The organism is Sphingobacterium puteale (genome assembly GCF_003627955.1).
Classification (GTDB): domain Bacteria; phylum Bacteroidota; class Bacteroidia; order Sphingobacteriales; family Sphingobacteriaceae; genus Sphingobacterium; species Sphingobacterium puteale.
The window spans coordinates 1-57,671 of record NZ_RBWS01000008.1 but is presented as its reverse complement, the minus strand read 5'-3'; the positions used below and the strand labels follow the sequence as shown (position 1 = coordinate 57,671).

33 protein-coding genes (1 of these 33 running past the window's edge) are annotated in these 57,671 nt (G+C 40.2%); 6 read left to right on the top strand and 27 right to left on the bottom strand.

What is annotated here, in order from left to right; all coding sequences use genetic code 11:
* The 8 genes from D7322_RS11065 to D7322_RS11030 form a co-directional block, all read right to left on the bottom strand.
* Positions 1-93, bottom strand: the 5' portion of a protein-coding gene (locus D7322_RS11065; RefSeq protein WP_121124193.1) for a SusD/RagB family nutrient-binding outer membrane lipoprotein. The gene continues 1,431 nt to the left of window position 1, outside the view; only the first 93 of its 1,524 coding nucleotides appear in the window; the start codon lies at positions 91-93; its stop codon lies off the left edge, out of view.
* A gap of 20 nt (positions 94-113) precedes the next feature.
* On the bottom strand, positions 114-3,479 hold the full coding sequence (locus D7322_RS11060) for a SusC/RagA family TonB-linked outer membrane protein (protein ID WP_121124191.1): 3,366 nt from the start codon (positions 3,477-3,479) through the stop codon (positions 114-116).
* 3 nt (positions 3,480-3,482) lie between these two features.
* Positions 3,483-4,439, bottom strand: a complete 957-nt coding sequence (locus D7322_RS11055; protein WP_121124189.1) for a FecR family protein — start codon at positions 4,437-4,439, stop codon at positions 3,483-3,485.
* A 56-nt stretch (positions 4,440-4,495) separates the two neighbouring features.
* Complete coding sequence (locus D7322_RS11050; protein ID WP_121124187.1) at positions 4,496-5,050, bottom strand: RNA polymerase sigma-70 factor; 555 nt, start codon at positions 5,048-5,050, stop codon at positions 4,496-4,498.
* A 287-nt stretch (positions 5,051-5,337) separates the two neighbouring features.
* Positions 5,338-6,930, bottom strand: a complete 1,593-nt coding sequence (locus D7322_RS11045; RefSeq protein WP_183078671.1) for a DUF3843 family protein — start codon at positions 6,928-6,930, stop codon at positions 5,338-5,340.
* A 210-nt stretch (positions 6,931-7,140) separates the two neighbouring features.
* The gene (locus D7322_RS11040) at positions 7,141-7,941 is read right to left on the bottom strand and encodes a tyrosine-protein phosphatase (RefSeq protein ID WP_220700061.1); all 801 of its coding nucleotides are present in this window, start codon (positions 7,939-7,941) and stop codon (positions 7,141-7,143) included.
* A gap of 177 nt (positions 7,942-8,118) precedes the next feature.
* Complete coding sequence (locus D7322_RS11035; RefSeq protein WP_121124182.1) at positions 8,119-10,092, bottom strand: DUF4836 family protein; 1,974 nt, start codon at positions 10,090-10,092, stop codon at positions 8,119-8,121.
* A gap of 5 nt (positions 10,093-10,097) precedes the next feature.
* A complete protein-coding gene (locus D7322_RS11030) occupies positions 10,098-10,802 on the bottom strand; it encodes a hypothetical protein (RefSeq protein ID WP_147430372.1) in 705 nt (234 codons plus the stop codon).
* A gap of 373 nt (positions 10,803-11,175) precedes the next feature.
* Here D7322_RS11030 and D7322_RS11025 point away from each other — a divergent pair, with 373 nt between their 5' ends.
* The gene (locus D7322_RS11025; protein ID WP_121124178.1) at positions 11,176-12,780 is read left to right on the top strand and encodes a DNA/RNA non-specific endonuclease; all 1,605 of its coding nucleotides are present in this window, start codon (positions 11,176-11,178) and stop codon (positions 12,778-12,780) included.
* Positions 12,781-13,014: 234 nt separating this feature from the next.
* Positions 13,015-13,659 carry an HAD family hydrolase gene (locus D7322_RS11020; RefSeq protein WP_121124176.1) on the top strand — a complete coding sequence of 215 codons (645 nt, stop codon included), beginning with the start codon at positions 13,015-13,017 and terminating at the stop codon, positions 13,657-13,659.
* Between the two features lie 133 nt (positions 13,660-13,792).
* On the opposite strand, the gene D7322_RS11015 is transcribed toward D7322_RS11020, so the two are convergent.
* From D7322_RS11015 to D7322_RS11000, 4 genes are all read right to left on the bottom strand, one after another.
* A complete protein-coding gene (locus D7322_RS11015; RefSeq protein WP_121124174.1) occupies positions 13,793-15,298 on the bottom strand; it encodes an alpha-L-fucosidase in 1,506 nt (501 codons plus the stop codon).
* Positions 15,299-15,385: 87 nt separating this feature from the next.
* Complete coding sequence (locus tag D7322_RS11010; protein WP_121124172.1) at positions 15,386-16,993, bottom strand: beta-N-acetylhexosaminidase; 1,608 nt, start codon at positions 16,991-16,993, stop codon at positions 15,386-15,388.
* Positions 16,994-17,118: 125 nt separating this feature from the next.
* A complete protein-coding gene (locus D7322_RS11005) occupies positions 17,119-18,861 on the bottom strand; it encodes a RagB/SusD family nutrient uptake outer membrane protein (RefSeq protein WP_121124170.1) in 1,743 nt (580 codons plus the stop codon).
* Between the two features lie 12 nt (positions 18,862-18,873).
* Positions 18,874-22,131 carry a SusC/RagA family TonB-linked outer membrane protein gene (locus D7322_RS11000; RefSeq protein ID WP_183078670.1) on the bottom strand — a complete coding sequence of 1,086 codons (3,258 nt, stop codon included), beginning with the start codon at positions 22,129-22,131 and terminating at the stop codon, positions 18,874-18,876.
* Positions 22,132-22,436: 305 nt separating this feature from the next.
* On the opposite strand from D7322_RS11000, the gene D7322_RS10995 reads away from it, so the two are divergent.
* From D7322_RS10995 to D7322_RS10985, 3 genes are all read left to right on the top strand, one after another.
* Positions 22,437-24,671 carry a glycoside hydrolase family 2 protein gene (locus tag D7322_RS10995; RefSeq protein WP_121124168.1) on the top strand — a complete coding sequence of 745 codons (2,235 nt, stop codon included), beginning with the start codon at positions 22,437-22,439 and terminating at the stop codon, positions 24,669-24,671.
* Between the two features lie 199 nt (positions 24,672-24,870).
* On the top strand, positions 24,871-25,149 hold the full coding sequence (locus tag D7322_RS10990) for a DUF4342 domain-containing protein (RefSeq protein WP_121124167.1): 279 nt from the start codon (positions 24,871-24,873) through the stop codon (positions 25,147-25,149).
* Between the two features lie 422 nt (positions 25,150-25,571).
* Complete coding sequence (locus tag D7322_RS10985) at positions 25,572-27,911, top strand: hypothetical protein (protein ID WP_147430371.1); 2,340 nt, start codon at positions 25,572-25,574, stop codon at positions 27,909-27,911.
* A gap of 58 nt (positions 27,912-27,969) precedes the next feature.
* Here the strand turns inward: D7322_RS10985 and D7322_RS10980 are convergent, their stop codons facing one another.
* The 14 genes from D7322_RS10980 to D7322_RS10915 all read right to left on the bottom strand — a co-directional run bounded on the left by D7322_RS10980 (position 27,970) and on the right by D7322_RS10915 (position 54,030).
* Positions 27,970-29,349, bottom strand: coding sequence for a discoidin domain-containing protein (locus D7322_RS10980; RefSeq protein ID WP_121124163.1), 1,380 nt, complete (start codon positions 29,347-29,349; stop codon positions 27,970-27,972).
* Positions 29,350-29,366: 17 nt separating this feature from the next.
* A complete protein-coding gene (locus tag D7322_RS10975) occupies positions 29,367-31,130 on the bottom strand; it encodes a LamG-like jellyroll fold domain-containing protein (protein WP_121124161.1) in 1,764 nt (587 codons plus the stop codon).
* Positions 31,131-31,136: 6 nt separating this feature from the next.
* On the bottom strand, positions 31,137-33,146 hold the full coding sequence (locus tag D7322_RS10970; protein ID WP_121124159.1) for a M60 family metallopeptidase: 2,010 nt from the start codon (positions 33,144-33,146) through the stop codon (positions 31,137-31,139).
* Between the two features lie 18 nt (positions 33,147-33,164).
* Positions 33,165-34,904, bottom strand: coding sequence for a LamG-like jellyroll fold domain-containing protein (locus D7322_RS10965; RefSeq protein ID WP_121124157.1), 1,740 nt, complete (start codon positions 34,902-34,904; stop codon positions 33,165-33,167).
* A gap of 18 nt (positions 34,905-34,922) precedes the next feature.
* Positions 34,923-36,518: a DUF5008 domain-containing protein gene (locus tag D7322_RS10960; protein ID WP_121124155.1), complete on the bottom strand. Its 1,596-nt coding sequence runs from the start codon at positions 36,516-36,518 to the stop codon at positions 34,923-34,925.
* A gap of 15 nt (positions 36,519-36,533) precedes the next feature.
* Positions 36,534-37,268 (bottom strand): hypothetical protein, encoded by a 735-nt coding sequence (locus D7322_RS10955; RefSeq protein ID WP_245971320.1) that lies wholly within the window; start codon positions 37,266-37,268, stop codon positions 36,534-36,536.
* 12 nt (positions 37,269-37,280) lie between these two features.
* Positions 37,281-38,798, bottom strand: a complete 1,518-nt coding sequence (locus D7322_RS10950; protein WP_121124153.1) for a RagB/SusD family nutrient uptake outer membrane protein — start codon at positions 38,796-38,798, stop codon at positions 37,281-37,283.
* A 12-nt stretch (positions 38,799-38,810) separates the two neighbouring features.
* A complete protein-coding gene (locus D7322_RS10945) occupies positions 38,811-41,984 on the bottom strand; it encodes a SusC/RagA family TonB-linked outer membrane protein (RefSeq protein ID WP_121124151.1) in 3,174 nt (1,057 codons plus the stop codon).
* Between the two features lie 30 nt (positions 41,985-42,014).
* Entirely contained in the window at positions 42,015-43,058 is a 1,044-nt protein-coding gene (locus D7322_RS10940; protein WP_121124149.1) for a DUF5007 domain-containing protein, read from the bottom strand.
* A gap of 1 nt (position 43,059) precedes the next feature.
* Positions 43,060-43,731, bottom strand: a complete 672-nt coding sequence (locus D7322_RS10935) for a hypothetical protein (RefSeq protein WP_121124147.1) — start codon at positions 43,729-43,731, stop codon at positions 43,060-43,062.
* Between the two features lie 14 nt (positions 43,732-43,745).
* A complete protein-coding gene (locus D7322_RS10930; protein WP_245971319.1) occupies positions 43,746-45,275 on the bottom strand; it encodes a RagB/SusD family nutrient uptake outer membrane protein in 1,530 nt (509 codons plus the stop codon).
* Positions 45,276-45,288: 13 nt separating this feature from the next.
* A complete protein-coding gene (locus D7322_RS10925; protein WP_121124143.1) occupies positions 45,289-48,222 on the bottom strand; it encodes a SusC/RagA family TonB-linked outer membrane protein in 2,934 nt (977 codons plus the stop codon).
* 725 nt (positions 48,223-48,947) lie between these two features.
* Positions 48,948-50,717 (bottom strand): RagB/SusD family nutrient uptake outer membrane protein, encoded by a 1,770-nt coding sequence (locus tag D7322_RS10920; protein WP_121124142.1) that lies wholly within the window; start codon positions 50,715-50,717, stop codon positions 48,948-48,950.
* A gap of 13 nt (positions 50,718-50,730) precedes the next feature.
* Complete coding sequence (locus tag D7322_RS10915; RefSeq protein WP_121124140.1) at positions 50,731-54,030, bottom strand: SusC/RagA family TonB-linked outer membrane protein; 3,300 nt, start codon at positions 54,028-54,030, stop codon at positions 50,731-50,733.
* 733 nt (positions 54,031-54,763) lie between these two features.
* Here D7322_RS10915 and D7322_RS10910 point away from each other — a divergent pair.
* Positions 54,764-56,890: an ATP-binding response regulator gene (locus D7322_RS10910; RefSeq protein ID WP_121124138.1), complete on the top strand. Its 2,127-nt coding sequence runs from the start codon at positions 54,764-54,766 to the stop codon at positions 56,888-56,890.
* A gap of 528 nt (positions 56,891-57,418) precedes the next feature.
* Here the strand turns inward: D7322_RS10910 and D7322_RS28760 are convergent.
* The coding region (locus D7322_RS28760) for a hypothetical protein (protein ID WP_220700060.1) at positions 57,419-57,671 on the bottom strand (253 nt) is incomplete at its 5' end.

Below are 57,671 nucleotides of genomic sequence, written 5' to 3'. Positions count from 1 at the left end.
CGTTTCAGGATTTGTATTTATTTCATCAAATTTAGAACAGCCTGTTGTAAGCAATACCCCTCCCAGCGCTAGATATGTCCATATTTTTTTCATTTTCACAAGTGTTTAAAAGGTTAAAAGGTAAGGTTCACGTTAAATCCGATATAACGCATCGATGGCGAATTCAAGTCTTCCGATCCGGTATCGGGATCCGAGAAACGAAATTCTTTTGTCCACAGCAGCAGATTCTGCCCAGTTAAACCAACACTCGCCTTTTTTGCCTTCAATTTAGAAGCAAATTTATCCGATACACGATAGCTTAAAGAAAGTTCCCGTAACTTAATAAATGTTTCATCCCAGTAGTTCCAACGACCAGAATAAGCCCTTTTATAGTATCCTTCATACGATACAACCTGATCATTTTTTTCAAACACACGCGTATCTTCAGTGATCTGACCATATTTATCATATTTCACGGTACCCGAAACAATCTTCACACCCGGAGCGATAAACGTCTTATTACCATTAACAACTTCCTCATAACGGAATTTGGTATCAGAATCCGGATGCGAGCCGGTCTGCCATAAACGGGCATTCATTGTTGAATAAGACATTCCTTTTATGCGGCCGTCGAGACTGAAGCCGAAAGTAAAATCCTTATAGCGGAATTGATTCGAAAATCCCCAAAACCATTTTGGAGCGGTATAACCGACCAGCTGATTCGCATATTGCGCCGAGATCGGCATTCCCGAACTATTCAAAACTAACTGTCCATCAGGTGCGCGCTCCCAATCTTTATATTCAATATAGTCAGCACGAAGTCCCTGTTTTACATACAAAGCATCTTTCGAATATTCTGGGTCTAATTTGTGAAAATAACGTAAGTTCTGAGAAAGATTTATGGTAGCATCCCATTGAAAGTTCACTCTTTTGATCGCGGTTGTTCCCAAGGTAATTTCATGCCCCTTGGTCATTTCCTCTTCTTTTGTATTAATCAGACGCTCTTCAAAACCTGTTGTTTTTGAGATCTTTGCTTTAACAATCTGATTATGCAACAATCGATAATAACGCGTATAATTACCGTAAATCCGATTTTTCAACATAGCAAAATCAAACCCAAATTCTGTTAAATCACGTTGGGTCGGAGAAATTGAATAGTCTTTGATAATATTGGGGTAAGATGCCGTGGGCATACCATTCCAGACATTGCCTTTCACTGTAAAAGCCGAATGAACTTCATAAGGGTCCAAGACAGATTTTGTTACTGCCCAGGATGCCCGCACCTTAAACATATCTAGCCACATTGGTTTTGAAGCCAACAAATCTGTCACCACCGCGCTTGCAGATAATGATGGATAAAAATAAGAGCGATTTTCTTTTGTCAATGTTGAAACCCAATCATTTCGTCCGGTTGCTTCCAGAAAAAGCGCATTTCGCCATGAAAGTGACAACCGCCCATAAATACCATTACGCATTTGACGCGGGCGGATTTCTACGGAACTCACTGGACCGATCGAATTACGCAAGGAGTAAAATCCGGGAATCGAAAGTCCGTTCATTGTACCCGTAACCAGTGTCTGATCCGAGCTATAGAAAATAGACCCTCCCAACAAGCCGTCTAGACCAAAATCGCCAAAACTCTTCTTACCAGTTAAGATTGCGTCATTCGTTGTGCTAAAGCCATTGTCATTCGCCTTGACATATTTCCCCTTGCTATCAAATCCGCCAAAAACAGACAGGTCGTTCCTAAAATCACTAAATCCTCCACGAGTTCCATAAATACCAATTGGATTGCGTTGCGTTCTGTTTTTACCATAATAATCATAGCCTGAACGCAACATAAATTTTGCCCAGTCATTTATTTTGTAATTCAAGGTCACCGCAGCATTTACCTTATTGATCAATTCTGGCGTGATTTTCTCATGGGCAATCAAATATGGATTATCATACCAACCTTTATACATCCAATTTTGCGACTGGTCTTTAACAAGCCAATAATCCTTGTAATCTCTCAGATCGTATTCCGGACCGGTCCAGACAAGGATGTTATAAATATATCCCTGATCATTATAACCTGATCCAAAATTGGTTGAGGAAGAACTCCGATTATACCCCAATCTAGCCTCCAAATCTAATTTATCATTTATTTTAGTAGTCCCGGTCACCGAAATATTGGTCAGATTCAGCTTCTGATTCGGATACTGTCCCTTGTTGTAAATATGATTAATTGACGTCCGTATACTACCATGTTCCCCTTGGTTTGTAAAGCTTACCGTGTTATTGGAAATAAACCCCGGTTCTAGGAAATTTTTAAAATTATTTTTCCCACGGGAAGTCAATTGCTGTACTTCATAGGCTTTTGTAATCGGATTCCACTGCTCCGCGGTACGGCCTATATCCAGTTTATCCCCCCATACATAATCATCGTTGTTAAACTTCCCGGATTCGCCAGAAGAATAACTATGTTGAACCTCGGGAAGAGCAAGGTAACCTGAAAAGAACATATTATTGGTATTAACCGTTATTTCGGTTCCTTTGTCAGCTAGTCCTTTTTTCGTGGTAATCATAATTGCTCCACCTTCTCCTTTACTACCATAAAGTGCTGTAGCAGTTGCTCCCTTCAAGATATTCATGTCTTGTATATTATCCACAGGAACATCTCTCAAATCCATATTTTCGTACGCCACACCGTCGATTACTAGAATTGGCGTCAGTCCGCGTACTTGTATTTCGGGTGTTTTATTAAATTCCGTGCTATTTAACACCCGTACGCCCGAAACACGTCCGGTTAAGGTAGTTCCAACATCGACCCCTTTTACACGTGTTAGATCCTCTCCTTTTACACTTTGCGTTGCATATCCCAAAGCCCTTTGCTCACGCTTGATCCCCAACGCTGTTACCACAACTTCTTCCAGTGCTTCCGAGGACTTAACCAATTTTACTGTACCTGCCTGTGCAACTGGAATATCTACCGTTTCATACCCCAGATAGGAAATTTGAAGCACGGCACTTTCTGTCGCAGGCGACAACTTGAACAAACCATTTTGGTCGGTTGTCGAAGCTAGGTTCGACCCCTTGATCCGTACAGTAACTCCAGCAATAGGCAAACCCGTCTCCTGATCTACAACCTTGCCACGCACCTCCTTTTGGGCATTTATTGTCCGCCCATTTTCGTTCCTTGAAACCGCTATATTTTTCTTGGAAACGACATACAGTTTATCATCAATTTTCTTCACCTCGAGATTTCCATCTGAGATCGTCTGTATAAACTGGACAATCTGATCTTTTTTGAGGTGGTCGACATTCGCCGTCGCATTGATTTTTTGATCGGAGATGGAGGCATCGTAACCAAATTTGACGTTGAATTTCTGTTCCATTCGGGCAAGAATCTTTCCTATGCCTTCACTGGCAGAAAATTGGGAAGCCATACTTTGAAGCGCCAGAGACTGAAATAGCAATGCTCCGCCCATAAGTTTTAGATAGTAATTGGTTCTTTTCATAAATTACTTTTTGTGGATAATTATTTGATTAAACGCTGTATTGAGAATTTTCAATGATTTTTCTAGATCACTTGCGGGCAGATAGCCAGTAAAACTTTTTGTTTGAAAGGAATCGATCAATTCTAAGTTATAATCCGGATAAAGATTGTTCAGGTCATTCACAATTTGCAAAAGTGGAACTTGATTAAATGATAAAAAGTCACTTTTCCAATTGGATGCTGTTATGGTATCAACAGCAGTGACATTAAATTGCTTATGATGTACATCATAAGCTACTTGCTGCCCAGGAAGAAGAACAGCATGTTGTTCACCATGGTTAACCTTAACTTTACCATGATTTAAAACTAGATGTGTCTGTAGAGGAGAACATTTCAAATTGAATGCGGTACCCAAAACCCGCACATCAAAATCGCCTGAATTGACAATAACAAATGCCTTATTGGGATTTTTGGAGACTTCAAAAAATGCCTCTCCTGACAATTTCACCTTTCGTAAGCTGTCAACAGCGAAATCGGATAGTACTGAAATATTAGCTCCCTGACGCAGGGAGATATGCGTGCCGTCCAACAAAATAATACGCTTGACAAATTTTGTTGGGTTCGAATATTGAATCGCAGTAAACTTAGCTTCCCGCTGTATCGGTTTAAATACAAGAGAAAAAAGAAAAACAAAACCTGCAAGTAACAATGTTGCTGCGATCGCAAGTACCGCCCTTTTGCGGCTCCAAATTGATTGAATTTTAGGATTTAATTCAGCTCCCGTGATCGAATAAAAAATATCATCCGAGATAGAATTATCCAAATCACAGGTACGAGCATCCAATGCAATTACCTCCTCCAAATCGGGTAAATCATCTTTATCGCAAGAAGTCAGTAAATCTAAAAATATGGTGTTTTCCTGCGGAGTCAACTCCCCCAAGAAATATTTTTTGTATAGTGCAACTAGTTTAGGATCCATCATCTTCGTGATCTTTTAAATACATATACGTATCTAAAGAACGATAAGACGACGCTACACTAAAAAATAGTTAAGAAGATCAACAGGGCTATTGAAATCTCAAAATTATCCAGGATATATTGGCGTACAAACTTATTTCCCTTGACCAGCTGATCACGGACGGTATTGACAGATATGCCTAAACGATCCGCAATCTCCTGATTATCCAAAAACTCTTCCTTGCTTAATAAGAATATTTCAAGACGTGCTTTAGGAAGTTTTTGAATTGCTTCCCGATAGACACGTTCTAAGTCTTTAAAACGGATAGATTCTTCATTCGAATTATCCACCAAGGTGGTGGCATCAATCCCTGCAAGGTTAAATTGAAACCGCACTTTTTGCTTCCTAAGTTCATCAAATACGAGATTTTTAACGACGGTATATAAGTAAGACTGGGGATTTCTTGTTTCATCCAATTCCTTCCATTTATTCCAAATACGAGAAAATGCCTCCTGAACCAAATCGGCGGCAGTATCCTTTTCTTTCACATGTAATAAGGCATATTTATAAACCTTATCTTTGTAAGACAAAAAGAATTTTTTAAAATCTGGGATATTGTTATTTTCAGTAGGCATCCTTCATCACTTATAATTGATGCTACAAGTTTAGGGAGAAATTTTCAAAATATTTGAATGAAAATGCACCATCGCTCAAAGCTCGGTTTCACCTTCGGTAGCCATAACGTTTTAAATACAATCCATTTACATACAATTAACCCTTGTAGTTCAGATTCCAGAAATTTTCATAAAGGTATTGTTGTAAGGTCAGGAAGTCGATTCTTGTAATAAGATTAAATTCATTAAAAAATCCCATTGGGATCTCCAATGGGATTAAAAAATGTATACGCACTGAATAGACAAGGTTATTTTATGAGCGGGAATGGCCCCAAAAAGTAACTTCCTCTTTTATAGAAACGAAGGAAAAAATCCAGTATAGGCTCTTCCAACGGGAAGAAGAATTGTTTGTCTACCTCCGTTTTGAATAAGCTGGCGTAGTACTTTGACAATTCACCCGGAAAAAAGTCTTCGACCAAAAGATTCAAGAAATAACGGGCAAACGGAACGTCTGCTCGGGTTCCCTCCACTTCCTTTTCAATAAATGGGTTATGTTCCAATGGAAAGAAATCTTCTATTCCACCAAATACCTCTAATCCTGTCTTTGGGTTGAAGAAAACCGTCACTTTCGCATCTGCTGTCAGATCCAAATTCGATTCCGGAAGTGCTGATTCCTCTTTGCCTGGATATTTTTGCAGATATGTTTGAAAGAATTTGCTTGCAAACTCTTTCACTTCTCGCCCCTCCATAAAAGCTACAGCGGCCTTTTGCTCAGACTGGAATAATTTACCCATATCTTTCAATTGCTTCTCTGTTTTTTTCAAGCTTTTGTCCTTACCAGCCATCGCTTCAATGCGGTAGGTCATCTCATATTGTTCCGGCAGATCGAAATTTACTTCCTCTGGATTGACCACCGTCATAATTCCGGACAGATTCCAGGCATCTTTCCAAGGAACAATTTCCATGTAAAAAGATAATGTCGTTGAAGGCTCTGCAAATTCCCGGATTGAATCTTTATAAATCTTGAATACCGTTTTTGTATTGATATGTTTTACATGGACAAACTGTTCATCCGTTTTTACATAGTCAAAAAAGCTATGGATGCGGTTCCCCAGCGTCTTGACGGAACTATAAAGGGCATGTTCCTTACCAACCACTTCCGCAACAAATTCAGATGATTTAAGGGCAAATAAGTGCAGTCTATAATTATTGAAATGATTATCACGGACCCGATAGATCATTTGCTGCAACTGTGCCTGATCGTGCTGATATCTTCCCAATTCTGCAACCTGCATCAGATGGTTAAGATTGGTATTATACTCTCCTGCTGTCAGATAGTTTGTTGCGACAAGTTTTTCGATAAAATTACGAACCTCAAAATAATCCGCATTTTCATCCAATGTATATTCTGATTTTAACTTTGGATTCTCAGGGGCCACTTCATAATGTTCCTCCAGAATAGCATAGGTAAGATCCGTTACCAACTGTATCAAACGGCCATGAGGATCAATAAACAGATGCGGGTTGCGCTCACTAAAAAATAACCAGGCTAATACAGCAACATCTTCACTATTGATATCCTCAGGATAGTAATCCAACAGATCGTTGTCCTTGTAGAAGGGTAGGAACTCATTGTACAATTCTTTATGAATGGTTCTAAAAGCCGCAAATATCCCTGTGTTGGCAATAACATCCTCCAAATAACAGGTCAGGTAAATACTTAATGTTTTTAAGGCATCAGTCTGAATTAGGTCATTCGTTTCCGGTTCTTCAAACCATAATGTCGATAAATTATCGTTGATCTGATTGGCAACTTTTAAGTAATAACTATCTATATCGTTTGCTTTTTGGTAAGTATGATGTGCAATCCAATCTTGAATAAAAATTCTGTTTCCTCTCATATGAAAAATGCTAAATCCAAAAGTAGCCAAATTTTCGAAATTTCCATGATTACAAAACACATGCATAAACGAAAATAATTTCGACAAATCCATCTGACCGGTAAAGAATAAAAGAACTCCCGATAAATTCGTCCCATCGACATGAATGAGCGTTTAGCAGAAACAAAAAAAGATGCCTTATGAGCATCTCTGTATCGTATTTTTTTTCCTTTATCCTGCGGCGGTGACATTATCATTGCTTCCCAAATGATCGTGAAGCGTCGGATTTAAGATATTACATGTTTTTAATAAGTCGCGTACGGGATATTTCGCAACAATCTCCTCCAGCGCAGTCAAATGACGGTTATGATGTACATCCGTCCCAACGAAATCGTACATACCCGATTTAATCATCGTTAAAGCTGCAGATTTCACTTCAACACCATAGTATCTGCTGACCGACAGCAGGTTTAATTGCAACATACAACCAGCATCTTTGATCTGCTTGTACATATTAAAATTATAATGGTAATAATTATAACGTTCTGGATGTGCCAATATAGGCTGATAACCAAGCTTTTGAATGTCCAGAATAGTTTGAAATAACGCTTTGGATTCCTGCAGGTAAGACATTTCAATGAGCACATAGCCCCCAGGCATTACACAAAGCTCGTTGGTATCGATCAACCTTGCAATTCCGTCATCTATCATATGCTCAGCTGCAGGATAAATCTCAGGAATATTAGGCAGGTGTTTTATACCATTCACCAACTTGTCTTTGGCATCCTCGATTGTTTGGATTGAATTCGGATGCACCCCATCCATAATATGCGGTGTACAAATATATTTTTCAAATCCCATTCTTCCCAAGCCTTTCAACAAATCAATTGATTGTTCAACGGACTGACTTCCGTCATCTATTCCCGGGAGAATATGGTTGTGCATATCCACTTCTAAAAAGGCGAGTGTCCCAACAACCTTTATTTTTGAATCTTGAGTTTTGTTACCAAACAGTTTTGAAAATATCCCCATATCAAGTACAAATCGTTTTTTTATCCTATTATTTGCAAATAACAAACCACAAAAATACCATTATTGGTCTAAACATCGTGTAACATTATATCAACATTATAAAAATATAACCTTAATATTACAAACTTTGCATCAAACAACTCTACAATTAAATTGTTTGATGCTCAGTAAATCTTCCTATTTGTCAATCTCCAGTAGAATCTGGTCAATCATATAACTAATTGCCCCCTCCTTTGTCTGTGGAAGCTTTGAAGACATCTCTGCCTCCATACGGTTACCGACGATTCCTTTCGAGGTGATTGCCGTACTGCCATATTGATTCAGTTGTGCAACAGTTTTGTCCCATTGTCTTCCGGGACTGATGCCCATCTCCTGAAGCATAGCGGGCAACTTTTGCAGGTCAAAAGCTGCTGACATTTTATTTTGTTTCATCAATTTAATAAAATCTTTATTCGCAGGGGCTGCCATCTTATTTTGGCGGATATCAAATAGCGATAAAGAATCATTACTTACCATCACCAAATCATCTTTCAACAGCACATACATCGGGAAATCCATTGCTTTTTTTGAAGAAAATGCATAGATACCATCCTGTGTTTTACCTAAGGTTTTGGCAATCGCTAGATCCAGTCCTTTTTTTATCAGACGTTGATCCTTCGAAGTAAACATCCAGATAAATACCGGTAAGGTTTCATCCTTTGTTTTCTTTACTTCCGTGGCATTATAATCATCGTCATAGGTATAATCAATATATTCTTTTCTAAATTTACGCAAACCATTGACCACAAAAAGATGATCTCCGGGCATTACCTGTGCAATGGCTTTCTCATCTAGTGCAACTTCAAGCGCCATCAGCCCCCACTCAACTAAATCTTGCTGAGGCCCCAATAACCCGCCATAGTATTTGGCCATATAACCAGGCATATCGCGTAAATAAGCTTCTGAATTAATATTAAAATTGAAGAACCCAAGCGTTTTATCGGTCAAATATTTACTGAATTTTCCATTTGGCTTTCTGGCATAAAACCGTTTTGACATTTCAGCAAGATCTCTATCTAAGCCTATCGAACCCTTTAATTTCAATATATTTCCTTCTTGCGATAAATCGAGCACTCCATCCTGATATCCTGTTCTAAATTTATCCATATTGATGCCCATATAGAGATATGGAATGGATTTATAAGGCATAAGGCCGCGGTAAAGTTCTTCAACATGCGGTACGTACAGGCGGATCAATCCCAGGTTTTTCAGCACCTTATTCTGATCCGAAACAGAGAGCGGTTTATAGGAAGCAGACAGCAAACGCGTAGCTTCTCCTGTCAACCATTTATCACGAAGCGCATTGCGTATGGAATCATTTTTTCGATTTTGATCCGCATAGGCTGTATAAAGCGAATCGTAATAACTTGGATCATGCAGTTCCGCCGGAGCGACATCCATTGGCACTGGCACAGCTTCCTCCACACTCGCCACGACCGTATCTGGCACACTCTCTACAATAATCGGCGAGCTCGGTAGTTCTATTTTCTTTTCCCCTTCTTCCCATTCTACTGCCACTGCTGCCGAATCCGCAACTGCCGCCGCAGAATCTATCTCTGAAGAATATGCATCAGCCGCAGGGGCCATATAGGATACTTTTTTTATCCCATAGCGGTTTGCAACGGAGTCGTTGTCGAAGAAGGTACTACTCATCGTCGACGAAATAAAGCGTGCCAGTCGGTCATTATAAACCAACATACTCCCCGGTTTCAGTGCTATCGTTGAATAGCCATTGGCAAAGGGTTTAGACTCACCCGCATCATGTAATAATTTTTCAAACTGACCTTTATTGGACAGCGGAAATATAAACTCGATAAAACTCACGCTATCTGTCTTTCTGCTATAGAAATAAGACGTCTGCGTAAGGTCAATACCTAGGTTTTTGATATCATTCCCAACTGAAGCACCCGACTTTTCAATCTTTTTGAAGAGGCCGGCTTTCTGAAGCAATTCGTTCAATTTGCTTGCATTTGCTTTCTGCACAATCTCCTTTACATTAAAGGCCGCGATCATTTCAGCTTCTTCGGGAATGAGCTTAATTAAATCTTGCGATTTCACGCTCCCCATTAGGGACAGACATACCAGTCCGGTCAATAAAATTTTTGATTTCATATAGGTTATTTTGTTAATGTGATTTTATTTGCCAAGGTAGATTTACCATAGACCAGATCAGTAAATAATAACTTTAATAGTACTCCCCTCTTGTTTCCGGCTACTTTTGCTTTACTATTTTCCTGTGATGCAAGCGGTTTTTCAAACCGAATGATCTGGGTATAAAAAGCATCTGCAAATTGCGCCGTGTTATCGCTTCCCAACTGATTGAATTTAGCCTTCCAGGTGTTAGAGGCTACAAATTTACGTTCAAATATATTGGTCTGCACATTATAATAATATCGATTTGAGTTTGAGATCTTCGTTTTAAACCGATTTGCCAATATATCAGAAAAAGCATTTAACGATTCGATCTGACTAAAATCACAAGAAATATTGACAATAAAGTTTGTGAAATCTGTTCGATACTGTACATTAGAGATACCCTTCGTCTGTTTAAGCATCTGAACCGCAGCCCGGATCTCCTTTTCCATTTCAGCTTGCGTTGGTATCTGTATCCCTTTAATACTTTTCATCTTCATCAAGGATGAGACTTTTGTTTTACTTTTACTTAGATTCAATGTTGCTGCGATATGCCCCGAACCGTTAGGCTTAAGGTCAATCTGTTCGACAAAGTCAAAACAACCGGACAATGTAAAAACCGTTACCAATGCAAATAAAGCCATACAAAGTCTGTTCACTAGTCCTTTTAATTCAAATACTCCCTTCATTTCTTATCCGTACAGATTAATAATTTATCAAATCAATATATGTTCGGACATTAACAGCAAACATTGTGCTATTTTCTTTTCTTTAGGAAAATTTCAATAAAAACTCCTTAAAATATACCCTCCAAACTACAATACTACACTAACCATCATTGTTCGTAAAACCTGCACAAAATCAATTAAGGACTAAAATGTCACAGCTTGAAGTAGTTGAGAATACCATTTGAAGCCAATCAAAAAAAATAATTACATCTAAGAATCAAACACATACTTTTGCGAAACATTTATTGAAGCAAAAATGCAGGTTAGTGCTCTTTTTGTTTAGTTTTTCTAGTTACTTTTGCCGTCTCATTATTTACAAACACTAACGATCGAAATGATTTACAAGCTAATGGCTATTCCACAGCATACCATGTGTCGGATAGTTTACCTGATGACCGCATTACTTACCTTCAACGCATGTCAAAAAAATAATTCCCGAATTGAACATACTGCGCTACAATTTACACCTACCATCGTGGGGCAAATAAAAACGAATGCGATAGAAAGCCCCTGGAATAAGAATGATCAAATTGGCGTTTATATGATCAGAAACGGACAGCCATTAAGTTCAAGTTCTATTATGAATGGAATTAATAATCACCTATTTACCATTAATGGCAAAGTATTTCAAAGCAAAACTCCCAGTTATTTACCCAATGAACCAGTGGATTTCATTGCCTATTATCCTTACAGACCCATTAGCGATTTTAAATACCCTCTTGATGTAAGTGATCAAACAAACTTATCGACATTGGACTTCATGTATGCAAGCAATACAAAAAACATCAGCAAAACGAACAATACAGTCCCGCTTAATTTTGTAAGACAGTTAAGCAAGATTTCTATTCACCTTTCCATAACCAATACGGCCGCTTTGGAAGCCGGACCGATCACAGTAAGTATTCCATCAGTACATACAACAGCAGGATTTGATCTCTCAACAGGCAAATTGAATATCAATACGAATGAAAAAAAAGATATTCAAGCAAACGTAACGGCGAGCAGCACGCAAACCGCTACAATAGAATTCATACTTCTTCCCGGAGAGAACATCACCCAAAAGACAATTAAATTTATAGCTCCGAATGGCGATCGTTATACCTGGACAACACCGCAAAATGAACAGCTAAAAAAACTGATCGGCGGGAATCTTTATCGTTTTAATATCAGCATTAACAATGGTAAACTAAGTGGTGAAACCGGCAACTCTCAAGCTTATCTTGAAATCCCCAAAATGAACGATCTGAGTAATGATGAGGTCTTTGTACAGCACTTTCTTCCCGACGCAAAAACGGAAAGAAACTATGCGATGTTGTACAATAAAACACTTAAAATGGCTTACTGGGTTGCTTATCCGTTATATCGTGATATTTTAGGCTCTGGCAATCGCACCGATGCATGGGCATATGACCCCGCCGTATCAACAGCATTTCAACCAACGCTATTTAAAGGATTTCAGCCCACAGGTTATGACCGCGGCCATCAACTTCCCAGCGCGGATCGAAACCTGAATATAACGCAGAATAAAACAACATTTTACTTCACCAATATGACAGCACAAGCATCCCGTCTCAATCAGGGACTCTGGGCAAATCTGGAAACAAAGGTGAGAACCTGGACCGCACAGTGTGACACCATGTATGTTGTAACAGGAGCAATGCCTACAAGTGAGATGGACAACCTACTTGACTTTGCCACGGACAATGACGGGAAAGACATAGCAAAGCCAAAGTACTATTTCAAAGCATTGGCCATGAAAAAAGGGAACGAATACTATACCATTGGCTATAAGATCGACAATATTACCCCGCCATCAGGAAGTACTTTTGACAGTTACAGATTAACGGTAAGCGAACTGGAAAAAGCAACAGGCTTTACTTTCTTTCCCGATTTAGACAACGCAAAAAAAGGGAGTATAGATAGCCGTATCTGGAAATAATTCATCGTTTAATTATACTATTTCATTCAGATTAAAACAGCCGTTTGGCCTGGATAAAACAAAAAAATCCGAAGATTTCTACTGTTAAAAGTCAAAGCACGATTATTTGTGCTTTGACTTTTTACTTAACCGTATCACCACTTGTGCTCCAAAAAACTTGACATTCCTAGAAAAACACCATTTTTTAGATGAATATCACTATAAATCCATCGCGGTTTTTATTAGATTTAGCCCATGAAGCTAATAATATTTGATCTGGACGGTACATTGCTGGATACTTTGCAAGATCTTGGGGACAGCTGTAATGCCATTCTTCAACGATACGGCTATCCCATACATCAACTGTCCGCCTATAAGAAATTTGTAGGCAATGGTGTACAAAAATTGATTGAACGCGCATTACCTGAAGAAGCACGATCAGAAAACATAATTACTACTTTGCTTACTGCATTTAAAGCATATTACGAGCAAAAGCCTGTCTCGCACACAAAACCATATGCCGGAATTATACCGCTACTAGAAGAATTGAAATCGTCGGGTTATTTGATCTCAATAGCATCCAATAAATATCATGAGGCGGTTATTCCTTTAATTAAACAATATTTTCCCACGATCGCTTTTGATCTCGTCCTTGGTCACCGCACAGGACATCCGCCCAAACCTGATCCAGACATTGTCCTGGAAACCCTACGAAAATTAGGCATAGCAAAAGAGAACTGTTACTATGTTGGTGATTCTTCCATTGATATGGATACCGCCAATAACGCTGCTGTGACTGCAATTGGTGTGACTTGGGGCTTTCGCGAGGAGAACGAATTGAGACAGCACGGCGCAAAACATATTATCCACCATCCACAGGAACTGTCGGCTATTGTATAAAAGAAAAAGCGGAATCTAAATCAACACTGATTTAAATCCCGCTTTTTTCGATCACTCCCAATCGTCCGCTGGAGTAGGGTTCATACGCATTTAAAATGAAATGAAATTGTGAAATCCAACCTAATGCAGGAAATTACATCTTTGCATCCATTAATTTATCACTTTGCGATTTTGGTTTACCTAGTTTCATTTTTACAACGAAAGCTTGATCTGCACGAAATGTCCCCGGAAGAACAACATCATAGTAGGTATTCCTGTCAAGATCCAACCCAATGTCGGAACGTTTAAGATCCAAAGATTGACCATCTTGCAACAATACAGCTTCCACCGGAACCTCCGCAGCGTTTTTAGGAACAGCAATACGTACAATATTGTTGACAGGGCGGTTAAACACAGTAAGGTAGAGGTTGTCGGCCTTTTTCGTGAAATACCCCAACTTGGATGGCGCAAGCCCCGCATGTCTGACACCATATACAGCTTCACCATTTATTTTGATCCAGTCCCCGATTTCCTTGGCTAGCTTATCCTCTCCCGGATGCATAAGACCGTTCCCATCAGGCCCAAAGTTCAACACAAAATTGCCATTCATGGAAACACAATTCATCAACATATCGATCAGATCTTCTGAGGTCTTCGTATAAATTCCAGACCAGTCTTTCATATAACCCCAACCATTCGGAGGGATCGTCATGACACAGTCCCAGTCACGTCCCTCCAACCATTCAAATTCTTTCGGCATTTTGCGTTCCCAACCTTGTTCATAATCACCTAACATTTCACCATTGGAGTCGAAATGTCGTTTTCCAAATTCGTCATTTCTAAATCGGCTTCCGATAATCAGTCCCGGATGTTTTTCACGCAGCTCTTTTTCTAATTTATACGTAAAATCATACGCTTGGATCCAAGATTGATCCCAAGTACCATCAAACCAAAAACCTTTTATTTGCGGGTAGTTTTGTAGAAGCTCTAGCAACTGATTACGCGTATATTCCAAAAACTTATTGAATTTAGCCTTTTCTTCAGGAGTAGAGGGAGCTTTCCCCATATAGTTTGAATTATTCCATTCGAGAATTGAAAAATACAAAAATACATCTATTCCTTCTGCCGTATAAGCATCTACGACCTGTTTGACAATATCTTTTTTGTAAGGGCTTTTCTTGACTGTGTAGTCTGTATACTTAGAGGGCCAAAGGGCAAATCCATCATGATGCTTTGTGGTAAAAATAAGATACTTCGCCCCCATTTCTTTAGCCTGTTTAGCCCATTTTTTTGCATCAAAACCTGTAGGATTAAACTGCTTGTAGAGGTTATCATAGGTATTCTTCCAATCTTTCGGTGCTGTTGGTCCGCTCCAGGTACGTATCCATTCGGATGCTGCCGCTCCCTTACGTGCGCTTACTCCTTCCCATTCATTACCGGGAATTGCATACAAGCCCCAGTGGATAAATTGTCCTAATCCATAGTTTCGGAAACGTTCCATCGCCTCATCTGTCCGATGTGCGGGCGTTAAAGGTCCATATTTTACGTCTATTTTGTTTTCGACCTTCTTGCGAGGACCTGTCCATTGCGCCGAAGTAGTTTTTACCCCCAGCAATATACCGCCAAGAATCAATGCTTTGACTAATTTGTTATATTTCATCTTATTAATATTTCTTTAAAAATGACTCCCTCCAACGACGAAAAAAATCTATGTTTATTGACCAGATATATATTTCTCGTCCGATGATTACTTTGGATTATCTATATATTGTTTTTGTGATTTTTTGATCACTGCAGGCTCTGGGTTACTGTCCTTAAAAGGATCAAAGTAATAAAGTCCCTGATCACGGTACAAAGGCAAATGCTTTTTTAGTTTCTTTGTAAATTCATCAAAATCACGGCCTGCTCCCGGCACCCATGCCGCCTCCGCTAATGCGGCTATTCTAGGGAACACAAGATAATCTAAACGATTAATATTGGTCACCGTTTCTGTCCAAAGATTGGCCTGGATACCCAAGACCTGTTTTTTTCTTTTTCCCAAACTATCCAATTGACTTCCAGCAAAATTATACACATCCTGCAAAGGATTAAAGCCTTTCCCCCATTTACGTCCATACTTATGATTCTCCTGTTGCACAAAGTCAAAATACATGGGTAACCTAGGTGTTAATATAGTCTGGTAGCCTTTATCCAAAATTTTTACTAGCTGCTCTGGTCTATCATGGCGCCACCACATCATGACGGTCTGATCCTTGGCCAGCTTGGCGTCCACCATTTCGTCCCAAACAATAATCTTTCCGTTTATCCTAGCCACAGAATCAGCCATACGGCGAATAAAATACTCTTCAACTTCTTTGTTGGACTTTAGGCCAACTGTCTTTTTCAGCTCCTGAACTTTGGCATCATTATCCCAGGCATCGCTGCCAAAGGCGACCTCATCTCCTCCCAAATGAATATAGACAGTGGGAAACAGCGATTTCACTTCACGCAAAACATCGGTCAAAAATGTATATGTTGTATTCTTGGCGGGGTGAAAAGTGAAATCGGGGTGCTTTTCGTTCCCCCCACCAGAGAGAAAAGGATATGCGCGATTGGCCGCTGTAGCGTGCCCTGGCATATCAATTTCAGGAATGACCTCAATATTTCGCTCAGCAGCATAGGCAATGATTTCGCTGATATCTGCCTGACTATAATACTGTACCGAGGCATAAGGATCAAGATAATTGCCTATCCCGCCAACCTGAGTTAACCAAGGATATTTTTGTATGCTCAGGCGCCATGCCGGTTCATCTGTCAGATGCCAATGGAACTTATTCAACTTATAAAAAGCCATCCAATCCAGTAGAGATTTCACTTTCTCCTTGCCGAAAAAATGGCGCGATTCGTCCAGCATAAACCCGCGCCAGGCAAATTGCGGTTTGTCTTCGATCTCTACTGTGTGTAATCGAATCTGATCACCTTTGTGTTCAGCCGCAGCGAGTAATTGGTCAATACTCGATACAGCGTTGAGCATGCCCGCCCGACCGGAGGCATAAATTTTTATAGCTGTACCTTTAATCGAAAGCTTGTAAGCCTCTTCAGCCAATTTATCGTCTCTTAGCAAACAGATATTCGCAGCATCTCGTTGGTCTGTAATAGAACTGGTCAGACCATATTTGGCTAATACAAGTCTTTGAAAGTACTGTCTTCCTGCTCCGAATACCGGATCAGCAAAAACAAGGAGTGTATTCTTTACTACAATCTGTTTATCCGAGACTTTCACATACAGAGGCTTTGGAATAATGTCTACTTGCCCCTGGACATGTTGTATGACAAAAAAAGAGAAGCAGAAAAGAAAGATGCTATTTAAGTTCATCAAAATTTGGTTTAGTAAGTTTCAAAACAATATTCCAACATATCATCATCGTAGATACTGTTCATCAAATTAATCATCCGCGAAAAACAAAAAAAGGAAGATACCCGAAGATATCTTCCTCATTCTTAATCCCACTTGGGATTCTGTGTAATTTTATCATTTTTTGCAATCTCCGAAGTCGGAATTGGCCACAAATAATCTCTTGGAGTCTCAAATCTTCTTAAAGAAGCATCCTGTAAAATAATATAATTTTTGTCATTTATCGGAGTCTTTGCATCCCATTTTTGGTCTTTATCAGTCAGATACTCTGTGAATAGATAACTTCCCAACAACGTTTTTGGCAATTCCACTTCCGCTGTTTTCCAGCGGATTAAATCCCAATAGGCAAATCCTTCAAAAGCCAATTCTACATTTCGCTCCCGGCGTATTTCTTCGCGCATATTCAAGCCATTACTTGCGACTAAAGCATTAGTTAATTTGCCCATAGAAACAAAATTAGGTGCAGCAGCTGTACCGATATTCACCTGTGGCAAACGTGCTCTCAACTGATTAATTGTTTTATCCAAATCTACATCATCAATAAATTCGTCCGATTCTTTCAATTCATAAACAGCTTCAGCATAGTTCAATAACACCTCTGCATAACGCAAAACAGGTTTATCTATATAGGATGCCTGTCTTGCCCAGAACTGCTCATTAGCATACTTACGGATTCCAAACCCGCTTCGTTGTCTGCTTGGGTTAGGAATCGTATAGTTACCACCTGAAATATATTCATCTCCTCTTTTAAACAACGTAAAAGCCATCCGCGGATCACGTTTGTTAAAATATTCGGCATGTGTCATCGTCTTATCGGGTTCTTGATACAGGGGTGACTTATTCGTAGGAAGCCCATCTACCATCACATAATTATCAACGAAATTCTGGGTGGGCACAATAGAATTCCCTTCATAATAGCGTTGCACAGGCGTAGAAACGATACTGTTATCCTGACTGATACCATAACCCCTGACCAGAATATTTTCTCTGTTTGCCCGGCCTTCTCCAGCCAATTGGAATAAGTTGAAATAGGCATTGTTTGTAATTTGACCATTTACTGTCGCCGGTTGAGAAAACAAAGCATGCATATTAGAGCTCATCACAGCTTCTGCCGCTTCTTTTGCCATTAAAAGGTGTTTCTGAAATTCGCCATATTTATGAAACTTTTCCCGTGTTCCTTCAAATAATGCGACCCGCGATTTAAAAGCCAAAGCTGCCGTTTTCGAAACACGACCATATTCCTTTGCGGTGTTAATCTCATCAGCAGTACGTAGTGCCTCGATCGCATAATCCAGATCGTCAAAAATTAATTGCAGTACCTCCTCTCTCGAGGCTCTTGGCAAATAGACATCAGGATCATCCACCAACATGGTTTTAGTAATCAATGGAACGCCACCAAAGCGCTTGAACATCTCAAAATAATACCATGCTCTAAAAAAGTGAGCCTCACCGACATACCAATTCACCTGCTTAGGATCCCCTCCTTTTGCCAATACTTCTTTGGACTTTTCAATCAATTTATTTGCCTGAAAAATATTGGAGTAGTCGTAGTCATCACTTGTTGCGGGTTTTACACGGGAGCCGTCCGAAATAGGATCTCCTTTGTCATTGGGATAAGCAAAAGTCGACCAGTTGTCCATATTTACTTCCTTTTGTGTCAGTCCCGGCAATGTTGTATAGAAATAGTTTGCCGCCAGGCGTAAATCAGCGACCGTATTCCAAAAACCGACATCTGGTACGGTCGTTTCTGGCAATTCATCAATTTTACACGATTGCACCGAGCCAAGTGTAAGGGAAGCGAGCAGTATATATATAAATTTTCTTTTCATGGTAATCAATTCTTAAAAATCAAGGTTTATTCCAAACGATATTGTCCGAGCAAATGGATAAGGGGAAGCGATCTCCGTCGTTGAACCTTCTCTCGTTGGTTTCATCTCAGGGTCAACTACACCTTTGAATACCCCCATTTTGGATAATGTCAACAAATCCTCTCCTGAAGCATAAAATCTAATCCGTTCAAACGGCAGTCTCTTCATCTGATCTTTTGTCAATGTATAGCCGATCTGAACGTTTTTCAAACGGGCATAAGCACCGCTCAGATACCATTTACTTGACTCCTGGAAATTCTGCGTTCCCTCAAGATAAGGTCTTGGGAAAGCTGCATTGGTATTATCCGGTGTCCAATAGTCAGTTTGGAAAGACATAGGCATATACCAAGAAGCCAGTAAAGGTTGAATCAGTTCATTGCTAGGTTTAAATTTTCGTTTGGCAATTCCCTGAATAAACATACCCAAATCAAAGTTTTTATAGCTCAAATTGATATTAAAGCCATACTGATACCTTGGATTGATATCCCCCAGATATACTAAGTCACCAGAATCTCCCAGTCGACCACCACCTGGGCTTATTTTTCCATCACCATTGACATCGACATATCTGACATCCCCCAACCCGGGAACTCCTGCTTTGTTCAAGAGCTCTTTATAACTCGGTGCTTGTGCAAGATCTGCTTCGGTTTGGAAATAGCCATCCGCCTGGTAACCCCAGATTGAATTCAGTGCATAGCCCTCAACCCGTGGATTGACACCCGCTTTGATGATATTACCGGCTCCTCCATATCTTACCAACCTATTCTGATTGTCTGCGAGGTTGAAATTTACGTTATAGGAGAAGTCCTCACCGACCTTATCGCTATAGCCAAGGTTGAATTCCCAACCCCAAGTTTTGAGCTTTCCATCGTTTGACCGCGGGATTTTTATACCCAACGTTTCGGGCAGGTCAACCGCCACCAACATATTGTTGTTATATTTGTTGTAATAGTCGAACGAACCTCTAAGTTTACGCTTCAAAAAGCTAAAATCTAATCCAAAATTCTGCGTTTCAACGGTTTCCCAGCTAATTCCCAAAGCAGGAAGCATATCCTGATAAATATAAGATTGTTTGGTATCACCCAAAACAACACCAGTTCTTCCTGGGTCTGTATTAGGTCCGATCTTTAATTGCGCCAGAAAATCATAATAACCAATCCCAACCTGAGAACCGACTTTACCCCAAGACACACGTGGTTTCAATTCACTCACGACATCTGCAATTGATTCAAACCACGCTTCGCGGCTCATATTCCACCCCACAGAAAAGGATGGAAATACCTTCACACGGACACCTGGAAATAAACGTGAACTTTCATCACTTCGAACGGTGGCCTCAAAAAGATATTTTTCATCATAGTTATAGTTAAACCGTCCAAAATATGCTTGCATCTTCCCACGTTCAGCGCGCTGTTCGTGTGATTTATTCAAGGGATCAGAGGTAAAATTTAAACTTGGATTATCATTGACATACAAGTTCTTTGCACTCGCGGTAATCTGTCCAAAATCGTAAGACTGAAACTGATAACCACCCATAAGATGAAAATTATGTTTCTCTGCTAGCTTGAAATCATAATCCGCAATTGCCTGATAATTTAGCGATAATGTCTTATAGTCCGTGACAGCATAGTTATTCGGATTATTCAATTGACTTGCCGTTTTGGGATCTGGACCAGAATAATAGGTAACAGTCCTTCTAAAATTGCGATTTTGTTGGTTTGTGTTCTCGCGGCTATACATCAATTTGACATTTAAGCCCTTTACAAAATTACTCAACGTCGCCGTTACATTATTGAAATAGGTATCTTTTCGGTCCCGGTTAAATCCACCATCTTTCATTAAAGCGTAACCGATAGCTGACGAGGTACCGCTCCGATAGTAAGTACCATCTTCGTTATAAAGCGGAAAACGCATACGTGAAGAGTAAAACTGGCGCAAGATTCCATTTCCACCACCATCAATACCATAGCCACCATCCTGTGGATTATCGGTTGCCTGATTGATATAGGCAGACCCAATATCCAATTTTAAATATTTATTTACCTGAGCTGAGATATTTGCACGGGCATTCCAGCGTGTGAAATGATCTTCGCCTACTTTGAACATCCCAGCTTGGCTCATATTACCAAGTGAGGCCATGTAAGTAATTTTCTCACTACCGCCCGAAAATTGGATATTGTTGTTGTACAGATTATAGGACTTCTTAGCAACCTCGTCAATTAGATTCTTTTGATTATAGGTACGCCATTGTCCATTCGCACCCAAAACGAATGTTGGACCGTTAACCGCGTAGTTTAGATCCTCATCATTATACTCTGGTGCTAAACCGGCATTTGCGCGACCAAGATTCATATATTTCATCTCCTCGACCAGCGAAAGACGGTCGGGCATATTAGAAGGCATCTGGATACCCATATTGCTCATCACAGTAATACGTCCAGGACCAGTTTTTCCTCTTTTGGTCTGGATCAGAATAACACCGCCTGCAGATTGAGAGCCGTAAATCGCTGTCGCTCCACCATCTTTTAGTACACTGATATTTTCAATATCGTTCGGATTTAACCCTTCAAATGTTGAGGGAGAACTGATCACACCATCGATTACATACAGAGGCGGCACATTATCCGTAGCGGAAGAAGCGCCCCGCAACTGGATCGTTAGGCCCTGTCCCCCTGGTTTACCCGATTGCCTGGTAACGACCAAGCCGGGAGCCGCTCCTTGAAGCATATTTGCTACTGTCGGTGCGGGACGGTTTTGTAAGACCTTGGTGTCTACCTGTGTCACAGCACTGGTCATATTTGTTTTCTTCTGGGTTCCATAGGCGACCACCACGACTTCCTCCAGCATATCTTCCGATTTCGCAAGTTTCACTAAAGATGATTGATTCGCTACGGCTTCTTTAGCGACGTAACCAACAAAATTAAAAAGTAGCACTGCATTCGAGGAGGTCACAGCTAACGAGAATTTCCCCTGACCATCCGTTGATGTAGAATGCGAAGTTCCTTTCTCGGAGACCGTCACACCCGCGATAGGTTTTCCATTTTCATCAACAACTGTACCATTGATTTTCTGCTGAAAAGCAGACATTGAAGTGTTATTTTTTACTGTTGATAGATGGGAATTTTTAGCCTGCGCAGTGCCCATTACCGAAAATGCGACCACCGGCGTCAAGAATGCGAGATGACAATACAACCTGGTTTTTCTAAATTGGTGCAAGTAAGGTCTATTCATATTATGTTTTCTAAGGTTTGTTAGTGTTGGTAATTTGGTTCTATATCCGATGCAATTGTAAAGAAATTATTAAGTTATTACCCAAAGCCAAATTCAGTCAATCGTTTGCGCAACTCTCGAAAACGTTGTAGTGTATATCATACAAATAGATCAATAAAGAAATAAAAAATGTTTTCACGGAAAAATAAAATACATACAGTTAATTTGTTTTCAATAAATTGTTTTCAAAAAAAAGGCGGGATTAGGCATTGTCTTTTTGTTGGTTATATTTGAAAACGAAACAAATACCCTAAGTTTAAAACCACATGATCAAAAGGATTTTTTATACGCTCTTCTTAATCGGGATAACGATGCTGAACCTGCATGCCAGAACCGTCATTCCGTTCAATGCAAACTGGTCGTTCAAAAAAGGTCCATTTTCCAGCTCAGCCCTTGACTATAACCTCACGTTTGATGGAAAATGGCAACTTGTTACCTTACCACATACCTGGAATGCAACAGATATGCAGACAAACGAAATCAAACCAGGTAGCCTTGGAAAAAACGAACGCTTTTATACTGGTGACGCTTATTACCGCAAAACATTTGTTCCTGGATCAGATTGGAAAGGTAAACGCATTTTCATCCGATTTGAGGGAGTTAACACAAATACCGAGGTTTATTTAAATAATAAACCCCTTCCTGCCAAAACGGGGAAAAATGATATCACTTATGATAACGCGCTACGAAATGGCAGTTACAATTTTGTTGGCCGGCATCAGGGAGGCTATTCTGCTTTTGTCTTTGAATTAACCAATATGCTTCAATCGGGAGTGGACAACGAGCTGTTGGTCAAAGTAAATAACGAAGCAAGTCCTCAGGTTATTCCGGTCAACCATACCCTATTCCCCATGTACGGAGGTATTTATCGGCCTGTTGAACTTATTATTACTGAAGATATCCATGTTGCCGTGAATGATTTTGCTTCCCAAGGAATCTATGTCACGCAGCAAAATGTTTCGAAAAAAGCTGCGGATATCGCTTTGAAGATAAAAATTGACAACAAGTCTGGAAAAATACAACCGATCGAATTGCTAACAACCATTTTTGAAAAAAATGGCAGTATTAAAGCAAAGCAACAAACGGATTATACATTACCGCCTCAGGGCCGTCAGGTATTATCACAACAAATTGCAGTCAAAAATCCACATCTATGGCAAGGATTGGATGATCCTTACCTCTACCGTGTGGTAACACAGATTAAAAAAGATGGCCAAATCATCGATGAAGTGACGACACCTTTAGGTATTCGCAAATTTGAATTGCGTACTGGCCAAGGTTTCTTTTTAAATGACATCAAGTATCCTCTATATGGCGTATGCCGGCATCAGGACCGCTGGGGCAAAGGCTCAGCCTTGAGCAACGCCGACCACGATGAAGATCTATCCATTATCAAAGAAATGGGAGCCACTTCCATCCGTCTGGCACACTATCAGCAGTCAGCATATTTCTATTCCAAATGCGATAGTATCGGGCTTGTGATCTGGGCTGAAATCCCATTTGTGAATCGTGTGACGACATTGGAAGACAATAACGCCCAACAGCAGTTGAAAGAACTAATTCGACAAAATTTTAATCATCCTTCCATCTATATCTGGGGGATGCATAACGAAGTTTACTCCCCGTCTGCCTACACCGTAGAACTCACGACCAAACTAAATGATCTCGCTAAATCCGAAGATCCGGATCGTTACACCGTCTCCGTCAGCGGATACAATGTAATTGATCATCCGGTTAACAACAACGCCGATGTACAAGGGATCAACCACTATTTCGGCTGGTATAACGGTGAACTGGAAGACAAATCCCCAAAGGATGACGATGTAGCCACATGGGCGCAACGGATAAGTAAAGAGTTCAAAGACTACAAGATTATCTTTTCTGAATACGGTGCCGAAGCAGTTCCTGAGGATCAGGCGGAAGAGGTAGGCAATTTCGGCAACCAATGGAGCAATCCATCATTTTTCCCAGAAGAATATGCAACAAAATTCCATGAAGTCCATTGGGGCGTAATCTCCAAAAGCCCTATTTTTCTAGGGTCATACGTGTGGAATACTTTTGATTTCGCCACACCGATTACCGCACTGAACGTTAATCCAAGAAATTATAAAGGACTGGTTTCTTTTGATAGAAAATTGAAAAAAGATGGATTTTACTGGTATAAAGCAAATTGGAGCAAAGAATCGGTATTGTATGTCACCCAACGCCGTATGATCAATCGCGGAAATCAAATCACCCCTGTAACTATTTATTCCAATAGAGGTGAACCAACTTTAACCGTTAACGGAACTGTTATCAAAGGCGTTAGAAAAGGGCAAACAGATGTGCACTACATTTTTGATAACGTCAAGCTCACGAAGGGAGCGAACACCATCGAAGCTAAGATTGTACAAGAAGACGGAAAGGTATTAACAGATCGTATTCATTGGAATTACGACCCCTCTTATAAACAAAATGCCGCTGGACCAACAAAATCCAAAACAGAGCATGTGGGTCTTTAATTCCAATACGACATAACACCACTCAAAAGAAGCACCAATAGTCCCTGTATTATTGGTGCTTCTTTCGCCACTGACCGACGCATGCCCGTCATTTACCGAGATTCTTTCCTGATTAGCCTAATGACGCTCCCCCCTTCAGCAAATCTCCCCTACCTTTGAGATATCAAATAAGAAATAAAAACATTAAAAAATAAACATCATGGCAACTAAAACAACATTCAGCATCAACAGCAAAACGATCACAAAAGCTTTTCAAGACCTTTTTGATTCATTTAAAAGCTCACGCTTAAAGGTTTCTTCCAAAAATGGGCAGGAATACCTAAATATATCTTTACTGCTTGCGGTAATCATCGGTATTATTTTTCCTATCGCTTTTGTCGTTCTTATTATCCTTATGCTAGTTTGCAACCTTCAAGTAGCCATTTTACAAGAAGACAAGCAGGAAGATGAAAAACAAAAAATGATTGAATTAAAATAAGCTGTATCCAACATAATTTAACGCGAACGGGATGCTCTTTGCTTAGCATCCCGTTCTATTTTTATGCATATTTTACTTACCAGATTGGAAAACACGTTACTCCAGCGTTGGATTAAATTCTCCACCCCAATCCTTATTTTGCCTGAGTTTCGTTTTTTTATATAAGCCATCAAATATGCTATAGTCAGTCTATATCTATAGAATATACTTAATATTTTGCTAAGTCTCTCGTCAGCCATCTTGTTATTAAGTCGTTCCTCATTTTCTCTGCCTCAATTTTTCACCGAAAACAATGCAATCGATTGATTGATATTTATTCTTTAATAAAAAATTAATTTCCGTACCTTAAACGGTACAATACTTTTTAGTGTTGTAAATGCTATAAAATAATCCTAAGCGAAAACCATTTATAAATTATGATCATGAGATATATTATCTTGTTCCTTCTATTTATACAAATAAACTTCAGCCACGCACAGAGCAACAGTATTTACCTGCATACAGATAGGGATTACTATTTCCCCGGCGATACAGTATGGTTTAAAGGTTATGTTTTGGAAGAAGGTCTTCTTTCGAAAAATGTGTTTAACCTCTACCTCAAATGGGCAGATGAACAGGGTAAAGAATTCCAGCAGGCCGTAGCAATGGTTTCGCAAGGTATTACAGCAAGTCACTTTGTTATTCCTCCAGCTTATCAGGGAAACGAGCTATTTATCAATGCCTATACAAATGATCCGGACTGTCCACTCCGCCGACCATATTTTAAAAAAATCGGCATACTTCAATTGGGAAAGCCTATTCCAGAACAACAATCTAATTTTCCTAAAAAAGAAAGAAGCTACAATCTATTTTTTTATCCTGAAGGGGGGTTATTATTAAGCAACATTTCGAATCAGCTTACGATCAAATGTATGGACGGCAATGGAATTCCTGCCATGGCCAAAGGTAGTCTGACGGATGATCAAGGGAAGTTTTTAGGTGATTTCCAGACTGACGGGGCAGGACTTGCTATGATCTATTTTACCCCGAATTTGACAACGAATTATTTCATCGAATGGACCGCTGCGGATGGAAACATTCGAAAAAACAGCTTACCCTCGGCAAAATTGGGCTGTAAAGCAAGCCTGATAACGGAGAATGATCAAACTGTCATCCAATTACAGACCAATATCGATTCACAATCTGTACGTATTGAAGCCAACCTACAACAACGTTTTCTTTTCAAAGAACAAGTCCATCTGACTAAAGGGAAAAAAATTAATATTCCGCTTCAGAATAATAGTTTGGAGTATGGACTTTTACAAGTTAAAGTCAACAATACTTCAGGTCAATTACTTTCTTTGCGAACATCCATCATTGGACAGGAACAAATCCTGCTCAGGCCAGAGGTTTCTTTACAACGGGGTGAAGGTGAAAAATCCGGGAATAGGCTCCAATTACAGCTTCCAATAAAAGAATCTGCAAAATTATCAATTTCAGTCACGGATATTGATGTTCCGATAGATAGCAACGAAAGTATATTGACCGATCTATACCTTAAACCATTAGCCTCAGACAATTTAATCGCACCTCAAGTTTACTGGAACAAAAGCAAGAATAGAGACAGTTATATTCAGAGTGTGAACTGGTTTCGAGAAATCTGCTATAGCGATAAGCAATTCTATAAAGATACATTACTTATTTTAAAAGGCCAGATAATAATGCCAAAATACAGATGGGCTAAGTTTTATGAAAGCTACCGAAACCTATTGAAGAAGGAGGAAAAATCCAAGGGCGTTGACCGAGGAGCTTCTTTCGGTTATCAGGATTTTGGCTCATCACGCATGAAATACCAAGAAATCGGTTTTGATTCCCTCGGCAGATTTAGTATCCCCAACTTAATCATTTTTGATTCCATAGAAACCAAATTTAGCCAAATCTACCGTCGGTTAAAATTTGAGCCGTTTTCTGTTCGTTATACTTTTGCTAATCCGCAACAGCTCCGACGTCCGGTTTATATTGCTGACAGCCTACCACAAAGAGATTATAAAACGACAGATTTAATTCAACTTGAAAGCTTTGCCCCAAATTTCACTGTTGACGCAAAGGGACAGCGCAGGCTAGCAACTGTTGTCGTCCATAGAAGTCGATTGCAAAGAGAGCAAGAGCGCGTCCAAAAAAGATTTTATATGGCAGATGTTCCGACCAATGTAAAGCCCGATGCAGTGATATATCCAGCACTTGATAGCAATGTGATTAAACGCTCGTATGATATTAGCGATTATATACGGAAACAACTCAAAAGTTATAACCCGCAAAGAAACACCAAAATCTATATCAATGGAATAGAGCAGAGCTTTACTAATTTTGAATCCAATATTGGTGATAGTGGGCTTTTTGAAGACGCGGCTAACTTTCCCATGGTAAAATACTACGCGAGTTTACCTCAGGCAAATAATCAGCCAGCTATTCTTCTGTTTCAGTCCTCAGCAGATGAAGTCGACCGTGAGATTGGCAAGACAGTGGATGAGCAGACCCTTATGGGGTACATGCCTATTACACAATATACCAACGTAACCTACGAAACCACAGCCAAGAAATTTAATAGCCCCAAAGATTATCGACCAACGTTATATTGGAATGCCTTTGCCACGATCGAAGCGGGAAATACATCAGGACTTTTTACCTTTTTTAATAATAGTCGAGCGAAGGGCTTTTGTATCACTATTTCAGGTGTTACTGAGTCGGGAAAGGTTGTTTACTATAGAGAGGTATTTAAATAAAGATGTTGAATACCGAGCTTATAATGCAAATATGTAAGCTCGGTACTCAACAAAAAGACTAATATCCAAACGCGCTAAATTCACCTAAATGTGTAAAAGCATCGCCCTGATTTTTCGGTGCTGTCATTGTAACCCGAACATATCTCGCTTTAACTGTTTTGGGCAAAATATAGTCTTGCCAACCATCATTTGATGGATTGAACTCAATATCTTTTGCAACGGTGGCAAAATTATTGCCATCAACTGATACTTCCACATTATAACGTACAAAGCCATTGTCTTTATTTTTTCTACGAATCATACTGATTTTAGAAACAAACCTTGCTCTGCCGAAATCTATTCTAAACCAATGTGGAAATGGAGCCGGTGTACCCCAATCGGAATGCCAATAGGTATCTGTATTATTATCAATTAATGCAGCAGCTCCACCACCATCTCCCGCTTGATTGTCTGACACGGTAGCCGTCCAGCTAGCTTTATCGGCAAATTCTTTCGGCGGCAAAATGACACCATCAAAGGAAACAGAAGCACCTTCTTTTCCCGTCAAAGTAACATGTACATTTGTCGGATTACCTTCAAGAAGTAATTCTCCATCTCGATCACTCGTAGAAATCTGGGCTATTTTCGAACTTCCATTCCATGTGTATTCTACCTTTACAGTTACTTGCTCTCCTAGCGTGTTTGTCCAAGCAGTAATAGCATTTTTTTGTCCACTATAGTAATATGCAAAAGAAGGAACCAATGTCTTATAGGGCAAAATTCCTGGTGATGTTTCTACAAGTTTTGTTTTTGACCTGTTCAATGCCGCATCGGAAATTGTAATATTAAAATCTATGTTTTTTGTATCATCAAAAAGTTTATCGACGATCAACACATCAGACTTCGAATTCTCACTTTCCAGCTTTCTGTTCTCTCCATTTACAGTATAATTGATCAGGTACTTAAATGTTTTTTCAGAAGTGTTTGGGAAAACAAATTTTACTCCACCGTCAACTTTGTCTGTCGCAACATTGGCCAATTTATAATCTACCTCATAAGGACGCGGTGTCAGTTTGACGCCTGTTACTTTGGATGCAGTTGCATCAGCTGTAAGGTATTTTAGTGCGAAATCATATTCCTTTAATTCGTCTAAATGAATGATTGTTGGTTTGGCAAAATCAGTCACTTCAACCCGTTTCTCTCCTCCATCGACATAACTAATCTGTGCTTTGGCGACACGGTCACTTAAAGCTGGCCAGTGAATCTCTATATTTTGGTTAAAGGCAGAGACCAAAGTCAAATTCGTTGGTTTCGCAGTGGGGCGTGTTTCAGTCACAATCACTTCTTGTCCCTCCTGTTTAGGGAAAACCAGTTCTTCTTCCTTACAGGCATAGAATGAAAGCAGCAAACCTGCAAAGAGAAAACTGCGCCGTAGATTCATTTTAGGTATTCTTTTCATTTCAAAGGGGTAATTAGTTAAGGCTTTAGGAACTCTACTTCATATTTATTTAGGAATACTTGTCCTTGAAGATTCCAAGTACGTTGAGTTTGAATTTCCAACCAATAAAAAATTTGAGTAAACATATCCTCAGGCTGAATCAAAATCGCATTTGGATCCACATAAGGAAGATTATTACCACTCAACACGGTTCTCGAAGCTCCCTGTGCTTCTATATCCGGATTACCAGTAATCTTATTCATAAATTTATTGTTGACCAAGCTTTCCATCGGCCAATAACCAATCAGACCAGAGCCAGCGAACTCAGCATCAGGAATACCAACACGAGTCGCATTCTTCTTAATCGCAGCCTCATCCAATGCCTTATTGTAAATATGTACATCACATAACTGCATATCAACAGGGCGGCCCGAAAATATATAAGGGAAATACCCAAAAGTCAAGCCTGTCGTCGATAGGGCTTTACTCAGGTTGAGTGTCGCACTACTCGCCTCCCCCGTCTTCAAACCATTCACATATACCTTAACTGTAGGAACATTATTAATCGTGGAGACAACTGCAGCAATATGTGTCCATTCACCTGCAGAGGATACCGGCCCCATTCCAGGCTGTACATTTGTACTACCATCTGCCAAAAAGAAGGTTAACGCATTTCCCGATTTAAAGAATGCCCAACCCGAAGTAGAGCCAGTTCTTGCTGCATTCTTGCCTAAAAAAGGAGCATTAGAAGCATAATCGAAAGCACCATTGGTTGGATTCATTTTCACCTTTGCATCGACCGTAAACTCTCCAGTTTTCGCAACATCATAAATTGTTTCATTCGGTAGGACAGGATTATTCCGTCCTCTAAAAGCTATTGGATTATAGTAAGTATAGCTACTTTGCCCAGCATCATAGAATCCGAAAAAACGCATCGATTTAATCATCTCGGTCTTAAGCTCCAATTGTTTGAAATTGTTATTCTGAAATATCGTGAAGGTATTTCTTTCTGCAAATGAATCGCCGCCATATGACTTATCAACACCACCATGATTACTCGTCAAAATAACCAGCCAATCTTCAGTTTTATAATTTGTTCTCGCTTTCAATGCGGTAAGAATCTCGCCAATGTAACCATCTACTTTCTTTACGGCGTCAACATACCCCGTTTGAGATGCAGAAAAGCCATATTGCTCGCCTGCTGTAAGCACATCCTTAAACTGTACAATAGCAATACCAGGATTCTTCTTTGCCAATACTTCAACCACTTGTTTCTTTACCGCTTCGTCGGATGTGGCATCAAATGTCTCATCTGCACTTACGAGCAATTTCGTATTAATTGCCTGATCACGGGCGACAACAAAGGATTTCGTGGTAGGAGCAAGTGTGGAAATACGGTACAAAATAGAAGGATAACCTACTGGAGTAGCATGGGGATTGTTTTCATTTGGTTTAGGAATATAGGAATCGTCCTCTATCCCATGCATGTCCGCAGAGACACCACTCATCATTGTCATCCAAGTAGCCGCGTTTTTTGTGTTATTATTCGCAACAGATTCAAATGTATATTTACTTGTCTTCAAAAGCTCCGCAATATTTGTCGGCATAATTTTCTTTATTTCAGCACCTACTGCACCATCAATTGAAATAAAAAGAACTTTTCTTTTCACTGTTCCATCTCCAACTTGCTCTAAATCCTCATATACAGCTGGGGGATTTTCATATTTAGTACAACCTACCCAAACCGTTAATATCGCCAAAGCGCATATCGCTACTTTAATTCGATTAAAATATCTTTTCATAGTCTTTTATATATCGTAAAACACTCCTAACTCCGCTAGTGCAACATGGTTTTCTCCACTCAGATTTTTCTCCGGAAATGAGAATTTCATATATTGTGCCTCCACAATTTTATCGAAAGTGAACTCTCGCATCACATTTCGTTGTGCGGTTGTTTCCGAAGATTTGGCTAGATCATATGTCCCCATGTCCACCCAGTTCCTATTATCTTGACTGATACGTACAGTGACTTTTGTTGCATAGGTATTATTCTGTCTATTCTGAATAAAAAATCCTTTAAATGCATTAATTGTCTTCATATCTATCATAATTTCTACCGGCAAATTCGTTGCAACACTACATCCGGAATAGCATGTATGCCAATATGTATCAGATTTTCCATCTTGCATTGCATCAATTTTACCCGTACTCTCACCTGTAGCAGTGGAGACGTTCGATGTATAAACAAAAGCAGCTCTCGGAAGGCTGTACTTTGTGGGCAGAACCTCGTCTCCTCCGGTAAAAGTCAGGGGATTATAATCCCAAATTTTATTCGCCATAGGAGGGTACAAATTACGCATCTCCCGTTTTGCGGCGGTACTGATTGGAATACCCCAAGCAAAAAAGAAACGCTGGAAGTCCTTACCCGTAAAATGACATAATTGTCTGAAGAAATAATCTTTTTTCGCTTGATCCAAGGAGGTGAAGAAATTTTCATTTCTTGCTTTACTATAAATGTAAGGGAAGAAATCCCAGCCAGACTGGCCGTTTTTTCCTTTCACTTTATCAAATATCTGCAGAAATGGGGTTAGGCGGGCAAATGGATCATCTGCATCAAGCCCATAACCAGCAGGAAATGGTTTGAATGTCTTAACTTCGTTATAGGCAGCAAACTTCAACGCTCCTGGGATAGACGTTTTTAAAGCAGGATGAAAATCAATTCGGTTAGTCTCACCTCGATTTCGGGCCGCATTAAAAATAAAAAGATTATTTGTTGTTTCACCTAAGTCAGACCAGCTCCAAGACGATCCCGCTTGATAGTTATGTCCTACCTCATGATAGGTTCCCCATGAAGTTCCTTTTTTTATGGTATTCGGGTTTGTCAATTCATCCAACCAATATTCATCTTCCTGCATGATCCATGGACTTCCGCTATGGGCATAACCGAGGGAAGGGTGAATATCCATCACTCCGCGCTCCCATAAGCTTGGGTAACGATTTATTGGGTTAGCGGCAGTGGGAGAAAGACCCATCCAGTTGTAATAATCCTTTTCATACGAATCATCCCAAAGCTGCAAAGCCTCATCCACATGATCCATCTTACCTGATTGAATCATCTTTACGACAAGCGAGCGAGGAACTGAAAATGCTGTTCTTTTGCCAATAAGATCCATCCAAGGCACATCATTAGCCAAAACCTGCTTCTGCCAATCCGAGACCGTCATTTTTCCAAGGACAAAATCATTGGCTTTGGTCGCTCCAGATATTTTTAAGTTAACAGGAGTTGGTCTTGTTTTTTGACTAATAATCCATAATGTACCACCATAAAGATTACCGACATAATTATTTCCTGGAAATAACTCTTTTCGGGTATAGATAATGGCATCACGTCGTGGAGCATCTTTACCTGTAATGTTGTCCGTATGTACACCAATCTGTGCTGTTAGGCCCACTACCCCAGCAGGGACAGTGATTCGAACATTTTCTCCTGCGGGCGCATATAACCCGGTACTGTATATTGGTGATGGTGTATAACTTACTTTGTATTGAAAATCACTGATATATTCTCGGTCTATCAACAAGGACAATGTTGTATCCTGAATACGTCTCACATTTTCGCCTACAAGCCCCGGATAGATACGGGCACGATGGTATAAACTTTTATCCGCCTTCCCCATGGTTGTATCTGTCATAATGGGAGACTCTGTTTCGTCTCCTTGCTGATAGCCATCCTTAAAATCGAAGCCTTCTTTACCACAGGAAGATACTAAAGCGATCATCCCGGCAATAAATCCAAATACTATATATCTTTTATTCATAATGGTCTATTCTATCGGTTAATTTCTTATTTGTGCATAGTTGGGGCTCCAGCTTTTGCCATCAAGATTCCAGGCACTTTCCACTGTGATTCCTAACCATTGATAAATCATAAAGGGAACATCCACCGCATTGGGAACCTGACGAAAAAAAGATTCTCCGATTGGCGGCTGAAAAAATGGCACTATTTCATTGAAACTAGTCCAAGAAGTAGGGCCTTTAATCGTAAAATCATTTCCTTTCCTTGTCTTCTCTGTTAATTTACTTGTATTTACATCATCATAACCTGGCCAATATCCTTGTAGATTATTCCAAAACGGATAAGTATTATCAATGTGAGTAACACCGCCATACCGTTGTACCTCCTCCAGTGTAAATGCTCTATTATAAATCTGAAGATTACATATTGAAAAATCTGCATCCGGATTGCCATTGCCTTTATTATAACCAATCTGCAAAGGGACCGAATTATCCAAGGAATTATTATTCTTCACCTGCTGTTGAGAAAATTTCCCAGACACAGAACCTGTAGTTCCATCCGTGTATAAATAAATAGAATCCTTTTCCCCGCTCCTTTTGATAACAGTCGTTAAGGCATGCCATTTCCCATCGTTGACCTTTGACCCGAAAGCCTGATCGCATATTGGACTATTGAATCCCCAAGCGCCATATTCAATAAATAGATTCCAGCCTGGAGAACTTCCTGAAAATGCAGATTCTCGTTTAGCTAAAAAAACAGGATAAATATATTCCTCGTCTGGAACATTAAACTTGAAGAACAAGGTAATTGTCCAATCAGACCCCACTCCCATATTAAACTGATTCGCATCGGCTAGCGAAGCTATCACTTGATTATTTGATGCATAGGTATAACGTGTTGCTGCGCCCACAAAAGGCACATCTTTGGAACTAGGTCTTGGTAAAATCTTACGTGCAAATTTAGGGGAATACATCAGCGTGTAAGTCGCACGTTTGGCATCACCAAATGCCGTAAAATCTGTTACGGGATCCTTGGAATCGCCGCCTCTACCAGAGGTCACAATGACCAGCCAATTTTCATTGATATAGGACTTACGGGCCTTAATCGTATTGACGAGCTGCTGAACTTGCTGATCCATTTTCTTGATTGCATTGACATACGCTGTGGACTTGTCCGAATATTCAGCGCTCGCTCCGGCTTTGTCTACATCCACCAAATGCACTACGTTTAAATCCGCCGAATCAGTTGCCAGACCTTTATTAGCAGCCGCCAGAACCGTTTCGTCTGTAGCACTCTTTTCCAAATGGGCGTCTTTTCCCAGATAAGTAGCATAAGTAGAAGAAGATGTGTACAGACTGGAAACTTGTTTCCCCTGAACAGATTTCAACCGGCTGAATATAGTCGGGTAAGCCGCAACATTCAATGTCGATAGATCATTGGATATTACCTTATTTTTATTCGCATTTACACCTGTGAGCAAGGATGATACAACTGCTTCATTGGTCATTTGAAAATCAGTAGTTGGATCAGCAAGGCTACCGTAGGTGACCATACCATTTCGGGTCATCTCAATGAGATTGGTCGGCTCGAGGGATTGCACCACAGGCCCCGACAACCCATCTACAATAACCATTAAAACTTTATCCCTATTCTCAGGGCTATCTTTTGCCTCCTGAAAATTCTGAAGCAGATTTGGAAAATCTTTATTGCAGGCCGCTAGAAGCAACACTCCGCCCGTACAGTAGATTATTTTTTTGATGAGTTGAATATATTTTTTCATATCTGGTTCTTTTTGAGGTTATTCTTTGACTTCCAATCGGAAGAAATTGCCAACGGTTTTTTTTCCATATTGGCTGATGCTCCCTCCTATTAGTAATGCTGGTAAACCCAAGGATGATTTTGTCTCCACCACTTTCCGGATAGCTCCAGAAAAAGGGGCCTGACTGTTGTACTTCTGTAACAGCGAACCATCTTTTTCGAGAATCAACATATTGGTCCGGCGCACGTTGTTGTAACTTTCCATCGTGCCATCAATGATTACCCGGCCATTGTTCAATACCTGTGCAAAGGTGGGAATGCCATTGCCTGCATCCTGAAAGACAAACTGATCATCTACCGTACCATCTGTATTTAAGATCGCGGCTCCATTAACTTTACCATTAGCTCCTAGGCCCTTAAAAACTCCCGCAATAGCAATTTTCTTTAACTGCTCATTGTAAGTGATCTTCAAAATCCGATCTATTGTGCCGGCTAGATTAAAAGAAGGATCTAACGTGCCGTCTTTCTTAATACAGGCGATTCCCGGAACCGCTTTACCATTATAGGAAGTAAATGCACCGACAATAACCACACGGTCATTATCAATTAAGGCAGCGTCCATAATATTGCCGTTGGCACCTTGGTTTTTAAATGCGAAGGTAGAATCCAAAGATCCATCTGCCTTCATCCTGATCACATTCTTTGCCTCAGTCAATAAATACCGTCTATTATCCCTCGACGAATAGGTATAATCAATTTTATAATAATCCTTAAAGTTCCCTACCGCAACAACCATATTGTCCGACACCGCAAAAACTTTTAAAGGTGCGTTTCCAAGAATACCACCATTAAATGCTGAAACCGTATCACGTGAGTTTCTTGGATTGTCTGTTGTATTAACAACATCCACAATCATCGTATCCAGTTTTCCGTCTGTGTTTAGTTTGGCGATATTATTAACACGGCGTTTGTCAAAAGTTCCGAATGGTCCACCAATGACAAATTTACCGTCCGTCATTTTCGTAACGGAATTTATGCCACCACCACCTGAGGCCCCTTCTCCAAAAGTCATCGTAGTCGCTGACTTACCATTTGCGTCAATAAAATGGATACCATTCCGAAACACTTTTTTATCGACAGCCTCATTTTCGAAATTGATAAACGATCCGGTCACGATATAGCCACCTGCATTGGGCAGAATATCACTTACTGCAAAACGGAAACCATTCACCATACCATAATTCTCATCCAAGGACGCATTCCCTTCAATATCCAGTCTAGGCCCATAAAATACCTGTCCATCTACTTCAATTTTTGCGTTCCCGGATGATATTTCTGCTGGGACTTTTATCGTGACCAGTGAATCTTTTGCGGTAATAACTTCAACCTTTGTATCATTGACTGAAAAATTGATTTTCCCGAGATAAGGCTTAATTCCTTTCACATAAAAATCCACTAACTCTCCGGGTTTTGCTATTTCTGGGTTGGCATAACTCGTGTAAAACCCGACGCCTAATGACTCTTTTCCGCCAGCATAAGGATCTGTACCTAATGCAATGTCTTTTGAGCAAGAAGAGAAGCCAAGCGCAAGAACTAGCATCGCATACCAAATTTTGTCTAATTTTATTCTTTTCATAATCTGTCAGTCAAATCAGTTTTTAGGTAAAATACCCTGTACCATTACATCTTCAGCAAATAACTCACTACGAAAACCAAGTGCATGTTTTGAAAATTGCAACACATGCAACACCCCATTCGTTGGCTGAATATCTGAAGTGGCAACAGGAGCTGTAATAAAAGGGATCAGATAGTCCTCTAAGCCCGGGATACTGAACGGATAATTGAAATACAATTGTCTGTAACCCGCATATTTAATAAGTTGATTATCATTTGCACGGACATCATTATAAAATACACCAATATTCATTTCCGTATTGTCAAATGTTTTATAAACCCCGCCCGGATAAGAATCCAATTTCAATGTATCCAATTGCCCAAAATCTTTTGCTACATATTTTCCTTTGAGAATATACCGCGATAGGTATTTACGCCAGATCTCAGGCTTAATTTGATCAAAAGAGGTGACGGAATCCTGTCCGGAACGAAAAAGGGCCTCGTTAAGTAACCACACCGATTTCATAATGGATGGATCCGGAGGAGCGAAGAAAGTAACTTCCTCATTTTGCAACACCACATCCAATTTGGCTATTTTAAGCGCAACAGTCAGGGTATCAAAAAGATCAGGCCTACTCTCTAGATATTGCCATATCGTCCCCTTGTATTTTGGGTCGTGAACCCCTGTATCCAAATAATCCTCTTTTTTACAAGCGTTTAACACGAGTCCTATGAATAAAATAAATGTCCCTATTTTTAAAAAATTCTTCATCGTTCGTTCCTTTTAGTTCCAATAATTGTTTAAGCGCATATATGGATTATTTACCAAAGCAGATTTATCGATCGGCCATGTCCAGCCGCCGCCATTAAAAGCACCTACCGACATTGGAGCTGGGGTATACTCCGAATTAATAACCTTTTTCGTACGCACCAGATCATAATAGAAGTTTCCTTCACCGAGCAATTCGCGAACACGTTCCCACCAGATCGCATCTTTAAGATCATCTCCAGATTCCATAATATCAGCTGCCTCAGCGCGTTTGCGAATCACATTGACCACGGCCCGGGCCTCTTCATCCCGATTTAATTCCGCCAATGCCTCAGCGCGAAGGAGTATCGGATCCGAATAACGGAAAATCATCTGATTATCATCCGGGTTGTTGTCTTCGCCTTCCTCCATAAATACATTGGCAAATTTTAGGCATTGAAAATCGCCATTTGTAGCATAAATATCATCGTCAAACCAATATGTTTTACGCAGATCTTGTTCCGCAGGTGGGTACATTTTCTCCATAAATTTTGGATCATAATAGATATATGATTTCGTTGTCACTTTATTTGGCGCATGTAAAACATAATCTGAATAGGAAGCAGAAAGATGAAAACTTTCGCCATAATTGAAATTCTGAACAATTTCAAATAAACCTTCTTTGGTACGACCTTTAAAAATATCCTTTGTACGAGTTAGACTCAATAAAGTATATGCACCGCCATTCTCTTCCATCAGTTCCCGTCCCATCGAAGCGACTTTTTCATAATAAGGAGCCTTATCCTCATTAGCAAAACCTGCTATCCACATATTGACATGCATATTGAGCGCCAAGGCACTGCCCCGCATAGCCTTTACTGCTACAATCGATGGATCGTCATATGTCCATGGTAAGTCTTTGTAAGAAGCATCCAATTCTGCAGAAACATTTCTTAAAACTGTAACCATATTGGTACGTGGCAATGGATCTGTATTGACATCCGTATAATAAGGGACATCACCGTATAAGCGCACCATAAAGAAGTAAGCTAACGATCTTAGGAAAATCGCCTCTGCTTTATACGCCTTTTTCTGTTCTTCAGACAAAAAAGGCATATCCTTATTATCGATCTGATAACAGATGATATTGGCATTTTGCACCATTTTATAGAAATTATTCCATTGCGTGATGCGGGGAAATCTGAAATAGGAAAAATTATCATCCTGATTTTCATCACTTCTGGTCAAAATACTGTTTAAATTATTCTGTCTTAACAGTGAGATATAGTCCCGTCCGGCCCCTGAAGTTGCACTTGTTCGATTAGTAGGCGCACAACGCAGATCGCCTGACGCAGGAAAAAAGATATTGGTCATGGTTGCCTCTCTGAATGTGGAATAGATCCCGCCCATATATTGCTCCACATCGCCTTTGCTTGTCCAATAGTTGTTACCTGTCAATTTATCGATCTGTGTAATATTCAAAAAGTCTTTACCACAGGACAGCAAACTTAAACTTGCACCTAGCAAAAATGTATATATAAATGTTCTTTTCATGATTTGATCAAATTAAAATTGTACACTCACGCCTAACGAGTACGTTCTCTTACTTGGATAACCATTTGATCCATCGCGACCAACTGATGTGACCAATTCGGGATCGGGGCCAGCATAGCGGCTAAAGGTATAGATGTTATTTGCCGTGAAATTAATTCTTGCCGAGGTTAAACCGTAGCGCTGAATCCATTTTCTATCAAAATTATAACCCAACGTTGCCGAATTGATTTTGACATAAGATCCATCTTCCAAAAACATGGTCGAGTTATACCGATAAGGGTTGTAAAGAGTCAAACGCGTAAAATCCGATACATTCGGGTAATCCGCATTGTCGCCGAGTTGGCGCCATACATTATAGGCATCCAATGGCACGTAAGCCCCGGGTACATAGTCTGGTTTCCCTTCTATAACTCCCGTTGGGGTATCATAATTGCGGAAACGATCGGTCAACGCGGTATTTAAGATATCCCGATCCAGGGTATAAGAAAACTGTGTTCGTAAGGACCAATTTTTATAGCGTGTAAAGACGGAAAGTCCTCCGGTCATCGCAGGTTGCGAGTTGCCCACAAACACTAAATCATTTTCATCCAGGATATAATCACCGTTGATATCCGTGAAAATAGGATCACCGGCGCGAAAAAACTTCCCTGCGGAAAACTCCCCACCAGCACGATAACGCTGACCCGTCAACGGATTGACTGGGACCTCATCATCCGTTTTGTACACCCCCTTATAGTCATACAATACAAAAGTTAGCGGGTTTCTTCCCAATCTGAAAAACTGTGGTAAATTGTAACCAGATGTATTATCTGGCTGAATCAATTGTCTTACGCCATCCGGCAAGGCTGTTGTGTAATCACGGTTTAAGGCAAAAGTTGCAGTACCACTTAAATCCCAATCGCCATTTCTTAATCTCGGTCTAAAATTAATGGAAACTTCATGCCCCATATTTACCATAGCGGCTTCATTGGTCAGTACATTTTCGAAGGCATTGTGATTCGCAATTGCCTTTGAACGCAATATCTTATCTGATTGTTTATAGTAAGTTTCGTAAGTCAGGTATAATGCACTGTTGAAGAACCCTAATTCCATACCCAGCGACCATTGTGTTGTGGTCTGAGGTACGAGCTCGGTATTCGGCGCATTCTTTAAATCCAAAGAAGTTGTCGGTCTATTATTGTACCGTCCAGCATCAACTTTATACCAGCCGTACAAATCAGATAAAGTTCCGGTAGGTTGGATAGTGCGTCCGACCGAACCACGAAAAAATCCGGTATCCCACCAGGAAAATCTTTCCATGAACTTTTCTTTCTTAAAATTCCAGCGAAAACCAACGGAAGGATTAGACGTCCAAGGCGAAGCTCCACCAGTAACTGAAGTACCATCGACACGGTAAGTCAAATCTACGATATACTTGGAATCATAATTATACGATGCATTACCTGCATAGGCGATCGAACGATAATTGGTCAAGTTATTCAACAAACCGCCCAACGTTTGCCGCGTATTGTAACTGATGCCCGCTTGAAATTGATCATTTGCTGTTCCTCTAATTTTATTTAAAGTCGAGGAAGACTGTGAAATCTCCATTTCCGTAAAACCATACAGATTGATGACATGCTTCTCCTTGATCGCTTTAACCCAGGAAAGCAAATTCCGGTTATAAACCTTGCTCTTGTTGTCATAGTATCCATAGATTTCAGAACTATTCCCAAGCAAGAGTTCTGGTGTATATCTATCTTTGGTAGAGGTAGTATAATTATAATTAAACGTAGAAGTTGCCCGTAACCCTATAATCGGTTCATATTGTAACTCCACCTGGGCTACGTAATTTCCTGTCTTATTCTGATCATCGACATTCAGTGCAGACAAGGCCCCCATGCTACCCGAAAATAGTGATGGTGCAGGATAAAGGGAGGTGGTATTAACCGATTTCCCTACCCCGGTCTGCATTGCCGCATTACCGCTTCCCATTTGATTTTGAGCCAAATTCGCATTCACGTTGGCCATCATCCTGAAACGGTCATTCGGTTCATATTGCATATTGGATTGCACCGTATATCTTTTAAAACCCGTATTTGCAATAATCCCGTTCTCATCATAGTAATTCATATTCACTTTATAATTGAACACACGCTCTCCGCCCGAGATATTGACATTGTGCGTCTGATTATAGGTATTTCGATAGAAATAGGATTGCCAATCTGTGGAGTTGTTATAATACGGGTTTAAACTATCTGCCAACATGGGCGAATCGTTGATCCGTCTGATTGCCGCCGCCAAAGTTGTATCGTTCATCAGGATCTGTTCAACACGAACCATCCGTTCGTCTCTTCCGCCAATTACTTTACGTAACTGTGGTACAGCACTCATAAAAAACTGTCCTTGGTATTGTACCAGTGGAATTTTTGAATTACCCCGTTTGGTTCTTACCAGAATAACACCATAGGCTCCTCGCGATCCATATAAAGCTGTCGCCTGGGCATCTTTTAATACCGTAATATCTTCAATATCCTCTGGTGGGATCATGGAGATAGGCGAAACGCCCGGACCTGCTGTTTCAAAACCATATTCGTACCCCGAATTGTCGTCAATAGGCACGCCATCAATAACAAACAAAGGTGAAGTTGGTGTCAAAAAGGTATTATCACCACTACCAGATACATTAAAATTAGAAATACCACGTACAGCAATCGTTCCGCGCATCCCGGGACTCCCCGTATTATTCTGAATATTCATACCGGCGACCTTACCCTGCAGTAAATCGACAAAATTTCCAGAAGGGATATCTTGGATTTCCTTACCGGATATCGTCACAACCGACCCGGTTAAAGTTTCCCTTTTTCGCTGCTGATAACCTACTACGACCGTTTCTTCCAGCTCCTGCTCTTTGCTTTCCATCAAAATATTGTACTCCGTTTTTCCTGCCGTAACGGGCTGTTTCACTGTTCCGTAACCTTGATAAGAAAACACCATAACCCCATTGGTAGGCATAGATATAACAAAACGACCGTCGTCACCTGTTTTTCCAAGATCCCGCTTTGGATTTTCCAACTTGATGGAAACTCCTGCCAGCGGTCTATTGTTGGCCCCTTTTACCGTCCCCTTCACCATACCAGTCTGCGCCAGTACGCTATTGGTCAACACATTGGCAAAAAGGAATATTAGTATACATAATTGTTTCATAATTGTTAAGCTAAATTAATCGGCACTTGATCAGTCAAATTTTGGTAACTCATAAGGAAAACGAAATTGAATTTCCCAATTACCCTCCTCAAAAATGGAAAACTCCAATCCAAAGTAATTGTCCTCCAAGAAACCAAAATCACCTTTGCGTCGAAATTTGAATTCAATGTAGGCGTTCTCCCCAGTGATATTTGTGTAAGGTGTTGCTATTGCTGACAAAGGAATTGGGTAAGCCACATCATACACAACTTTGTTGTTTTCAAAGCGATGATTAAAACCATGTACCAACCCCTCCCACTTCGTTGCCGAGAATTTCTTGGGATCTATGGGGTTGTTCAATGAATCCAAGAAACTGATCGTAAGGGTTTTCGTCCCTGCTACATTATTCTCCAATTTGTTGAAATATACCCTGATATCTGAATTAAACATTGCCCGATCCGTTCTGTCACCACGCATATTGCTTGACATCTTTGTTATAAACGTGTATGGTATTGGAGATAGACCGGTTATTGGATCAATTATACTGGGCTCATAAGGACGTTCACGTAAAGGCTTCAGTTTAAAATTCCGTAAATAGCGTCTTCCCCCTGTATTGGTTAATTCGACATCAAAAACATACCCAGAATCAGGTTGAGCTTTAATAAATCCGGAATTTCCCGATTCTCCCCAAAAATTGATATTTCCAGATTTCTCCAAGATTTCAAGGATCGGACGGTATTCAATTTTTCTTTTCGCTTCGATTTCCGCTATTGATTTCTCAAAACCGGTATAAGCCTCTTTCCAAATCTTGACAGGAAATTTATCATCGAATAGCGTTGTCGGTTGCCCGTCAATATCCCGAGCGTTCACTATTTTAAAGGTTAAAGGCTGCGAAGTATTTTGTCCGATATTGACGATATTGTCATAAAAGGTATTTCTCCCCAAAACGGGTTGAAATTCCGTTGTATTATAAACGACATCCTCGCCCAATGAATCTTGATCCGTAGGGATATATTTTTTACAAGATGTTAAAGCGAACAATGCAAATCCGAATAGAACAACTTGTTTGATCGTGTTATATGATTTTGTGTTCATGTTATCTATTTAAGAATTTAGCCAGTTTAGAAAAGCCAAAATTGTGGCTGGGCGACAGAATATGTAACCGTCCATTTGTCGTTCGGATATTGACGACGGAAGTGTTACTTTCCTGCCAATAGCGCTGAAAAATTGAGTTATTCATATCGCTCAATACAATTTGCTGCTGTCCCCCTTCAATAATTCCTGAAGCAGAGCTCACTTTATATTTCATGGTCATCCGGTAATCATCAATACTCCGTATTTCTTTACCCTCCACAAAATCTTTCAGGCTCTCCGTATCGTGAATACCATTGAAAGCATAATGGTAAGTCAACGTATCAATCAACGGTTGTGGAATATCTTCCAGGAATAAATGTGGTCTGTTGCCTGCCGTACGAATGGCATTCATTGCGTCAATGGCATTGGTGAAGCTATTGTTGGTCATCGCAAAGAAAGTAATCGTGTCTTTCGGATTTTTCAACCTTGCCCGAAGGTCTGGTACGCGTTCCAATACTAATAGTAAGGAATCATAAACGGATCCCTGTTCTTCCAGAAACTCTAGCGTAGTACCATTGTACTCGGTATATTTTATCTGATAATCTTCATAATAGGTATTCCCTTTTTTGCACGATGCAAGTCCCATTAAGAGTAACAAGACGGAAATACCAACATAGCTTATTTTTTTCTTCATGGTTATTTGTTAGCTTATTTCCAGTAAGAGTTTTGTTCCAGTTTCGAATTACGTTCCAATACATCTGAAGAGATTGGCCAATAAATACCTCCATTTTCAATCAGCGCATTTAATCGCGGATTGTTCTTTTTAATTTTCGCCAAACGGATCTGATCATACCAGCGCCAGCCTTCGCCCATCAATTCCCGTCGTCTTTCCAAGAAGATTTCCTCCAAAAGATCCTTTGGAGAGGTATTGATATAAGGTTTTAAACCGCGCTGCGCCTTAATCATATTCAGGTACTTAATGGATTCATCTTTCTGTCCCAACACAGCTTTCGCTTCGGCTTGGAGCAAAAAGATATCTTCCAAGCGGGTAAATACTAGGTTGGATCCGAATATGGAGAAATCCGAATCTCCAGAACCATTACGGATCACCTTGATCTTACTGAAAATTGGAATATCACCATTATAATTTGTGAAGTAGTTGGTCCGTACCAGTCCTGAGACAGAATCTATCCCAAAACGGGTATCATTGACATCGTCAAAAATTTTGTTAATGGTATCACGGTTCACGTAAATGTCCGGTTTAGCTTTGGTCACTATCGGATACCCCAGGGTTAATGATTCGATATGCCCCGTATTTGTTGCTTCTCCTAGTTCATACGAGGCGCGAACGGCAAGAATCTGTGCCTGTGTACTTGGTCCGAAAAGGCCGGTTGTCGGATTGACCAAATTCGGCACACCCATAAGTGACAAATTTGTTTTTGAGTAATTATCAACGACAAATTTGGAATACACATCTGCATTAATATATTTACCTTGCCATGCTGCAATATGCGCCAGCAAGGAATAAGCAGTGATTTTATTGACCAAAACACCTACCCAGGTCCCATAACTTTCACCATAGTAACTTTGTGTACCTAATGCATATACATAAGGTAAATCTTGTGCCGCATTTAACAACTCAGATTCTGCAAAAGCTAATACTGTAGCCTCAGACGCTTTAGCCACCTCAACGAAACTGCCATTGTCATAAGAATCCTTCAGTAAAGGAACTTCGCCCCAGATACGCACCATATAAAAGTACATCAATGCCCGAATCGTACGTGCTTGAGCAATATCATATTTCAAATCGCGCTCTGTATAGCGGCTATCTTTGGATAATACCTCCGGTGCGCGCTCGATAAATAATGACGCAGCATTAATTACTGCATAAAAACGACGCCAATCTGTCAATCCTTTAATTAACGGATAGGCTGCTTTCAACTTATTTTCCTGTACAACACGAAGATCAGCACGAGAATAGGAATTGAAATCACCATAACGCATCTCGCCATAGACCCAGTGCCCATAATTATCCACCATTGCCGCTCGCATCAAACCGTACATGCCCATAAGGTGCGCGCGGGTATCTGAAATCGAGGCCCATTCCTTTCCTTCTGAACCAACGTTGACAGCAACAATATCAAGTTTTTTATTACAGGATGTGCTTAGCACACTAATACCCATCATAAATAATAGGTATCGTCCCCATTGATTATATTTCTTTATCTTAAACATCATTCAATAATTTGCGTTATAAATCCAATTTGATTCCCATCGTCACAATTGGCGACATTGGCAGACCATATCCTGTATAATACCCATTGAAATCAATTAATTCGGGATCAGTTCCTGAGAATTTACTTATAGTCAATAGATTTGTACCGGATAAATAAACATACGCGCGACGTATCGTCTTCATTTTATCCTTGATTGAATTCAATTGCGCTAAATCATAGCCTACGCTCAGAGCACGCAATTTTAGGAAAGAAGCATTCTCTAAAAAGAGATCTTGATCCACGCGATAAGAGACTATTGGACTCCAAGGATTATACGTTGGATATTTCGTAATATCGACGTCCTGCTGCCAATGAAAAACTTCCCGGATACCATCCAAAGAATTTGTATTCTCGGTATTTATGAAATCGTATTTCGTAGATGCACGCTGGTTAAGCGCTTTTTGGCCAACAGCAAAGTACCATTGCATGTTCAGATCAAAGCCTTTAAACTTGAATTGGTTGTTGAATCCACCGACTAGTTTAGGCATCGCGTTACCCTTTAACACACGATCTTTATCATCAATTTTAAAGTCACCATTCTGATCTTTCCAAATCGGGTCTCCAGCAGCAAAGTCAACACCATCAAATTGTAATTTTTGACCGTTTCTCACCGGAATATCTGTTTCGGTGTTATAAATCCCTTCATTTTCGTAGAGCCAGAATTTATCCACTGCTTCTCCCACACGTAATAGACGATTGTTAATCTTAAGCTCCTGTTTGTCATTGGGCAAAGCTGTAAGCTTATTTTGATTCCAATTTAGGTTTAAGGCGGTGTTCCATTGCAATCCTTCAGGGTTAGAAAGTACGTTAATATTCAAATCCAGATCGATACCTCTATTTTGTACGGTCATTCCATTAACAATTTGTCCAGAATAACCATACTCAGCTGGTATAGGCATATTGGCCAGTTGATTGACATCCTTCTTTTGGTAAGCTGCAATGGCAAAATTCAGCCGTTTGTCAAGCATAGAACCATCAAGCATTATTTCGGTATGATCGGTATATGGCCATTTAATATCATAACCAACCCAACCTTCCGAATAAGGGCGTGAGGCAACGGCAAAACCATTGTATGAAACAAGTGACTTCTCAGAACCCCAGTTTAAATCAGCTGTATAATTGGGACCGACGGCATATTTACTTGTAAAAATGGGCTTTCCGATCCGTGCCCATGATGCTTTGATATTGAGGTTATCCATCACTGCATGTTCCTCAGGATTGATCAAATGATATTTTGCTGAAAATGCAGGGGTCATTAACCAACGCGAATCAGGTTGCATCGTCGAAGAACCATCATAACGGAGCACTGCATTGACATCCAATTTGTCTTTCCAGCTGTACATGCCCGACAAGAAGAAGGAATGAAGTCTAAAATCTTCCCGATTTGTCCATCGATTGACATACAAACCACCAATCGGTTTCAGATAATCGCCAGAATTTGGATCCCCATCAACGACATTGACTTTAATAAAATCATTTGGACCATCATACGCACGCGCATAATGATATCTGTACAGGTCTTGGGTATAGTTTGACCCAAGGATAAAATTAAATTTATGTTGTTGCTGCAGTGTAAAATTGTAATTTAAGCTATTATTAAAAGTCAACCGCTCATTAAATCCAAAATATCCTGACATGTAGTTATTTGTCTCCATCAGGGACCCGGGGAAAAATGCCTGTCTGGATCCCTCAGAATAATCAATACCAAGATTTGTATTAAACTTAAGGTTCGGCAACAGGTAAAGGTCGAGGTTAACCAAAAGGTTAAGCATATTGACCGAGTTATTGTCCAACGCTCTCTTATAAATATCCAGATATTGACCATACATCTCTTTATTTGGCGAGATGGGAATAGACAGATCCGGTACATAGGCGGCTTCTCCAAAGCGATCTCTTAAACTTCTATTCCGATCACGAAGACTTCTACTGGCGTTAACAGTCGTTCCAAAGTTAAACCACTTAAATGGTGCCATATTTACATTGAACAATGCATTATACCGTTCTATATTGGTTTTGTCTGCTGAACTCGCATTTTTCATATAGCCGCCCATAAATGCAAAATTCGCCCGGTCGCCACCGCCTCGAATCCCCAAATTCCCACCGTAAATCGGTGTCACTTTGTAGTACTCTTCATTCCAATTGGCTGGACCATAATAATTTATATTAGTCGAATCACTGAGATAACCGGGATAATTCAAACGGTCGCTAGCCGTGCCATATTTATTGTAAAAAGTAGAACGGAATAAGTTTTCATATTGTGCGTTTACAGGTGTCACTGCAGGTTTTGTAGCTAACCCTACGTAAGCATCAAAACTAATTTCTCTTTTTCCTTCTTTTCCCGGCTTGGTCAAGATCCAAATTGCACCATTTGCTGCAAGTGGTCCCAACTTTGCGAGCACGATTGGATCCTTAATTACTTCAATTGACTCAACAACAGATAGATCTAATCCGGCAAAATTATCTGTTGCTGGACCTATTCTATTAAATTGATATTGCTGAATCGAATAAGTGAAATTGTTATCCCGGGCAATTGGTATACCGTTGATATAGACTGTCGGTTGAACATTGACAGCATCTTTGGTTTCAAAGACCGGACTCCCAAGTCCTCTAAGAATCATGTTTTTAGGAGCTCCAGGTTCGCCTGTTGCTTCTTGAACATACAATCCCGCAATCTGTCCTTTTAGCATTTGGGTGATGCTTACTAAAGGTAGTGTTTCAATGTTGCTCGTGTTGAGGCTATCCCTCACACCTTGTTTTTTGAGCAATGTCTTAAGTCTTCCCCGTAAAAGCTGTTGATCAACCTCACTGATCTCGGAGGTGTCTTTTTGAGCATTCCAGTTGAGCCAAGTATGTGCTTGGGATTTCTGGAAAACCGGGAAAAGAAATAAAAAACAAAATAGTCTTCTCATTCGATTTTTGTCTTAGGCTTAAATTAAAAATTGGCACAAAACGGCTTATAAATTTCGTGTCGGCAATAAAAAATGTTCGCTGCTCTTAGGCGGCAATAATTGATAGTACATAACAATACTAGGAATAATTAGGTAAGATAGCGTGTGCCCACCCAAACGAAATCGATTGCGTAATCGACACAAACGATTGCATTGGAATTAAAACAATAAAAGTTCGTCACAGCAAAAAAAAATGAAATATTTTTTCTCAAGAAGTATACAAAATAAATAAAAAGAAACACCAACCCCACATAATTCCAAATAACAACTGAATTATGCTATACATATACATTAATTTCCATTACCTAATGGGAGAATTGTGAAATTTTTAAAAAAGATTCAAATCAAACTGAAATTTAAACAAAACAAAGTTTTTTAATTTAACTGAATAATCATCCATCATCGGTTCAATAAAAAATGATGTAAGCCCCAAAAGAATGACAGCAATAGTGTCTCGTAATACGCGTTGTTCACAAACTTTCAAAGCCCGTATTGAATACCATTGACAACATTTCTATCGCTATAAAATGACATAAAAAATGCTCCCAAAAAGTTAGACACTTTTTGGGAGCAATGCAATATCGGTCTTTTTTAGAAACGAAAATTACTATGTCTATATCAGACCGTTGATTGCCTAAACAGCACTATGCAGATCTATGCAGACGCGATCTTCTTGGAATGAGCTTCTACTCCAGCGTTGGATTAAATTCTCCGCCCCAATCCTTATTTTGTTTGATATTCGGATTCTTGTCTATCACCGATTGTGCAATCGGAAAGAAATAGTACGTATCGGGCACCAGATTGATTTTATTTCCGGTACTAGGCACCTGTAGTATCGTATACTTAAATTGATTTTCCTTCAATTGATACGTTTTGGCCAGATCTGCTGCTGCCTTTAGATCCATATCCGTTCCGTTTGAATTTATAGCGATTGCTTCCACGCCCTGTTTGGTTTTATTATTCAAGACAGCAAGCTTGCGCAATCTGCGTAAGTCCCAAAAGCGATGGCCTTCAAAACAGAATTCGATATTGCGTTCGGCGAGTATAGCTTCCCGCATGTCTGCTCTATTACCCGCTGTAATACCATAATTATTGTCTGTTCCTGGTTCGATGCCCGCACGCATTCGGATCTGCTTTAAAAGCGACATTGCTGTGGCGAGATCACCGGTTTCATTCGCTGTTTCAGCATAATTCAATAGCACCTCTGCATAGCGCATCAGTACGAAATCCACATCATACTGGGTTTCTACCTGTGTTTGCCGTAAAGAGAGTTTTGAGTTTTTTAGAATAAAGAATCCCGTATAACGATCCCTGTTCGAAGAAGTTGTTCCGGCTTTCGGATTTTCACCAAAATTGTCCAGGGCATCCGCAATACCCAATGAAGTGTATTGTCTTTTACCGGTTTTACCCGAAACTTCGTAGATTTTTCCGTTCCAGACGATAGATTTGTCAAAACGAGGATCGCGATTCTCCCAATATGACTGTAAGAATTGTTCATCTGTTTTATGGTATTTACCCGTTGGATCGGTGTAGAGTTTGCCATCTTTCATCGGGAATTCTTTCACAAAATCCCATGTGGGGACAGCACTGGCAGTTCCACGGCTTTCAGACCCCGGCCGCACCCCATTATCCCAGTTAGCGACCTTGTTGGGATAGGAGTTGATCACGGCAAAGATCACCTCAGGACCTTTTTCCACTAAGGCAATATTGTAATAGTCAGCGGTCAAACTATAGCCTTGTGCCTTCAACTGCTCATAAGCTTTTTTATTCACAGTGTTGGCTTCCGCCCAATAGGCATTGCCATAAGGGTTTGAAGGATTAAATTGTGGTGAAGCCTTGTACAACAATATTTTCGCTTTAAAAGCCAGTGCGAAATTACCGTCAATACGTCCATAATCCGCAGCGCCCTTTCCAATTGTCATGGGCAGATAGGTCATCGCTTCATCGAGATCTTTTACAATTAAATCAAAACATTCCTTGGTGCTGTTGCGCGGAACTCTCAGTTCATCGTTTTCCAGATCCTGTGGTTTGGTGATGTAGGGCACCCCGCCATGATACTTGACCATATTGAAATACATGTAAGCACGCATGAAAAGTGCCTGACCTAAGATGGACTTCTTGGTAGTTTCATTTAATCCGGTACTTTCTGATACCTTCTGGATGGCGGTATTGATCTTGCGCATGGTTGTATAATCCCATGCCTTATAGGCGGTATTATTAACGGTAACGGCATTCAAGGGAAAGTTGATTCCGGCCAGCTGTTGTGAGTTATTATCAGCAGCGCTGTTCCAGTTCCCAAATAAGGTATATAAATTAGCCAGATAGGCATTGACGAGATTAGGGTCATTCCACACCTTATCTTCGTTCACCGAATTAAGATCCTCAATATCCAGCACATTTTTACAAGAAGCCGTTGTCAACAACAGAGCAACTAAGGGATAAAATATCTTTTTCATCTTTAAAAATCAATTAAAATTTAACATCTAGGCCCAAGGTGAACGTTTTCATCACCGGATAAGAATCGTACATTTTCTGTTCCGGATCATGAAATTCCTTCATTGGTGAGAAAACAAATAGATTGGTACCATTTAAGAATACGTTTACACTCTTCATTTTGATTTTTTCCATCATGGCCTGTGGCAGCGTATATGAAATATTTAAATCCCGCAACCGCATATAAGCTCCGTTGCGAATCCAGAATGATGAAGAAGCGGCTCCAGATTCCTGCCAGTTATAACCTACAGGACGCGGGTATTTGGCATCCGTGTTTTCAGGTGTCCAGACATCTGAAGTCCAGATCGGATAATAAGGTCTAAAGGTATCCCCATGTTGGCGCATCCCGGCCCCTTCCTGATTACTGATTACACGATCATAGGCCAAAACCCCCTGAAATAAGGCCGAAATATAGAAACCTTTCCAGCTGGCATTAAACCCGAATCCATAGTTGATGCGAGGCGTGTTATTCTCCGAAAGCAACTGCATATCATTGTCATCAATAATGCCATCAGGCTGGTCGGCATAATTCTGTCCACGGATATCTTTATAAAGAATCATCCCCGGATAAGGGTCACGGCCATAGGTCTTAAAACCTTTCGCTTTCAGCGCATCGGCCTCGGCTTGTGTGCGGACCAGCCCCGAAGCTTCTAAACCAACAATACGATTTTCAGGCCGTCCCACTTTGGAACGGAAATTTTCTCTTCCACCTACTGCATAAGAGGGTTCTTCATCAAAAATATCCCAGCGGTCTTTCGCATAGCCCATATTCGCATTCAGACCATAAGAAACCTCCCCGATCCGGTCGTTCCAGTTGAATGAAATCTCCCCTCCCCGAAAGCTTCGGGCGGCATAATTTTCCGGTGCCAGCGCACGTCCATAATTATCCGGCACCTTTATCCCCCTCGTTCCGAGGATATCGGTTTCCTTCCGGATAAATCCATCCAAACTACCCGTTAGCTTATTCTGAACAAAACCAAAGTCGATCCCTACGTTATAGCTCTTTGATTTTGTCCAGGTCAGATTTGTTGTCGGATTATCCAGATAGGTTACCCCAGTGTAATAGCTATCCCCAAAAATATATCCAGGTACCGGGGTTCGGGTTCCCGTCCGTGAAGTGATGATCGAACTATATTTTTCCATATACGAATAAGGTAATATCGAATTGCCGTCGACATCCACAAAGTTGCCCGAGCTTCCGTACGATGCCCGTAGTTTTAAATCACTGACCGTATTCTTGATGGATGAAAAGAAATTTTCATCCGAGATGCGCCAGCCAAGAGACATCGATGGAAAAAATCCCCAACGCTTATCATTTGGGAATAAAGGCGAACCGTCGTAACGAAAGGAAAATTCTGCAATATACTTATCCGCATAGTTATAGTTCGCCCGACCGATTACTCCGCGTCGCGCATCCATTAATTCAAAAGCATCTGTCGATCGCATGCTCCTGTCGGTCGGATAAATATACATTTGATCTAAAGGAATAATTGGATTTTCTGCCCGTGATGTTATGTTTGTATTACCCGATTTAAACTGCTCATAAACCACTAGACCATCCACAGTGTGTTTACCAAACTTGCGGTTATAGTTCAAAAACCAGTCCACCTGGTATTGCCATTTTCGCTGTGGATTGTAGTCCATAAATGGCTGGGCCTGGCTGAAAGTAAATACATTGGTCCTATCTTCTGAGGGCGGTGCCGGTATAAAACGGTTTCCATCCGGATTCAATGAGGTGAATGTATAATTCTTTTGGAAACTCATATATCGCTTGCGCATATAATCTTCTGCCACGTAACTTCCCACCAATTTAGTTGAAAGTCCTTCCAACAGCTTATCCAATTTCAAATTCAGTGTCATTATCGGATTTACCTGACGCACCTTACGATCGATATACCGGTCGCCGATCACCTGGTCAATTACATTCCAAGCCTGCCAGCTTCCCATTGGTGTCTGCACCGGATAAGCTGTTGGGGTATTGCTCGGTGTCCCGTCTGCCGTCAGATAAAAGGGATACATTTTAGGCCAGTTGAAAGTAACCCGATAAAAATCCGAAACATCGAAATCATCATCGTTGGATGAAGTACTAAATGGCCAGAAGAACCTGTTTGAGTTTGTCTGGTTGGCCGATATATTAAAATCCATGCTAAATGCATCACTGATTTTCGCCGAAATATTGCTACGTAGATTGAATTTTTCATGATCCAGTGATTTGTAAGAACCATTTTCCTTTCTATAACTCAGCAATGCATAGTAAGTAATCTTGTCGCCCCCACCATTGACCGCGATAGATTGTCGGTGACTAAAAGGGTTTCGCCAGATGACATCATTGGCATTGTAATTTTTGTCTTTAAAGTAGTCAAATTCGCGCTGTCCATTCGGCGCTACCCAAGGCGTACTCTTGCTTCCCTGTTCCCAGCGGAATTGGGAAACCCGATTCTGGTAAGTCAATTCATCTGTAGCGGTAGTCAGGTTAGCTAATAAGGTCTGCGTGGGTGAGCTAAAGGAATAATTACTCTGCACATTGAACACCGGCGCTTGGGCTGTTCCCTTTTTTGTTGTCACCAGTACAACGCCATTACCCGCTCTGGTACCATAGACAGCGGCAGTTCCGGCATCTTTCAAGAAACTCATCTGATCTACTTCATTGGCTTCCAAGGCATCAAAGGCCGCTTTATCACGCACCACACCATCAATAACATACAAAGGTTCGACAGCGGCTCCACGGATACGCAGCGAAGAGGAAGCTCCAGCCATTCCTGAAGTATTGGTCACATTCACGCCAGCAGCCCTTCCCGCCAATGTATTGGACAGATTGGACGGGGAAATGTTTTTCAGTTGTTCAGAATTTACAGCAGCCACAGCCCCGGTTAAATTCCCTTTTTTTTGCTTACCATAGCCTACGATAACCACTTCTTCCAATGACTCCGAGTTGCTCAGCATCGTTACGGCGACAGCGCCACTACCTACCGCGACTTCCTGTCGTGTGTAGCCTTGATAGTTGATCACCAAAAAATCGCCTTGTTTGGCGCGAATAGAAAAGTTACCGTTAACATCCGTCGAAGCTTGTACCGTACTGCCCTTTACGGTAATGGTAGCACCTGCAAGTGGATCACCTTTCTCATTTTTTACATTCCCTGAAATTTGTTGTTGATCGACATGAAAATAGTTCGATTTCAGGTTGCTCGCAAATAAATTGGGGGACGAGCACAAAAGACCAAGCCCTAGGAGACTTAATGGTCTGACTTTTCGGCAAAAAAGATAATTCTTTTTCATAATTAAGATGAAGGTTTAGATAATAGTTTACAAACAATTACTAACGGTTTATTGGTATCATGTCTTTTGTAAAAAAATCACAAAAGATCATGGATTATTATAGGAAATTAAACAAAAGATTCTGAAAATAAAAATGAAATTGAACAAAAGATTCTGAAAATTAATCCGTTTTTGATATTTTACAGAATGCTTATTAAAATAAATCATCAACTTTTTTATAAAACAGCGCCCCTAAGCTCAATTTCATTTAAACAACATGCCTATTTTCATAAGACCAAAGCATTCGCCTAAATAGCAATAAAAAAGCAGCTACCAAGGCAGCTGCTTCATCCAATGGAGCAATAGAATGTATTATTTTTTCTCAATCTTGTTGAAAGGAACACTCGACGACAGATTAAACGTAAAATTTCCTTTCGAATCTACACCACCAGCACCCCTTATCCGTGCTCTAATGAGATTGCGCACGGCTTGCCTGCCAGTAATCAACGACACATTGCTGAAATAATGATCTTTTTCATCAGATGACAATTTGTTCTTACGTTTTCACCTGTAAATAGAAAATAAAAATTGTACTATGGGTGCACTCTCTTCAATTAAACGATTGTGTAAGTTTTTCAAAATGTAGCGATTAATTGACAGTACTACACAGCGGCTTTCATTTTTAAGTCTTAAATTTGAGTTCCATACAAAATAAAGAGGCTATAATTAATTTATTGGTTGAAAGAATAACGACGTGAAAAATAATAGAAAAATATTTATTTTCAGGACAATTTTAATTGCTTTCCTGATTCTTTCTTTGGTGTATATCGGCTCGATATTCACCTATCAATATATTGAATATCAAAAAACAGAGGCCCGTCTAAATAAAGCTTACAGTTCTAAAAATCAGTTAACCAGCTTATTTTATGAGCTTTTTGCGTCTTACAATGACGCCGGTAATGCGTTTCGCTCCTATACCGTGGATTTCAGTGCTGAAAATTTAGCAAACTATACGAAAAAACTCGATAGCCTCCGTTTTTATATTGACTCTCTCTCGACCCTCTCTTCCAAAAAGGGGATTTCTTTTTCGACCAATACACCCTTGGAGCAGAACATCCATCTCTCCGACGAATTCGCGCGTATAAAGAAATCTGTTGATAACATGATTTTCCTGGCAAAAGATTCCCTGCCTCTTTTGACTAAAACCAGTCGTACGTTGCGTCCGATAAGCAACCGGATAGATGCGGATTCTGTGGTCAGTAAAATACTACGAGATACTGCCTTAAATGTCAGAAAAAAAGATACAATTGTCAGAAAAAAAGAAAAACTCTTCACCCGGATTTTCAAAGCAAAAAATGACACATTAGTTGCTGACAAACTCGAACAGCAATTTAATGTTAATCAGATCAAAGCTATCCACGGCCAGATCCAAAACTTGATTGAGCAGAATGAATCCTTTTATAAACAAGATTTCAGCAAAATTCGTCGGTCTTTCACCGAACTTCAAGTTAAGGAAAGACAGCTGCTGCAATCGAATTATGCACTTTTTAGTACCATCAGCACTGCTTTGCTCAAAATAAAGACACATGAAGATGAGTCTTTACGGGCCGCCGAAATACAGGATTTCACCTTGTACAAGAAAAATTCCGCCATCTTCGGGAAGCAGGTTATTGCATCAATTATACTCATGATTATTATGGTAACCCTAATTCTGTCCTATCATTACAATACCATCATTTATGAGCGTAAAATCACCGCTGCGAGAGATTATGCACTACGCACAGCCAAGGAAAAAACAGGTATACTTGCCAATGTGAGCCATGATGTAAGGACGCCGGTCAATTCATTGATCAGCGTTATTGACTTATTAAAAAACAATACATCTAATAATCGTATTAATCCAGCACTATTGGATTCCATTACACAGGACATCCAAGTTATCAACGATACGGTTGAGGATATCCTCAATCTTGGCAAATTAGAAGCAGGCATGCTGGAAATTAAGGAAGAATACTTTTCACCGACCAACCTCCTTGCCAATCTGATAAAAATGCAGCAAGCCCAAGCCGATAAAAAAGGTCTTCAGCTCATCAGTCATATTAACATTGACCGGGATATTTTAATCAAGAGCGGGGCATATCGATTGCGCCAAATTGTATCCAATCTCCTGAGTAATGCAATTAAGTATACCGATAAAGGGCAAATAGAGATAAAAGCTTTTATCAGTTCCGAAGCAGAGAAAACCCTTCATATCCAAGTTATTGATACTGGAAAAGGCATCCCTGCTAAAGATCAGGAACATATATTTGAACAATATTATATGTCCGACCTGAAGTCCAAAAACAGTTTTGGATTGGGATTACATATTTCCAAGCTTATGACTGAGCAGCTCAAGGGGACCTTAAGCGTACAAAGTAAGCTAGGAAAAGGATCAACATTTACGTTGATCGTTCCTATTACCGATGAAAAGAAAAGCACGAATCAAATTTCCCTACAGGACAATCTATCAGAAAACTTACGTTTTGTGATTATTGATGATAATGCGATCAATAATTTATTTGTTAAACAAGCCTTGAAAAATTTCAAAAATGTACAGGTTTTTCAGGATCCCCAACATGCGATAGACTATCTGCAAAAACATGCAAGTGACATTGTGATCACCGATCTTAGAATGAAAGGTCCGAGTGGTTGGGACATACTGAATACAGTTAAAGGAAACAATACCACTCAGGGATTAAAAAGTAAAGTCATTGCATTGACATCAGACACGTCACAGGTGATCACACAGGTACCTGAGGGACAGACGCATCATTTCGATGGGGTGATGGTCAAGCCTTTTAATCTGTCGACCCTTGTTCAAATTTTAGCAACAATGTCATAGATCCTATTAGTAGTGCAATGATCCTTTACATTTCCAGAAGCATCAACTATTTTAGAAAAATCAAGCCGTATTGGCTTAACCAGCTATCAAAGGGCGACAGTGAATACTGCGCCCTTACACTATATTCCATGACCACATTCTAACATCTGTAAAAATTCCTACCCTCGTATTTCACACTGCGGATCGTTTGCTTCCCGATACCTATTTCACCCCACTCTGCCGTATTATGCCCATTTTCTGATGTGAGGATCCACCGGCAATGCCGATATCTTCTAAACCTTTTTTGTTCGTCATATTTTCTTTAGCATCAAGTGGGCACAAATATCTTTCCAGCAGTATCTATCATACTACATACAGAGACAGCGTTCTTATCAATCACTACGGAGTCAACATTTAGGCAGAAGCTCCCACCCCAGATGAATTCTCATTGTATCGTTCGATCAGCCTACCTACATGCTTACCACTTTCCAGGCCGGGTGCTTATAAACATAATTCAATACATAGTCTCTTTTGCTCCACAGTAGTATACTATAACGTGGCCGGGACTGCTTTGCGGGCCCCTAGTTGCATACCCGTTTCCCGGAGTTTGCTCGGCCCGCCGCTTCTTGATAGCGAACATGGAGCGGGGGCATAGTACCGGCAAAGGGAGGAAAAGGACCGGAGGATAAATAAAGGTCCTTGGGAAGCACCCAAACGAAAGAAGCCCTTGACTGTTTCCAGCAAGGGCTTCCGTGTAAAAAAAGGCACCGACCTACTCTCCCACCTGTTACGGCAATACCAT

What these genes read in the sequence shown, in the direction of transcription:
- D7322_RS11050 (WP_121124187.1), bottom strand. Translation starts at nt 5,050, where the DNA reads ATGCCTACTGAAAATAACAATATCCCAGATTTTAAAAAATTCTTTTTG.
- D7322_RS11045 (WP_183078671.1), bottom strand. Translation starts at nt 6,930, where the DNA reads ATGAGAGGAAACAGAATTTTTATTCAAGATTGGATTGCACATCATACT.
- D7322_RS10965 (WP_121124157.1), bottom strand. Translation starts at nt 34,904, where the DNA reads ATGAAAAAATATATTCAACTCATCAAAAAAATAATCTACTGTACGGGC.
- D7322_RS11030 (WP_147430372.1), bottom strand. Translation starts at nt 10,802, where the DNA reads ATGAAGGGAGTATTTGAATTAAAAGGACTAGTGAACAGACTTTGTATG.
- D7322_RS10970 (WP_121124159.1), bottom strand. Translation starts at nt 33,146, where the DNA reads ATGAATAAAAGATATATAGTATTTGGATTTATTGCCGGGATGATCGCT.
- D7322_RS11035 (WP_121124182.1), bottom strand. Translation starts at nt 10,092, where the DNA reads ATGAAATCAAAAATTTTATTGACCGGACTGGTATGTCTGTCCCTAATG.
- D7322_RS10990 (WP_121124167.1), top strand. Translation starts at nt 24,871, where the DNA reads ATGGCAACTAAAACAACATTCAGCATCAACAGCAAAACGATCACAAAA.
- D7322_RS11010 (WP_121124172.1), bottom strand. Translation starts at nt 16,993, where the DNA reads ATGAACTTAAATAGCATCTTTCTTTTCTGCTTCTCTTTTTTTGTCATA.
- D7322_RS10945 (WP_121124151.1), bottom strand. Translation starts at nt 41,984, where the DNA reads ATGAAACAATTATGTATACTAATATTCCTTTTTGCCAATGTGTTGACC.
- D7322_RS11020 (WP_121124176.1), top strand. Translation starts at nt 13,015, where the DNA reads ATGAAGCTAATAATATTTGATCTGGACGGTACATTGCTGGATACTTTG.
- D7322_RS11060 (WP_121124191.1), bottom strand. Translation starts at nt 3,479, where the DNA reads ATGAAAAGAACCAATTACTATCTAAAACTTATGGGCGGAGCATTGCTA.
- D7322_RS10975 (WP_121124161.1), bottom strand. Translation starts at nt 31,130, where the DNA reads ATGAAAAGATATTTTAATCGAATTAAAGTAGCGATATGCGCTTTGGCG.
- D7322_RS11000 (WP_183078670.1), bottom strand. Translation starts at nt 22,131, where the DNA reads ATGAATAGACCTTACTTGCACCAATTTAGAAAAACCAGGTTGTATTGT.
- D7322_RS10995 (WP_121124168.1), top strand. Translation starts at nt 22,437, where the DNA reads ATGATCAAAAGGATTTTTTATACGCTCTTCTTAATCGGGATAACGATG.
- D7322_RS11005 (WP_121124170.1), bottom strand. Translation starts at nt 18,861, where the DNA reads ATGAAAAGAAAATTTATATATATACTGCTCGCTTCCCTTACACTTGGC.
- D7322_RS10955 (WP_245971320.1), bottom strand. Translation starts at nt 37,268, where the DNA reads ATGAAGAATTTTTTAAAAATAGGGACATTTATTTTATTCATAGGACTC.
- D7322_RS10960 (WP_121124155.1), bottom strand. Translation starts at nt 36,518, where the DNA reads ATGAAAAGAATAAAATTAGACAAAATTTGGTATGCGATGCTAGTTCTT.
- D7322_RS10930 (WP_245971319.1), bottom strand. Translation starts at nt 45,275, where the DNA reads ATGATGTTTAAGATAAAGAAATATAATCAATGGGGACGATACCTATTA.
- D7322_RS10950 (WP_121124153.1), bottom strand. Translation starts at nt 38,798, where the DNA reads ATGAAAAGAACATTTATATATACATTTTTGCTAGGTGCAAGTTTAAGT.
- D7322_RS11040 (WP_220700061.1), bottom strand. Translation starts at nt 7,941, where the DNA reads ATGGGGATATTTTCAAAACTGTTTGGTAACAAAACTCAAGATTCAAAA.
- D7322_RS11025 (WP_121124178.1), top strand. Translation starts at nt 11,176, where the DNA reads ATGATTTACAAGCTAATGGCTATTCCACAGCATACCATGTGTCGGATA.
- D7322_RS10985 (WP_147430371.1), top strand. Translation starts at nt 25,572, where the DNA reads ATGAGATATATTATCTTGTTCCTTCTATTTATACAAATAAACTTCAGC.
- D7322_RS11015 (WP_121124174.1), bottom strand. Translation starts at nt 15,298, where the DNA reads ATGAAATATAACAAATTAGTCAAAGCATTGATTCTTGGCGGTATATTG.
- D7322_RS11055 (WP_121124189.1), bottom strand. Translation starts at nt 4,439, where the DNA reads ATGATGGATCCTAAACTAGTTGCACTATACAAAAAATATTTCTTGGGG.
- D7322_RS10920 (WP_121124142.1), bottom strand. Translation starts at nt 50,717, where the DNA reads ATGAAAAAGATATTTTATCCCTTAGTTGCTCTGTTGTTGACAACGGCT.
- D7322_RS10980 (WP_121124163.1), bottom strand. Translation starts at nt 29,349, where the DNA reads ATGAAAAGAATACCTAAAATGAATCTACGGCGCAGTTTTCTCTTTGCA.
- D7322_RS10915 (WP_121124140.1), bottom strand. Translation starts at nt 54,030, where the DNA reads ATGAAAAAGAATTATCTTTTTTGCCGAAAAGTCAGACCATTAAGTCTC.
- D7322_RS10925 (WP_121124143.1), bottom strand. Translation starts at nt 48,222, where the DNA reads ATGAGAAGACTATTTTGTTTTTTATTTCTTTTCCCGGTTTTCCAGAAA.
- D7322_RS10935 (WP_121124147.1), bottom strand. Translation starts at nt 43,731, where the DNA reads ATGAAGAAAAAAATAAGCTATGTTGGTATTTCCGTCTTGTTACTCTTA.
- D7322_RS10940 (WP_121124149.1), bottom strand. Translation starts at nt 43,058, where the DNA reads ATGAACACAAAATCATATAACACGATCAAACAAGTTGTTCTATTCGGA.